Below are 54,668 nucleotides of genomic sequence, written 5' to 3'. Positions count from 1 at the left end.
TGGCCCTGACGGGCACCAAGTTCGGCTGCGGCATGGCCCTTTGTGGCGCCTGCACCGTGCATGTGGATGGCCAGGCCGTGCGGTCTTGCTCGACGCCGATCTCCTCGGTGGCCGGCCGCAAGGTGACCACGATCGAAGGCGTGGGCGCCACGACCACCGGCAAGGTGGTTCAGGCCGCCTGGCTGGCGCAGGACGTGCCGCAGTGCGGCTACTGCCAGTCCGGCCAGATCATGAGCGCCTGTGCGCTGCTGGCCAAGAACAAGGCCCCGAAGGAAGCCGACATCGACAACGCCATGAGCGGCAACATCTGCCGCTGCGGCACCTACAACCAGATCCGGGCGGCCATCCAGGACGCGTCGGTCCAGCTGCGCAAGGGGGCCAAGGCATGAGCACGACGCGCCGCAAGTTTCTGCAGGCCACCGGCGCCACTGCCGCCCTGCCCGCCCTCACCCTGGGCTTCACGCTGGTGCCGCACGGCCGCCTGAGCGCCGCCACGCCCGCCAGCTTCGCCCCCAACGCTTTCCTGCGCATCACGCCCGATGACCGCATCACCGTGGTCTGCGGCTCTGCCGAAATGGGCCAGGGCGTGCTGACCGCCATCCCGATGCTGGTGGCCGAAGAGCTGGACGCTGATTGGCGCATGGTCGGGGTGGAGCAGTCCCCGGCCGATGCCGCCTTCAACAACCCGATGTTCGGCATGCAGGCGACCGGCGGCTCGACCACCGTGCGGGCCTTCTGGCTGCCGATGCGCCAGGCCGGCGCCGCAGCCCGCGAAATGCTGGTGGCCGCCGCTGCCGCGCAATGGGGTGTGCCCGTTGGTGAGTGTCGCACCGACGCCAGCGCCGTGCTCCACGCCAGCGGCAAGCGCCTGCGTTATGGCGAGCTGGTGGAAGCCGCGGCAAAACAAGCCGTGCCTGCCAAGCCGCAACTGAAATCGCCCGCGCAGTTCAAGCTGCTGGGCAAGCCGACCAAGCGCCTCGACAGCGCTTCGAAGATCAACGGCACCGCGCGCTTCGGCATCGATGCCCAGGTGCCCGGCATGCTGGTGGCCGTGATGGCCCGCGCGCCGCAGCCCGGCGCCAAGCCAGTGAAGGTCGACGACACCGCCGCCAAGGCCGTCAAGGGTGTGCAGCAGGTCATCACCATCCCGCACGGCGTGGCGGTGCTGGCCAGCGGCTACTGGGCTGCCAAGAAGGGCCGTGACGCGCTGAAGATCGACTGGGATCTGGGCACGGCGGCCAAGCTGTCGTCGGCGAGCGTGACCGAGATGCTGCGCGAAGGCGCGGCCAACGCCGATGCCGTGGCCAAGGACACCGGCAACCTGAAGGATGCCGCCGCCAACAGCGCCAAGACGCTGTCGGCCACCTATGAAGCGCCCTACCTGGCCCATGCCTGCATGGAGCCGCTGAACTGCACGGCGTGGGTGCGTGGCGACGAGGTCGAGATCTGGGCTGGCACGCAGAGCCAGGGCCCGTCACAGGGCATCCTGGGCCAGGTGGCGCAGGTCAGCCCGGGCAAGGTGAAGGTCAACACGATGATGCTGGGTGGTGGTTTCGGTCGCCGCTTCGCGCCTGACTTCACCATCGACGCCACGCTGCTGTCGAAGATCAGCGGCCGCCCGGTGAAGCTCATCTACACCCGCGAAGACGACATGGCGGCAGGCTTCTACCGCCCGCCCGCGCTGGTGAATTTTGAAGCTGCACTGGACACCAAGGGCCAGGCCACGATGCTGCGGGCCGATGTGGCCTCGCCGTCCATCATGGGCGGCTCCGGTTTCATGAAGGTGCCCGACAACGGCGTTGACAGCATGGCCGTCGAAGGCCTGGAAGACAACCCGTACGGCATTCCGAACATGCGCATCGCCTACGGCCGCCGCGAGCCCGGCCCGCAGGTCTGGTTCTGGCGCTCGGTCGGTCATTCGCAGAACATCTTCTTCATCGAGAGCTTCGTTGATGAGATGGCCGCTGCGGCGGGCAAGAACCCGCTGGAGTTCCGCCTGAGCCTGCTGGACGCCCAGCCGCGCTACAAGGCCGTGCTGCAAGCGGCGGCCCAGAAGGCGGGCTGGGGCAAGCCGCTGCCGAAGGGCCGCTTCCACGGCATCGCGGTGGCACAGAGCTTCGGCAGCTACGTGGCCGAGGTGGCTGAAGTCTCGGTGGCCGCAGATGGCACGCCCAAGGTGCACCGCGTGGTGGCGGCCGTGGATTGCGGCATGACCGTCAACCCGCAGACCATCGCCCGGCAGATCGAGGGCGCCATCGTTTACGGCCTGAGCGCGGCGCTGTATGGCCGCATCAGCTTCAAGGACGGCCGCGTGGAGCAAGGCAACTTCCACGACTACCCGGTGCTGCGCATGAACGAGATGCCCAAGGTGGAAGTGCATATCCTGCCGAGCACGGAGAACCCGGGCGGCATCGGTGAGCCCGGCACGCCGCCGATCGCCCCGGCCGTGGCCAACGCGCTGTTCGCGGCCACCGGCAAGCGCCTGCGCCAGCTGCCCTTCGACACCACCACGTTGAAGCGCGCCTGAGCCCGGGGCCGGGTTATGCTCAAGTCCCATGAAGCTGCCATGGCTTGACGAACTGGCCCCCTTCCCGCCCAGCGCCTCGGCGCTGGGCCCCGGCAGCGATGCGCCGGGCTTGCTGGCGGCCGGTGGCGGGTTGAGCGTTGACCGGCTGGTCAATGCCTACCGCCGCGGCATCTTCCCCTGGTATGCCGACGGCCAGCCCGTGCTGTGGTGGACGCCCGACCCGCGCATGTTGCTGCCGGTGGCCGACTTCCGACTGCACCGCTCCCTGCGCAAGACCCTGCAGCGCTTCCTGCGCACGCCGGGCTGCGAAGTCCGTTTTGACAGCGCCTTTCGCCGGGTGATCGACGCCTGCGCCAACACGCCGCGGCTGGGTCAGCCCGGCACCTGGATCGTGCCCGAGATGGTCGACGCTTACGTTCGCCTGCATGAAGCCGGCGTGGCCCACAGCGTCGAGACCTGGATCGACGGCGAACTGGTGGGCGGCCTGTACGGGCTGGGCTTGGGCCGGATGGTGTTTGGCGAGTCGATGTTCGCGCACCGCACCGATGCCTCCAAGATCGCCCTGGCCGCACTGGTGGCCTTCTGCCGCGCCCACCAGATCGAGCAGATCGATTGCCAGCAGCACACCGGCCACCTGGCCAGTCTCGGGGCTGCGCCGGTCAGCCGCACACGCTTTGAAGCCCACCTGGCCGCCACGGTCGCCCTGCCCGGCCCCGCCCGCTGGGCCTATGATGCGGAAGATTGGACCCTGCTGGGCATTCCGCCAGGTCCCCAGGTCGCTTCGCTGTCACCGTGACCCATCCGAAAGATCTTCCCTTCGCGGCGCTGCAGTTTTACGCCACGGCGCCATATGCCTGCAGTTACCTGCCCGAACGCCAGGCGCGTTCGCAAGTGGCCACGCCCGGCCACCTGATCCAGGCCGAAGCCTATTCGGCGCTGGTGGCCACCGGCTTCCGGCGCAGCGGGCTGTTCACCTACCGGCCGCTGTGCGACGAGTGCCAGTCTTGCCAGGCCCTGCGCGTGCCGGTCGCGCGGTTCCAGCCCAATCGCAGCCAGCGGCGCGCGTTGGCAGCCCACGAGCACCTGCAAACCCGGGTGATGCGGCTCGGCTTTGATGCTGAACATTACGCGCTGTACCTGCGCTACCAGGCCCGGCGCCACGCCGGCGGGGGCATGGACCAGGACAGCGTCGATCAATACACGCAGTTCCTGCTGCAGAGCCGCGTCAACTCACGGTTGGTGGAGTTCCGCGAACCACCAGCTGAAGGCCAGACGCTGGGTGCGCTGCGCATGGTGTCGATCATCGACATCCTCAACGACGGCTTGTCGGCGGTCTACACCTATTACGACCCCGACGTAAAGGCGAGCTACGGCACCTACGGCGTGCTCTGGCAGATCGAGCAGACCCGCCTGCTGAAGCTGCCGCACCTCTACCTCGGCTACTGGATTGCCGAGAGCCCGAAGATGGCCTACAAAGTGCAATTCCACCCGTACCAGCTGCTGCGTGACGGGCACTGGGCAGACGCCATACCCACCGCCTGAAACGGCAGCGCCCGGCACAGCGCGATGGAGCCCGCGCCAAGCGGCGCTACGGCTCGTCGGCGCCAAACGCCACTGGTCGGCGCGCCAGCCCGCTCATCGCACGCCACTTCAGTTGGCGGGCTGGCAGCCCTAGCATCCAGGCATTCATTCAACGAAGCGGAGTTCTCCATGCACCCACGTCGCACCTGGCTGATCGCCACCACCCTGACCGCCGGCCTGGCGTTGCTGGCCCCCACGGCGCAGGCCGCAGACGGCTGGAACTGGAGCTGGACCAGCGGCCCGCGCGTCGAGGGCTCGGGCAAGGTGGTGGAGCAGGCCCGCACGGTCACCGGCTTTCAGCGGCTCCGGCTGGAAGGCCCGTTCAACGTGATCGCCCAACCCAGCGCGGCCGCCAGCGTGATGGTGCGCGCCGACGACAACCTGCAGGCGCTGGTCACCACCGAAGTGGTGGACGGCGATGTGCTGGTGGTGCGGCCAACGTCGAACCAGAGCTTCAACAGCCGCTCACCCATCACCGTCACGGTGGGCTTCCAGGTGCTGAAGTCGGCGTCCATCAAGGGCAGCGGTGACCTCACCGTCAATGACCTCACGGGTGAACGCTTCGAGATGGGCATCAGCGGCGCCGGCGATGCACGCCTGGCCCGCGCCAGCCTCAAGCAGCTGAAGGTCTCGATTGCGGGCTCGGGCGATGTGACCGCGCAAGGCACCGCAGACAGCGCCGAATACAACATCGCCGGCTCGGGCGATGTGCATGCCGACAAGATGCTGGCCGCCCAGGCCAAGGTGTCCATTGCCGGCAGCGGTGATGCGGCCGTGCACGCCACGGAAGCGCTGAACGTCAGCATCGCCGGCTCAGGCGATGTGCGTTACGCCGGCCAGCCGAAGCAGTTGAAGAAGAGTGTGGCCGGCTCGGGCAGCATCGATCCGATGCGCTGAGTTGAGCTGAAGCGTCTGGCTGTTGCGCCGCCCCGCAGGGCAGCGCAACAGCCAGGCTCAATCGCCCTTGAAGCCGGTGGCCTTGACCACCGCCGCCCAGCGGGCAGATTCAGCCTTGACCATGCGCTCGGCATCCGCCCGCGCCGTGCCCAGCACGGTGAAGCCCGCCTCCACCAGCTTCTGGCGCACCTCGGGCGCCTGCACAGCCGCCACGATCTGCCGGTTGAGCAGATCCAGCACCGGCGCAGGCGTGCCGGCCGGGGCAAAGATGGCGAACCACGAAGAGAAATCCACCTTCGGCAGGCCGGACTCGGCGAAGGTGGGCACATCTGGCAGCAGGCTGGACCGCACCGGCGCCGTGGTGGCCAGTGCGCGCATCTTGCCGCCCTTGATCTGCGCCACGCCCAGGGCGGTAGACACGAACGCACCCTTCACGTCACCGGCGATGATGGCCGTGACGGCGTCGCCCGTGCTGCGATAGTGAATCGGCTCCACCGGGAAGCCCGCCTGCTCCGACAGCATCTCGGCACCGAAGTGCCCGGGCGTGCCCGCGCCGAAGGTGGCCATGTTGACCCGGTCGCCCGCGCCCTTGGCGGCCTTGACGAACTCCGCCACCGTCTTCAGCGGCGACGTGGCCGGCACCACCAGCAGGAAGTCGGCGCGCACCACTTCACTCAGCACCGTCAATTCCCTGGCGGGGTCGTACGGCAGCTTGCTGAACGCGGGCGGCGCGATGCTGATGGAGCCCACCTCGCCCAGCAGCAGGCTGTAGCCGTCCGGGGCGCTCTTGGCCACGGCCTGCGTGCCGATCTGGCCACCCGCACCCGCCCGGTTGTCGATGACCAGGGTCTGCTTCAGGTTTTCGCCCAGTTTCTGGCCGATCAGTCGGGCCACCACATCGGGGCCGGTGCCCGGCGGGAAGCCGACGGTGAGCTTGAGTTGCCGATCCGGAAAGGCCTGGGCCCATGCCGACACGGCTGGCAAGCCCAGCAGGGGCAAGGCACCGAGGGCGAGCAGTTGTCGGCGGGCTGTGTGGTGTCGTGGCATGGGTGGTCTCCGTTGTTGCACACAGTGTGAGCCCGAGCGCCTCAAGGCCTCGTCATCCCTGAGGACGACAGGCACAACCCTGATCCGACAATCGCTCAGGCTGCCACGGCGAACCGCGCGAACAACTCATTGCGGAAGTGGATGCCGAGGCGATCAAACGCCCGGGTGCGGTAGGTTTTCACCGTCGGCACGCTCAGCCCCAAGTCGGCCGCCACCCCGTCGAAGCTCCAGCCCCGCAGCAGCCGCTCGCACACATCCAGCTCACGCGGAGTGAGCTCGGCACAGGCACGCTGCAGGCGCTCGCGCGGGGTGAGCGGCAACACCGTCGGCAACAGCGCTGCGGTATCGAGCTGCAGCGCCAGCAGTCGCGCGCTCAATGCCACATGCCGACGCACGCAGGCCACCACCACGGCGGCCATGTCGGCGAAGCGTTCGAGCTCGCCGGCTTCGAAACCAGGTTGATGGACATGCGCATACAGGTTGACGGCAAACAGCGAGCCATCGGCCTCCTGGTGCACCGCCGACAGCCGCTCCCGCACACCATGCCGGCGGTAGATGGCCTCCCGGTGGGCGGCGTTGTTCACCTCGTCGGCGCCCATGCGCATCAGGGCCATCTGCCCGGCGCGCTGCTGGCTGACCACGTCGAAGCTGGTGTCGTTCCGGTAGAGCCCCTGGCGATAGGCTTCGAAGCAATCCCGTGTGGTGTCAGGCACACCCAGGCTGGCAGACAGGTGCAGCACCGGCTGACGCGCATCAGCCTGTTGACGAGCGCCGGGCTGCCACACCTGGTAGACCGACCAGGACGCGGCCCGCAAAGACTCGTTCAAGCGCGCCAGCGCCACCTCGGCGAAGGCGGCATCCCCCAAGGCATCCACCAGCCCGACGAGGCTGGGCGTGGACGCGTGGGCGGGGCGGATGGGCAGTTCAAGAATGCGTGACATGGCGGGCCCGGCATTGGCAGACGTCATCTTCAGGGATGACCCGGCGCCAGCCCGGACGGGCCTAAGCTGGCAACGCAGATCGATGGCCTGACTATCAGCACCGGTTCAACCGCTGTAAATAGTGGTTGGCCTGCATGCCCCACCCGTCTGTCACCAGACCCACTGCGCACCCGCCCCAAGCCCCATCACCACACACGCCATGCCTGCTGCCAACACCACCCCACACCACGACACCCTGGCACCACCGGCCTTGCCGCTGATGACGCAGATCCGCTGCGAGGTGGCGGGGCTGGTCAGCCTCGGTGCCGGGCCGCACGGTGAGCGCCGCTATGTGCCGCTCGGTGGCGGCACGGCCCGCGGGCCCGAGCTCAATGGCGAACTGGTGCCAGGTGGCGTGGATTGGCAGGTGCTGCGTCAGGACGGCGCGCTGGACATCGCGGCGCACTACGTGATCCGCACCGACGACGGCGGCCTGATCGAGGTGCAGAGCAACGGGCTGCGACACGGCCCGCCGGAGGTGATGGCGCAGCTGGCCCGCGGCGAAGACGTGCCGGCAAGCAGCTACTACTTCCGCACCGTGATGCGCTTCACCACGGGTGCGCCGGCCTGGCTGCACCTCAACAAGGTGCTGGCCCTGGCCGTGGGCCGCCGCGAGGCCGACCGGGTGCTGCTGGACGTCTACCGCGTCGGCTGAAAGCCCGGCTCGGGCAGGAGCGTTATATCGTGAAGTACATTACGCTCCGCCACGTGTCCTCGGCACGTCAGCTGCGGCGCATGGTGCCCGGGGCTGCCGGCCCCGACCTCGCGCCATGCCTCCACGAACGTACACCCTCGCTGCGGCTCTTGCCACGGCGCTCACGCTGTTCAGCATCACCGGTCATGCGGCTGAGCTGACCGTGTCTGCCGCCGCCAGTCTGTCGAACGCCTTCAGGGACATGTCACCTGCGTTCGAGGCGGCCCACCCCGGCACCAAGCTGCTGTTCAACTTTGCGGCCTCTGATGCGCTGTTGAGCCAGATCGCCAAGGGCGCCCCGGTCGACGTCTTTGCCTCGGCCGACCAGGACACCATGGACAAGGCCGAGCAGCAGCGCCTGCTGCTGGCCGGCACACGGCAGAACTTCGCCAGCAACCGCCTCGTGCTCATCACCCCGCTGGCGGCTGGCCTGCCCCTGAAACAACTGGCAGACCTGCAACAGGCCAAGGTGCAACGTGTGGCGCTCGGCCGCCCGGAAGGCGTGCCGGCCGGCCGCTATGCACGCGGCGCGCTGGAAGCCGCCAAGCTCTGGCCAGCCATCGAGCCCAAGGCGGTGTATGCCCAGAACGTGCGCCAGGCTCTGGACTACGTGGCCCGCGGCGAAGTGGAAGCCGGCTTCGTCTACGCCACCGATGCGCTGACGCAGAAGGACAAGGTCAGCACGGCGTTCGTGGTGCCCACCGCCCAGCCCATCACCTACCCACTGGCGGTGATCAACGGCAGCCCAAACGCCACAGACGCCCGCAAGTTCGTGGCCTTCGTGCGTTCGCCAGCTGGCCAGGCCGTGCTGGCCCGGCACGGGTTCACCCAGCCCTGAAGCCAGTCTGTGGAGACGTCTGCGCTGATTCCGCTTGCCCTGTCGCTCAAGGTGGCCGGGTGGGCCACCGCGCTCAATCTGTTTCTGGGCGTGGCCGCTGGCTGGCTGCTGGCCCGCAAGCGCTTCCCGGGTCGCAACCTGCTGGAAGCGCTGTTGACCCTGCCCATGGTGCTGCCGCCCACCGTGCTGGGCTATTACCTGCTGGTGCTCATCGGCAAACGCGGCTGGCTGGGCGCCTGGCTGCACGAGACTTTCGGCATCACGCTGATCTTCAGTTGGCAAGGCGCGATGATCGCCGCTGCGCTGGTGGCGTTTCCGCTCGTGATGCGGTCTGCACGTGCGGCGTTTGAAGGGGTAGACACCCAGCTCGAACAGGCCGCGCGCGCGCTGGGTCTGGGCGAGTGGGCCGTTTTCTTCCGCGTCACCTTGCCCATGGCCTGGCCGGGCGTGCTGGCCGGGCTGCTGCTGGCTTTCGCGCGAGCGTTGGGCGAATTCGGTGCCACCTTGATGGTGGCGGGCAGCATCCCGGGCAAGACACAAACGCTGTCGATCGCCGTGTATGAGGCTGTGCAGGCCGGGCAAGACGACCAAGCCAACCTGCTCGTGCTGATCACCTCCCTCACCTGCGTGGTGGTGCTGCTGGCCGCGGGCCGGCTGTCGCGCCCACCGGAGGTGCGGCGATGAGCTTCGACGCCCGGTTCACGAAGCAGGTGCGCAGCGATGGCGGTCGCCATTTCGAGCTCGACATCCAGTTTTCAACCACCAAGCGCAGCACCGTCATCCACGGCCCGTCGGGCGCCGGCAAGAGCCTGCTGCTGCAAGCCCTGGCTGGCCTGCTGCAGCCCGACCAGGGTCACATTCGTTTCAATGGTGCAACCTTGTTCGATTCAAGCAGCCAGCAGAACCTGCCGGCCCGCGCGCGCCAGTTCGGCTACCTGTTCCAGGACTACGCGCTGTTCCCGAAACTGACCGTGCGCCAGAACGTGGCGTTTGGCCTGCAGCGCGGGTGGCTCAACCCCGCCCGCACCACCACCGACCCACGCGTTGCACGCTGGCTCGACGCCTTCGAGCTCACGGAGGTGGCCGAGCAATGGCCGCACACCTTGTCCGGCGGCCAGCGCCAGCGCACGGCCCTGGCCCGTGCACTGGTGAACGAGCCGCGCGCCTTGCTGCTGGACGAGCCCTTCTCTGCGCTGGACCCTGCCCTGCGCGGCCGCATGCGCGACGAGTTGCAGCAGCTGCTGACCAAGCTGGCCTTGCCCATGGTGATGATCACCCACGACCCGGAAGACCTGGAACGATTCGGCGACACGCGCCTGCTGGTGGTGAACGGCCGCGTGGCTGACAGCTGCTGACCGGGCATTGATCGCCGCGACGCAGGCGCCCATCTGCCCTGCCCGCCTTGGCCCGACAAGCTGTGGGTTTGTGCACCCCGTGCCAGACTGGCGGCCCTTGAGCCTGGAGCACCCATGTCGAACAACTGCACGGTGGAATTGAAGGGCCTGGTGATCCAGACGGACATCGGCACCTACGGCCCGGACGACATCGTGCCCGACGCCCATGTGCTGGACTTGACGCTGTGGATCAGCCCGGCCCTGGTGCTGATCGCGGAAGACGGCATGCAGCACGTCTTCGACTATGACCCGCTCATCGTCGACATTGAACGGCTCGCAGCGGACGGCCATTACGAAACGCAGGAGCGCCTGATGACCCGCATCGTGGGCGCCTGTGCCCGCTACCCGGCCATCGAGGCGGTGGAGATTGCCTTGCGCAAATCCCCCGTGCGGCGTGGCTCAGGCTCACTGGGTGTGCGGGCCCATGTGGACGGGGCCACGCTGGCAAGGCTGCGCACGGCAGCCTGACGCAGCCTCACTGGGTGTTGGAAGCCGCGCGGCGCGCCATCGCCTGCAAACGCGGCCGCAGGCGAAGGAAGCCGCGGTAGACCACCTCGAGCAAGGGCGTGATGCCGGGCACGCGGGCCAGGCGCGCCAACCAGCGCCAACCCGGCAAACGAGCCCACATGGCCACGAACGCGGCGGCACCACTCAGGCGACTGCCGTCAGCGCGCTGCACATGGAAGCGCGCCAGCAGTGCAGCCCGCTCAGCCTCGGGCATCTGGACATCGGCCGCACTGACATCCCGGAAGCACAGGCCACTGCCGGCACTGCCCTCCGCCAAGCCCTGCATGTAGCTGATCTCGCGCTGGCACAGCGGGCAGGCGCCGTCGTAGAGCACGGTCAGCGCTTCAGGCGCGGCGGGGGCGTTCATCTCGACATCCTTGTCCAACATGGCGAAGGCGAGTTTAGGACGCGATGCGTCGCCGCCGTCAGCCGCGCCGGGGAGGCCTTGCAGGCAACAGGGCGTCGCCGCGGAACTCTTCGAAAAAGCTCGTTGATGAGCGAAAAAAAAGCCCCCAGCATCGCTGCTGAGGGCTTCATTTCCTGGTGGGCGGTGCAGGGTTCGAACCTGCGACCCCTGCCGTGTGAAGGCAGTGCTCTACCGCTGAGCTAACCGCCCGGGATTCTGGCGGTACTGATTCCTGCAACACCCGGCGCGGTGGGCCGGATGTTGGTGATTGGTGGGCGGTGCAGGGTTCGAACCTGCGACCCCTGCCGTGTGAAGGCAGTGCTCTACCGCTGAGCTAACCGCCCGGGAATCTGTTGGAACCAGTCGTCCCCGGTGAACTTCGAATTATGCCACAACATTTCGCCAGAGTGTCTTGCCGCCACTCGATTTATCCAACTCACCCAGAACGCGGTCATGTGCGGCGGCCTCTTCGTCGGAGAGCGCCGGCACCAGCAGCGTGAAGGTGGTGAGGTCGATCTGCTGCATGGTGAGCCCCGCGCCCTGCTTGCGCTCGTCGGCGCCGCTGTCCATCACCAGCGAGTGCTGGCCGCGGGTCATGTTGATGTAGACGTCCGCCAGCAGGCCCGCGTCCAGCAAGGCGCCGTGCAGCGTGCGGTTGGAGTTGTCCACCTCCAGCCGCTTGCACAGGGCGTCCAGCGAATTGGCCTTGCCGGGGAACAGCTCACGCGCCATCAGCAGCGAGTCGGTGACCTTGCCCACCTGCTCGCCAAACCGCGGGCGCCCGATGCGCCGCAGCTCTTCGTTCATGAAGCCCACGTCGAACGCGGCGTTGTGGATGATCACCTCGGCGCCGGCCAGGTACTCCATCAACTCATCGGCCACCTGGGCAAAGATCGGCTGGCCCGACAGGAAGTCGTCGCTCAACCCGTGCACGCGGAAGGCCTCTTCGCTGTTCTTGCGCTCGGGGTTGACGTAGAAGTGCTTGTTGTTGCCGGTCAGGCGGCGGTCGATCATCTCGACGCAGCCGATTTCCACCAGGCGGTCACCGGTCTCGGGCGACAGGCCCGTGGTTTCCGTGTCGAAGAACACCTGTCTCATGCTTTCACCCCTGCACCGGCCCGCTGGCCACACCACACCCACAGTGCCGCGCCACCCACGATCATCGGCACACACAACCATTGCCCCATGCTGAGGCTGAACGTCAGCAAGCCCAGGAAGCCATCAGGCTCCCGGAAATACTCGGCGATGAAACGGAACACGCCGTAGCCGAACAGGAAGGCCGCAGCCACCTGGCCCTGCGCGCGCTCGGTGCGGGCATACAGCCACAGCAGCACGAACAGGGCCATGCCCTCCAGCCCGAACTGGTAGAGCTGCGAGGGGTGGCGCGCGATGTCGAGGCCCGACTGCGGAAACACCATGGCCCACGGCAACGACGGATCCGCCTGGCGGCCCCACAACTCACCGTTGATGAAATTGCCGATGCGTCCGCTGGCCAGGCCCGTCGGCACGCACGGTGCAATCAGGTCCATCAACTGCAGGAACGGGCGCTTGCGCAACCAGGCGAACAAGGCCATGGCCACCATCACGCCCAGCAGGCCACCGTGGAAGGCCATGCCACCCTTCCACACGTGAAAGATCTCCAGCGGATGCTGCAGGTAATACGCGGGCTTGTAGAAAAACACATAACCCAGGCGGCCACCCAGCACCACGCCGAGCACACCGAAGAACAGCAGGTCTTCGACGTCACGGCGCTGCCAGCCGGCATTGGCGAACCAGGGCAGGCGCACGCGTCGGCCAGCCAGGTAGAGGAACAGGCCAAAAGCGACCAGATAGGTGATGCCGTACCAGTGAATCTGGATGGGCAGGCCCAGGGGCGTCAGGTCGAGGGCGACCGGATTGAATTGCGGGTGCGTCAGCATGGGGCGGGATCATAAGCGCCCGGCCACCGGGGGCTTGCGCCTTCCTGCGTTGATCAGGTCACCGGCTGAGCGAGAATCCGGGGGTTGCGTGCGGCACCGCGGTGCCGCACCGCCCGCACTTCCCCATCCGGTCTGAACAAGAGGGTTTCCCAATGCCTGCCTATCGCTCCAAGACTTCCACCGCCGGCCGCAACATGGCGGGTGCACGCTCGCTGTGGCGTGCCACTGGCATGAAGGACGGCGACTTCGAGAAGCCGATCATCGCCATCGCCAACTCGTTCACCCAGTTCGTGCCCGGTCACGTGCACCTGAAGGACCTGGGGCAGCTGGTGGCCCGCGAGATCGAAGCCGCAGGCGGCGTGGCCAAGGAATTCAACACCATCGCGGTGGACGACGGCATTGCGATGGGCCACGACGGCATGCTGTATTCGCTGCCCAGCCGTGACCTGATCGCCGACTCGGTCGAGTACATGGTCAATGCCCACTGCGCCGACGCGCTGGTGTGCATCTCCAACTGCGACAAGATCACCCCCGGCATGCTGATGGCCGCGATGCGCCTGAACATCCCCGTGGTGTTTGTGTCGGGTGGCCCGATGGAAGCCGGCAAGGTGCGCCTGGCCAACCCGCAAACCCAGGTGATGGAGTTCAAGAAGCTCGACCTGGTGGACGCGATGGTGATGGCCGTGGACGACAAGGTCAGCGACGCCGACCTGGCCGAAGTGGAACGCTCGGCCTGCCCGACCTGCGGCTCTTGCTCGGGCATGTTCACCGCCAACTCGATGAACTGCCTGACCGAAGCGCTGGGCCTGAGCCTGCCGGGCAATGGCACGGTGGTGGCCACCCACGCTGACCGCGAGCAGCTGTTCAAGCGCGCCGGCCGTCTGGCGGTGGACCTGTGCCGCCGTTATTACGAGCAGGAAGATGAATCGGTGCTGCCGCGCTCGATGGGCTTCAAGGCTTTCGAGAACGCCATCACGCTCGACATCGCCATGGGCGGCTCGACCAACACCATCCTGCACATCCTGGCCATCGCGCAGGAAGCCGGCATCGACTTCACCATGGCCGACATCAACCGGCTTTCGCTGGTGGTGCCGCAGCTGTGCAAGGTGGCGCCGAACACCAACAAGTACCACATCGAGGACGTGCACCGCGCCGGCGGCATCATGGCCATCCTGGGTGAGCTCGACCGCGCCGGCAAGTTGCACACCGACGTGCCCACCGTGCATGCCAAGACCATGAAGGACGCGCTGGACCAGTGGGACATCGCCCGCCAGCCGTCCGACGAGGTCAAGACGTTCTACATGGCTGGCCCGGCCGGCATTCCGACCCAGGTGGCATTCAGCCAGAACACCCGCTGGCCGAGCCTGGACACTGACCGCGCTGAAGGCTGCATCCGCTCGAACGAGCATGCGTTTTCGCAGGAAGGTGGCCTGGCCGTGCTGCGCGGCAACATCGCCATCGACGGCTGCGTGGTGAAGACCGCCGGTGTCGACGAATCGATCCACGTGTTCGAAGGCACGGCCTACGTGACCGAATCGCAGGACGAGGCCGTGGCCGACATCCTGGCCGACAAGGTCAAGGCAGGCGATGTGGTCATCGTGCGCTACGAAGGCCCCAAGGGTGGCCCCGGCATGCAGGAAATGCTCTACCCCACCAGCTACATCAAGTCGAAGGGCCTGGGCAAGGCCTGCGCCCTGCTGACGGACGGTCGCTTCTCGGGTGGCACCTCAGGCCTGTCGATCGGCCATGTGTCGCCGGAAGCGGCAGCGGGTGGCGCCATCGGCCTGGTGCGCCAGGGCGACCGGATCCGCATCGACATCCCGAACCGCAGCATCAACCTGCTGGTGAGCGATGAGGAGTTGGCTGCTCGCCGCGTCGAGCAGGACGCCAAGGGCTGGAAGCCGGTGCTGCCGCGCCCGCGCAAGGTGACCGCGGCCCTGAAGGCCTACGCGATGCTGGCCACCTCGGCCGACAAGGGCGCCGTGCGCGATCTGTCGCTGCTGGGTGACTGATGCTCAGCGCCGCTCAGCCGGTGCATTCGGTTTCGCGCCGCTGAGCCGGCGCCATCATGCAAAGGGGCCCCGCGGGGCCCCTTTTTCATTCACTCAGCGTCGACGCTGGGTCGGGCTCATGCCCATGTTTTCCACATTGCGTTTGCGCCGCGCCTCCTTGCGCTCTTCGTCGCGCATCATTTCGCGCTTGCGCGTCAGGCCGCTGGCATCAGACCAGGCCCACCAAGCCAGGGCCACGCCAAACGGCGACAAGACCCACCACCAGGCCCAGGTAGCCACCGCGCCCACCTCAAGCAGCTTCAGGACTAACAACAGAACGCCGATAAGCACAAACACCATCGCAACATCTCCTTGGAGCGAATGCGGTATCGCAAGCCGCACGTCAACCCTGTTACTTAGAATCAGCCAAACTCTAATCGAGTTCTCACATTTTTATCGTTACCAGCTGGAAGGAACCATGAAAGCTCTGCTCGCATTGATCGCCGTTGCCGCCGTTTCGGCGCCCGCCTTCGCCAACCAGGAACTGGCCGCGAAGAAAAACTGCCTGGCCTGCCACGCCGTCGACAAGAAGGTCGTCGGCCCATCGTACAAGGACGTTGCTGCCAAGTACGCCAAGGACAAGGGCGCCGTGGCCATGCTGGCCACCAAGATCCAGAAGGGTGGCGTGGGTACCTGGGGCCAGATCCCGATGCCTGCCAACGCCGTCACCCCGGACGAAGCCAAGCAACTGGCCACCTGGGTGCTGTCGATCAAGTGATCGACCCGCCTGCCGGCACCAAAAAAAGCCCCGCACTGCGGGGCTTTTTGCTGGGCGCAACCCGGACATCCGCCGGGCTTGACCCACTCAGTTGTTCTCGCCGAGCTGGTCGAGGATGGCCGGGTTCTCCAGCGTGCTGGTGTCCTGGGTGATGGCCTCACCCTTGGCCAGCGAGCGCAGCAGGCGGCGCATGATCTTGCCCGAACGCGTCTTCGGCAGGTTGTCGCCGAAACGGATGTCCTTGGGCTTGGCGATCGGACCGATTTCCTTGCCGACGTGGTCACGCAGGATCTTGGCGATCTGCTTGGCCTCTTCCCCCGTCGGGCGAGGACGCTTGAGCACCACGAAGGCGCAGATGGCCTCGCCGGTGGTGTCGTCCGGACGACCGACCACCGCGGCTTCAGCCACCAGCTCGGTGCAGCTCACCAGCGCGGATTCGATTTCCATCGTGCCCATGCGGTGGCCCGACACATTCAGCACGTCGTCGATGCGGCCGGTGATGGTGAAGTAGCCGGTCTTGGCATCACGGATGGCACCGTCGCCCGCCAGGTAGTACTTGCCCTTGAAATCATCCGGGTAGTAGCTCTTCTTGAAGCGCTCCGGGTCACCCCAGATGGTGCGGATCATCGACGGCCACGGACGCTTGACGACCAGGATGCCGCCCTGCCCGTTCGGCACGTCCTTGCCGGTTTCATCGACGATGGCTGCCATGATGCCCGGGAAGGGCAGCGTGCACGAACCCGGCACCAGCGTGGTGGCATAGGGCAGCGGCGTGATCATGTGGCCGCCGGTTTCGGTCTGCCAGAAGGTGTCGACGATCGGGCAGCGGCCGCCGCCCACGTGCTTGTGATACCACTCCCAGGCAGCCGGGTTGATCGGCTCGCCCACCGAGCCCAGAATGCGCAGGCTGCTCAGGTCGTAGCTCTTCGGGTGCACCGCGTCGTTGGCTTCCGCAGCCTTGATCAGCGAGCGGATGGCGGTGGGCGCCGTGTAGAAGATGCTGACCTTGTGGTCCTGGATCATCTTCCAGAAGCGGCCGGCGTCCGGGAAGGTGGGCACGCCTTCGAACACGATTTCCGTGCCGCCCAGGGCCAGCGGGCCGTAGGTGATGTAGGTGTGGCCCGTCACCCAGCCGATGTCGGCCGTGCACCAGAACACATCGTCGGCCTTCAGGTCGAAGGTCAGCTTGGTGGTGAGTGCGGCATGCAGCAGGTAGCCGCCGGTCGAGTGCTGCACGCCCTTGGGCTTGCCGGTCGAGCCGGAGGTGTACAGCAGGAACAGCGGATGCTCGGCATCCACCCACTCCGGCTCGCAGGTGGTGGGCTGGCTGGCCACCACGTCGTTCATCCACACATCGCGGCCGGCCTTCATGGTCACGGCGGCGTTGGCGCGGTTCACCACCAGCACGGTTTGCACCGATTCGCAGCCGCCCAGCGTCAGGGCTTCATCAACGATGGCCTTGAGCGGCAGTTGCTTGCCGCCGCGCACTTGGCAGTCGGCGGTGATGACGGCCTTGGCGCCGGTGTCTTCGATGCGGTCGCGCAGGCTTTGTGCCGAGAAGCCGCCGAACACCACCGAGTGGGTGGCGCCGATGCGGGCGCAGGCCTGCATGGCGGCCACGCCGTCGATCGACATCGAGATGTAGATGACCACGCGGTCACCCTTGCCGATGCCCAGGCTCTTCAGGCCGTTGGCGATCTGGCAGGTCTTGGCCAGCAACTCGCTGTAGGTGATCTTGGTGACTTCGCCGCCGTCGGCTTCGAAGATCAGCGCAGTCTTGTCGCCCAGGCCGCGCTCGATGTTGCGGTCCAGGCAGTTGTACGACGCGTTCAGCGTGCCGTCCTCGAACCACTTGAAGAACGGGGCCTCGGATTCATTGAGCACCTTGGTGAAAGGCGTCTTCCAGCTGATCAGGTCACGGGCCTGGCGGGCCCAGAAGCCTTCGTAATCGGTTTCCGCTTCCTTGCACAGGGCGTCGTACGCCGCGATACCGGCGACGTGGGCGTTGGCGCCAGCCACCATGTCAGGGGCATAGGTCTTGAGTTCTTCACTCATGGTTTGTCTCCTCGATGCTCAATGTGATCTGCGGCACTCGCGGTGCGTCCGAGCAGCACTGTGTGCCGAGCGTCTGACGACCGCCTTACTCGCAACACCCACGCCACACCGCCTTGACGCTGCGCAAACCTAGAATACGCGTGTTTCCACTGACACAGAGCTGCCGGACATGAACCGACAACCAGACCAACGCACCGTCAAACTGCAACCGCTGGCCCAGCTGATCTTCGCCAGCCGCTGGTTGCAGCTGCCGCTCTATCTGGGCCTGATCCTGGCCCAGGCCGTGTATGTCTTCCACTTCTGGGTGGAGCTGGTTCACCTGATCGAAGCCGCCTTCGGCAACACCCACGCACTGGAAATCCTGGTGCGCAGCGTCGGCTATGACGCCAGCAAGGTGCCGCTCACCGGCCTGAACGAAACCATCATCATGCTGGTGGTGCTGGGCCTGATCGACGTGGTGATGATCTCCAACCTGCTGATCATGGTGATCGTGGGTGGCTACGAAACCTTCGTCTCGCGCCTGAACCTCGAGAACCACCCGGACCAGCCGGAATGGCTGAGCCATGTGAACGCCTCGGTGCTGAAGGTGAAGCTGGGCACGGCCATCATCGGCATCAGCTCGATCCACCTGCTCAAGACCTTCATCAATGCCGAGAGCTACAGCGAGAAAGCCCTGCTCTGGCAGACCCTGATCCACATCGCGTTCCTGCTCTCGGCCCTGGCCATTGCGGCCACCGACCGTCTGCTGCACAGCCCCGCCCAGAACGAACACTGAATCCGGATGCTGCCGCCAGCCTGCTGCAAGCCAGCGTTGGCATGATCGGCAGCTGTTCCCGTTGTGACGCCCTTCACCGAAGACACCACCATGACCACCATCCGCCAGGCAGACCTGATCGAATCCATTGCAGCCGCGCTGCAGTACATCAGCTACTACCACCCTGCCGACTACATCGCCCACCTGGCCCGCGCCTACGACCGTGAGGAGAGCGTGGCGGCCAAGGACGCGATCGCGCAGATCCTGACCAACTCGCGCATGTGCGCCGAGGGCAAGCGCCCGATCTGCCAGGACACCGGCATCGTCAACGTGTTCCTGAAGATCGGCATGGACGTGCGCTGGGAAGGCTTCACCGGCTCGATCGAAGACGCCATCAACGAAGGCGTGCGCCAGGGCTACAACAACCCGGACAACAAGCTGCGCGCGTCTGTGCTGGCTGACCCGATCTTCGAACGCAAGAACACCCGCGACAACACGCCGGCCGTGGTCTTCATGGAAGTGGTGCCCGGCAACACGGTGGACGTGATCGTGGCGGCCAAGGGTGGCGGCTCGGAAAACAAGTCGAAGGTCTACATGTTGAACCCGAGCGACAACATCGTCGACTGGGTGCTCAAGACCGTGCCGACGATGGGCGCCGGCTGGTGCCCGCCCGGCATCCTGGGCATCGGCGTGGGTGGCACGGCCGAGAAGGCTGCGCTGCTGGCCAAGGAATCGTTGATGGACGACATCGACATGTATGAGCTGCTGGAGCGCGGCCCGCAGAACAAGCTCGAAGAGATGCGCATCGAGCTGTACGAGAAGGTGAACGCACTGGGCATCGGCGCGCAGGGCCTGGGTGGCCTGACCACCGTGCTCGACGTGAAGATCAAGACCTGGCCGACCCACGCCGCCAGCAAGCCGATCGCGATGATCCCGAACTGCGCCGCCACCCGCCATGGCCACTTCGTGCTCGACGGCTCCGGCCCGTCGTTCATGACGCCGCCGAGCCTCGACCTGTGGCCGGACGTCAACTGGGCGCCCGACTACAACAAGAGCAAGCGCGTTGACCTGAACACGCTGACCCCCGCTGAAGTAGCCAGCTGGACCCCGGGCCAGACCCTGTTGCTGAACGGCAAGATGCTGACCGGCCGTGACGCCGCGCACAAGCGCATCCAGGACATGCTGGCGAAGGGCGAAAAGCTGCCCGTGGACTTCACCAACCGCGTCATCTACTACGTCGGTCCGGTCGATCCGGTGCGCGACGAAGTGGTGGGCCCGGCAGGCCCGACCACCGCCACCCGCATGGACAAGTTCACCGACATGATGCTGGCCCAGACCGGCCTGATCGCGATGGTGGGCAAGGCCGAACGTGGCCCGGTCGCCATCGAGTCGATCAAGCAGCACAAGTCGGCCTATCTGATGGCCGTGGGCGGCAGCGCCTACCTGGTGTCCAAGGCGATCAAGGCCGCCAAGGTGGTGGGTTTTGCCGACCTGGGCATGGAAGCCATCTACGAGTTCGACGTGGTCGACATGCCCGTGACGGTGGCGGTGGACGCCGGCGGCACGAGCGCGCACATCACCGGCCCGAAGATCTGGCAAGCCAAGATCGGCAAGATCCCGGTGGTCGAAGGCTGATCAGCCCTGCGCACTCACGCACACCTGCACGCCCAAGTGCAGCACCAAGCCGCCTCCGGGCGGCTTTTTCATGTCGGGTAGATCCTGAGGGAAATGGCCGTCGCCGTGATGCGCAGGCGACAGTCAGGTGACGCATCGGCGGTCTAGCATGCAGCGAACAAGGAGACCCTGATGCGCCCCATTCAAGCCTATGCCGCCCTGTCCGCAGGCGCGCCGCTGCAAGCCTTCGAGTTCGACCCGGGCCCGCTTGGCGACGAAGACATCGAGATCAAGGTCGAGCATTGCGGCATCTGCCACTCTGACCTGGCGATGATCGACAGCGAATGGTTCCCGGCCACCTACCCGGTGGTGCCGGGCCATGAAGTGGTTGGCGTGGTGACGGCCATGGGCCCGCGCGCCAAGGGCCGGCAGCTCGGCCAGCGCGTGGGCGTGGGCTGGCACACCGGCAGCTGCATGCATTGCCGCCTCTGCCTCGGCGGCGACCAGAACCTGTGCGGCCAGCGCCAACCCACCATCGTGGGCCGGCACGGCGGCTTTGCAGACCGGCTGCGCGCCCACTGGAGCTGGGCTGTGCCCATTCCAGACATGCTGGACGCGGCCAGTGCCGGCCCGCTGATGTGCGGCGGCGGCACGGTCTTCCTGCCCTTCGTGAAGAAAGAGATCAGCCCGACCAGCCGTGTCGGCGTGGTTGGCATTGGTGGCCTGGGCCACATGGCGCTGCAGTTCGCACGGGCCTGGGGCTGCGAGGTGACCGCGTTCACCTCCAGCGCCAGCAAGCGCGAAGAGGCGCTTCGGCTCGGGGCGCACCGCACCGTGTCGAGCGTCGACAAGGCCGAACTGAAAGCCGCCGCCGGCTCGCTCGACTTCCTGCTGGTGACCGCCGGCGCCAAGCTCGACTGGGACGCCCTGATCAACACCCTGGCGCCGCAAGGTCGCCTGCACCTGGTGGGCGTGGTGACGGAGAGTCTGCAGCTGCGGGCCGGTGCTCTGCTGAGCTGGCAGCGTGATCTGTCAGCCTCGCCCACGCCCTCACCGGCGCTGCTGGGCCGGATGCTGGATTTCGCGGCACGCCACCAGATCAAGCCGCAGGTGGAGCGCTTCCCGATGAGCCGCGTGAACGACGCGCTCGACCACCTGCGCTCAGGCGCTGCGCGTTACAGGGTGCTGCTCGACGCTGATTTCAGCTGATCGGCCGGGCTCGGCAACGCCGGGCCTTCAACCCGCAGCACGCGCTGCGGGAACGGAATTTCCACCTTCAAGCGCTTGAGCAGGCGCCAGACTGCGAGGTTCACCTCGGAGCGCACGCTGCCCAGACCGTTTTCCGGGTCGATGATCCAGAAGTTGATCGTCAGCTCCAGGCCGTCCGCCGCGAAGTTCGACAACTGCACCGACGGGCCGGGGTCAGGCAGCACCCGCGCCACCTTCGCCACCTCGTCGCAGATTTGCGGCATCAGGCTGTCCACGTCGGTGTCGTAGCCCACCTGCACCAGCGTCGAGACCAGCACGCGCGGGTCCGCCAGCGACGAGTTCTCGACCCGCTGGGTGATCAGCATCTCGTTGGGCACGATGGCCTCGCGGCCGTTCAATGCGCGGATCACGGTGTAGCGGGTCGCGATGTCGGTGATGCGGCCTTCAAAGTTGTCGACCCGCACGGTGTCACCGATGCGCAGCGAACGCTCGGCGAGGATGACGAAGCCCGACACATAGTTGGCCGCCAGCTTCTGCAAGCCCAGGCCCACACCCACGCCAATCGCGCCACCGAGCACCGAGAGCGCGGTCAGATCAATGCCCACCGCAGACAGCGCCAGCAGCAAACCCACGAAGGTCAGCAAGGCACGCACGGCGTTGGCCGCAGCCTTGCGCAGCGAGAGCTGCCCGCCCGAGGCGCCCTTCAGCAGCCGGGCCTCGATGGCCGAAGACACCCACAGCGACAGCATCAGCACGAAGCCAGCCGACAACGCACCTTCCAGCAAGGTGCGCACCGAGACGTGGCTGTTGCCCATCTTCCACTGGATCTGGTCGAGCTCGTCGAGGATCTGCGGCAGCACGCCCGTGGTCCAGCTGACCATGGTCGCCCAGGCCAGCCACGAGATCGTGCGCTCAGCCACCCGCACCAGGCGCGAATCAGGAAAGGCCGCTCGCAGCACCCGCACCGACAGGCGAATCACCGCCAGCGACAGCAGCACCGGAATGACGATCTTGAACACCGCCAGAGGCACGCCGAAGCGGTGCAGCAGCGTTCGAGCGGCGTAGGCCAGCGCCAGTGCCAGCACCGGGAACAGCACGCCGTCGATGATGTTGCGGCCGAACCAGACCGAGCCGGCCTCCGCCGTGGGACCACGCAGCAGGCGCACCGCCAGCCAGGCCACGCCCAGGCAGGCCAGCAAGGTCGCTGCCTCCACCAGGGCGCTGGGGTGGGTCAGCGCGGCAAAAAATTCGTTCAGGGTCAGCACAGGCAAGTCAGTCATCAGCATGGGCTGATTGTCACCCGCCGTGCATGACAACTCAGACGTCGGCCAATACCCGCAGGTGGGTGGCCACGCTGCGCGCCAGTGCGCTCAGGGCATAACCGCCCTCCAGGCAAGAGACGATGCGCCCCTTGCTGTGGCGCTTGGCCGCGTCGACCAGGCGGCGGGTGATCCACTCGTAGTCGGCCTCGACCAGGCCGAGCTGCCCCAGGTCATCTTCACGGTGGGCATCAAAGCCGGCGGAGATGAAGATCATCTCGGGCTTGAACTGCTCCAGCCGGGGCATCCAGTTGGCTTCGATCAGCTCGCGGATCTCGCCGCCCCGCGTGTACGCCGGGATCGGCAGGTTCAGCATGTTGGTGCCCAGCGGCACGCCACCCGAGTACGGGTAAAGCTGATCCTGGAAGAAGCTGACCATCAGGATGCGGTCGTCGCCCGCGATGATGTCTTCGGTGCCATTGCCGTGGTGCACGTCGAAGTCGACGATGGCGACACGCTTGAGGCCACGCACATCCACGGCGTGCCGCGCCGCGATGGCCACGTTGTTGAAGAAGCAGAAGCCCATGGTCTGCGACCGCGTGGCGTGGTGGCCGGGCGGGCGAATGGCGCAGAAGGCGTTTTCAGCACGGCCATCGATCACGGCGTCAGTTGCGGCCACGGCCGCACCGGCGGCGCGCAGGGCCGCGCGCCAGGTGTGCGGGCAGACCATCGTGTCGGGGTCGAGGGCGCGGTGCTCACCGGTGGCTTCGGCCTGCTGCATGAACTCGGCCAGCTCCAGCAAGTAGCTTTCGGAGTGGGCCAGCATCAGGTCGCTGTGCTGGGCCAGCGGGGCCTCCACACGCGTCAGGGCCACATCAAGGCCGGTGGCCAGGAGGTGGTCTTCGATGGCGTCCAGCCGCTGCGGACATTCGGGGTGCCCTGCACCCATTTCGTGGGCGCGGCAATCGGGGTGTGAATAGTAGGCCGTGGTCATGGGTTCATGCCGGGCAGTCGGCATTTGTCTCCGGAATCTGAGCTATCGTGCCCCTCATCATGAGCCAACAGCTGCAACATCGATTGACTCAACTCAAGAGTCAGATTAGCACGATCATCGTCGGCAAGCCGACGCAGATCGAGGACAGCATCGCCTGCCTGCTGGCTGGCGGGCACTTGCTGATCGAAGACTTGCCCGGGGTCGGCAAGACCACCCTGGCCCAGGCGCTGGCGGTGTCGCTGGGCCTGCACTTTTCGCGCGTGCAATTCACGGCCGATCTGATGCCCAGCGACCTGGTGGGTGTCAGTGTTTTCGAGCGCCAGAAAGACGCCTTCGTCTTCCACCCGGGCCCGGTGTTCGCGCAGGTGCTGCTGGCTGACGAGATCAACCGCGCCGGGCCCAAAACCCAGAGTGCGCTGCTGGAAGCGATGGAAGAGCAGCAGGTGTCAGTGGACGGCCGCACCCGCCGCCTGCCCAAGCCCTTCTTCGTGATCGCCACGCAGAACCCGAGCGAACAGCTGGGCACCTACCCGCTGCCCGAAAGCCAGCTCGACCGCTTCCTGATGTGCATCAGCCTGGGCTACCCCGATCAGCGCTCGGAGCGCGAGTTGTTGAGCGGCATTGATCGCCGCAGCGCGGTGGCGGCCCTGAAGCCGGTGATGACGCCTGACGAGCTGATCGCCGCCATGGACGCGGTGCGCCAGGTGCATGTCTCCGAGCCCTTGCTCGACTACCTGCAGGCCCTGATTGCGGCCACCCGCAACGGCCGCTGGTTCTCGGCTGGTCTGTCGCCGCGTGCCGGCATTGCCGTGCTGCGCCTGGCCCGCGCCCGCGCCTTGCTGCAAGGCCGCGACCACGTCGTGCCCGAAGACCTGCAACTGCTGCTGCCCCAGGCCATTGCGCACCGGCTGGTGCCGGTGGCGGGTGCCGGCCGCGGGCGCCGCGAACAGGTGCGCGCCATGATCGAAGCCGTGCCGCTGCCTTGAGCGCGCCGGTGCCATCAACCGATCGCCGCCCACGCTGATGCCCGGTGTCTTTGCTTCGGTGAGCCTGCGGCTGCGCCAGTGGTTGCTGTCAAGGCGCAAGCCGGTGGACAGCTGGACGCTGACCCAGCGCAACATCTACATCGTGCCGACACGCGCAGGCCTGGCGTTTTGCCTGACCGTGCTGCTGCTGCTGATTGCGTCGATCAACTACCAGCTCAACCTGGGCTACGCCCTGACCTTCCTCCTGGCGGGCAGCGCGCTGGCCTCGATGCACATGACGCATGCCAGCCTGCGCGGACTGACGCTGCATGTGCGGCCCCCTGCCCCCGCGTTCGCCGGTGACGACGCCGCGCTCGAAATCATCGTCACCAACCCCGGCGCGGCGCGGCACGGCGTGGGCCTGGCCATCGAGCCCGTTGACCACAACCCGCCGGCGTTTGCCTGGGCCGACATCACCGCGCAGGGCCAGTCCAGCGTGCACGTAGCCATCAGCACCTCGCGCCGTGGCCGACACGCCCTGCCCGCCCTCCGCGCTGAAAGCCGGTTTCCGTTTGGCCTGTTCCGGGCCTGGAGCGTGTGGTTGCCCGCCGGCCAGGTGTGGGTGTGGCCAGCCCAGGAAACACCGCCGCCGCCCCTGCCTGAAGCCGAGCCCGTGGCCGGCAACCAGCGCAGCCGCAACGAGCAGAACCGCAGCGAGTTTGATGGCGTGCGCGCCTGGCGCCGCGGCGACAGCCTGCGCCAGGTGGTGTGGAAAAAGGTGGCGCACACCGGTGAGATGGTCAGCCGCGACAGCACCGAGGGCGCGGGCCACCACCTATGGCTGAGTTGGGCGCAAACGCGGCAAGCCGACACCGAAGGCCGCCTGTCACGCCTGTGCAGCTGGGTGCTGCAGGCAGAAGCCAAGGAGCTGGCCTGGGGCCTGCGCCTGCCGGGCCAGGCCCTGGAAGTTGGCCATGGCAGCGCCCACCGCGACGCCGCCCTGCAGGCCCTGGCGGAATGGGACTGATGGCCAACCCATCCAGCACCACCCGCGACCAGCGCGACACCTGGTTCATGCTGGCCCTGATCGGCTGGACTGAGCTGCCGCACCTGCTGCGCATCTCGCCCTGGGTCAGCGCGTTGTGCGTGGCCGTGCTGGGCTGGCGCGCCTGGCTGGCCTGGCGCCAGGCACCGCTGCCCGGCCGCGCCACGCTCATCACGGTGCTGGTGCTGGCCGCCGGGCTGACCGTGTGGACCGAGCGCACCCTGGTGGGCAAGGACGCCGGCGTGACGCTGCTGGTGCTGCTGATGACCCTCAAGACGCTGGAGCTGCGGGCCCGGCGCGACGCCCTGGTGGTGTTTTTCCTCGGCTTCTTCCTGGTGCTGACGCAGTTTCTCTATTCGCAGTCGCTGCTGACGGCCGTGGCGATGACGGTGTCGGTCTGGGGCTGGCTCACCGCCCTGACACTCGCCCACATGCCGGCAGGCCGCCCGACGCTGCGCTCGGTGGCCGTGCTCGCCGGCAAGGCTGCGCTGTGGGGCACACCGGTGATGGTGGCCCTGTTCCTGCTGTTTCCGCGCATCGGGCCGCTGTGGGCGATGCCCGACGGCGGCGCGCGCACGGGCCTGGGCGGCGAATTGCGCCTGGGCGACATCACCGAACTGGCGACGGACGACAGCATCGCACTGCGCCTGCGGTTCCCGGACGGCGTGGTACCCCGGCAAGACCAGCTCTACTTGCGTGGCCCGGTGTTGAGCGAGTACGACGGCGAGCGCTGGACTGCCCAGCCGCGGATGCGCGGCGCCTACGCCGAAGCGCCGGCCGGCACACAACCCATCCGCTGGGACATGACGCTGGAGCCGATGCGGGTGGCCTGGCTACCCATGCTGGAAGCGACCATGACCCGGCCGACCAGCACGCCGCCGGTGGACGATCTGCCGGACCACCCGGACGACGCCGGCCAATGGCGCCTGCGTGCTCCTCTGGCCAACCGGGTGCGCATGTCGGGCGAAGCCTGGCCCAACCTCAGCCGTGATCGCGACCTGCCGCTGCTGCAACAGCGGCGTCTGGTGAACCTGCCGCCCGGCCAGCACCAGCGCACCATGGCCTGGGCCGCCGCCTTGCGCAATCGCCCGGGCATGCAGGAAGCCGACGCCGACACCCTGGTGCGTGAGGTCCTCAGCCACATCCGCCGCGAACCCTACAGCTATACCCTGCAGCCGGGTGCGGCGCGGGGCGACGCGATCGACGACTTCTGGCTGGACCGCCGCAGCGGCTTCTGCGAGCACTACGCGGTGGCCATGGTCATCATCCTGCGGGCGATGGACGTGCCGGCACGCATCGTCACCGGCTACCAGGGCAGCGACGCCCAGCCGGTGGACGGCTGGTGGGTGGTGCGCCAGAGCCACGCACATGCCTGGGTGGAGTACTGGCAAGCCGGCATCGGCTGGGTACGCACCGACCCCACCGCCGCCGTGGCACCGGAGCGGGTTCAACGCGGCCAGGCCTTGCAAGCCCCGGCCGGCGCCATGGCCGGCGCGTTTGATGCGATGAGCCCCGGTCTGCGCGGGCAGCTGCGGCGCTTCTTCGAGCGCCTCGACAACCAGTGGAACCAGAGCGTGCTGGGCTACGGCCGCCAGCAACAGTTCAACCTGCTGGACGCGCTGGGCTTCGAGAAGCCCGACTGGGCGGCGCTGGCCCGTGTGCTCGTCGGCTTGATGTCGGTGGCCGCGCTGGCAGGCGCCAGCTGGGCCTGGCTGGACGCCCGCCGCATGAGCCCCTGGCAGCGCCAGCAAACCCAACTTCGGCGGTGGTTGAAGCCCCTGGGCATCGAGGCGCAGGTGCATGAATCACCCGGAACGCTGGCACGGCGAGTTCGCGAACACCATGAGGCCCGGCATGGGCCCCAAGCCACCGAGCTGGCCAGCGCGCTGCAGGCCATCGAGACCGCGCGCTACGGCGGGCCGGCACGTCGCGACAGCACCACAGCGCTGTGGCGACGTGTGCGCCATGCCAGTCGGGCGCTCGGGGCGTCCGTCAAGCGCCGACCATAATCCGCCGCATGCTGCGCGCCCTTCTGATGTCACCTTCTTCCCCGTCCTTGCGGTCCGCCGCGTTGGCCTCGTGCTGTGTGCTGGCCGCCGCAGCCCTGCTGTGCCAACCCGCCGTAGCTGCACCCGCGGCAACCACCACAGCCGGCAGCACCAAGGCGAGCAAGCCCAAGAAGCACACCAAGGTCGCCAAATTCAGCAATGCGGCAAGTGAAAAGGTGCTGCGCGACGATGGCCCAGAGGTCTACACCTACGGCCGACGCGAAGATGTGACCGCCTTCGCCAAGGAGGTGTCGGCAGCGCACGGGCTCGACCCGGTCTGGGTGTCAGAACAGCTGGCGCAAGCCCGGTTCCAGCCGGCCGTTGCTCGCCTGGTGATGCCGCCGCCGGCAGGCACCGCCAAGAACTGGGCGGCCTACCGCGCACGCATGGTGGACGCCCAGCGCGTGCGCGACGGGCTGCGCTGGTGGCAAGACAACGAGGCCGCGCTGCAGCGGGCCGAGGCGCGCTACGGCGTGCCTGCCGCCATGGTGGTCGCCATCGTCGGGGTGGAAACCTACTACGGGCGCATCAAGGGCAACTTCAAGGTGATCGATGCGCTCAGCACACTGAGCTTCGACTTTCCCAAGGGCCGCTCTGACCGCACCGCGTTTTACCGCGACGAGCTCGCGGCCTTTCTGCGCTGGTGCGCCGCGGAAAAGCGCGACCCGCAGCAGGTGAAGGGCTCGTACGCCGGCGCCATCGGACTGCCGCAATTCATGCCCAGCAGCATCCTGAAATACGCGATCGACTTCGACGGCGATGGCCGCATCGACCTCGACAGCCACGGCGCCGATGTGGTCGGCAGCGTGGCGCATTACTTCGCGGAATTCGGCTGGGAACGCCAGCAACCCACGCACTTCGGTGTGGCGGCCCCGGTGCAGGCCGGTGACCGCGCGACGCTGCTGGCCCCCGACATCGTGCCGAGTTTCACCGCCCAGCAGATGGCCGATCGCGGCGCCGTGCTCGACGAGGCCGGCAGCCGCTACACCGGCCCGCTGGCGCTGGTCGAATTGCAGAACGGCGACGCCGCGCCCAGCTATGTGGCCGGCACCCGCAACTTCTACGTCGTCACCCGCTACAACTGGTCGAGCTATTACGCCATGTCGGTGATCGAGCTGGCGCGCAGCATCCGCCAATTGCGTCCGCCCGAGGCGGCACCTGCCTCAGCCCCCCAACCCGGCTGAGGAGCCGACTTCAGGCCGCGTCCTACAATGGCACCACTCCAGTCTGAAATCACGCCAAGGACCATGTCCCGTCTGCCGGATCTCGCCGAACGCGTCGACCGCCTTGTGCTCCGTCACGAGGAACTCGCACGCACCAACGACCTGCTGAGCGAGCAGGTCAAGGCGCTCACCGCTGAGCGCGACAGCCTGAAATCACGGCTGGGTGCTGCCCGCGCCCGCGTGGATGCCCTGCTGGAACGCCTGCCCGCCGATGCCGGGCCGATTCCGGTGGCACCGGCCCCGGGGAACGTGACCGAATGAAGCAGCTTGAAGTGACGATCCTCGGCCAGAGCTACCTGCTGGCCTGCCCGGACGGCGGTGAAGCCCAGTTGCAGGCGGCCGTGAGCCTGGTGGACCACGAGATGAGCACCATCCGTGACGCAGGCAAGGTGCGCGCCCGCGAACGCATGGCCGTGCTCGCCGCACTGAACCTGGCCTACCAGCTGGCAGAACGACCCAACGCCCGCGCTGCAGAGCGCCCGGCGGCCCCCGAAAACACCGCCGCACGCAGCCTGGATGACTCAGCCATCAGCGCGGAAGACGCCTTGATGGTCGAGTACCTGATCGAGCGCATCGACCACTCGCTGGGCGACGACGGCCGCCTGCTCTGAGGCAACCGCAGATACTGGCGTCTTCAAGCAGCGCCTGATCTGCCCAATTGCGCACTGATTGCCCGGCTGAATTTGCTGACCCGACAGGTGTCGTGGACAAACAAGGCGCCTAGAATTGGCACTGTCCGTCGCAATCGCGTGGGTTCTATATTTCCTTGAACCGATGCTCTCGCGAGCCTGGGCTTGGAACATTGCTTGGCTGGTGTGAGCGTCTCGCGTCAGATGAACCCGAAGCCTTGCTGACCTCGCCCACCTGAATCCCCTGGGTTCAGGAATGCGGCCCACGGTATGCGACGGACACCCCCCCTTCCTCAACCGCCAGTTCGCTGGCCTGCCGAACTGCCCGCTCGCCAACGCCCACCTGGCTGGCCGCGCCCGGCAGCACTGATCTGGCGTTGCCCCACTCCACCCACCATGGCCCAGTACTGGCTGATGAAGAGCGAGCCGGACGAGGCGTCCATCGACCACCTCGCCGCCGCGCCCGATCAAACCCTGCCATGGACCGGTGTGCGCAACTACCAGGCGCGCAACTTCATGCGTGACGCCATGCAGCCCGGCGACGGCGTGCTGTTCTATCACTCGTCCTGCCCGCAACCCGGCGTGGCGGGTCTGGCGGAGGTGGTGGGCCCTTACGCGCCAGACGCCACCCAGTTCGACCCGGCCAGTCCGTACTTCGACCCCAAGTCACCCGCAGACAAGCCCCGGTGGGGCCACGTCAGCGTGAAGTTCGTGCGCAAGACCGCCCTGCTGCCCTTGGCGACAATGCGCACCGAGCCCACGCTCGCCAGCCTGCAATTGCTGAAACCCGGCAGCCGCCTCTCCATCACCCCGGTCACGCCGGAAGAGTGGCAGGCCGTGCTGGACCTGCTTGAACCCTGACCCCGGATTTTTCATGGACTTCTTCACCTGGCCCCTGGTGGCTGAACTGTTGCTGCTGGGCCTGGGCACCGGCTTTCTCGCAGGGTTGCTGGGCATCGGCGGCGGCATGCTCATGGTGCCGTTCCTGACGCTCATCCTCAGCCACCGCGGCGTGCCCGCCGACATGTCGGTGAAGATGGCGATTGCCACCTCCATGGCCACGATCCTGTTCACCTCGCTGTCCAGCGTGCGGGCGCACCACAAGCGCGGCGCCGTGCGCTGGGAGCTTGTACGCGGCATGGCGCCGGGCATCGTGCTGGGGGGCCTGCTGGCTGGCGCAGGCGCCTTCGCGATGCTGAAGGGCCAGGTGCTGGCCGGCGTGTTCGGGCTCTTCGTGAGCTTCTCCGCCACCCAGATGCTGCGCAACAAGAAGCCGGCCCCGAGCCGCCAGATGCCCGGCATGGCGGGGCAAACCGCAGCGGGCACGGGCATCGGTTTTCTGTCGGGCCTGGTGGGCGCGGGTGGCGGCTTCGTCAGCGTGCCGTTCATGACCTGGTGCAACGTGCCCATCCACAACGCGGTGGCTACCAGCGCGGCGCTGGGCTTCCCGATCGCCCTGGCGAATACCGTGGGTTATGTGGTGGGTGGCTGGAATCTGCCCAGCGCGCTGCCGGGCGCCGTCGGCTTTCTGTATCTGCCCGCACTGGCCGTGATCGCCACCGCGAGCGTGACCATGGCCCCGCTTGGCGCGCGCACGGCCCATGCGATGGACGTGGGGCAACTGAAGAAGGCCTTCGCCCTGCTGCTGTACGGCCTGGCCACCTACATGCTGTGGAAGGCGTTTGCGCAGTGAGCGGCGCCGTGACAACACCTGATGTGATGGTGATTGGCGCCGGCGCGGCTGGCCTGTTCTGTGCCGCGCAGGCCGGGCAGCTCGGCTTGAAGGTGGTGCTGATCGACCATGCACCCAAGCTGGCGGAGAAGATCCGCATCTCGGGCGGCGGCCGCTGCAACTTCACCAACCGCGAGGCCACACCGGCCAACTACGTCTCCGAGAACCCGCACTTCGCGCGCTCGGCACTCGCCCGCTATCCGTCGTCGGAGTTCATCGCACTGGTGCAGCGGTACGGCATCGCCTTCCATGAGAAGCACAAGGGTCAGCTGTTCTGCGACGACTCCGCCGAGCAGATCATCCGCATGCTGCTGACCGAGTGCGAGCGCGGCGGCGTTGAGCGCTGGCAGCCTTGCAGCGTGTCCGATGTTCAATCCGATGAGGCCGGCGGCTGGCGCCTGCAGACCGATCGCGGCGTCGTCCATACGCCGCAGCTGGTGATCGCCACCGGTGGCCTGCCCGTGCCGAAGATCGGCGCCACCGATTTTGGGCTGAAGCTGGCCGAGCGCCTCGGGCACCGCCTGGTGGCTCCGCGCACGGCGCTGGTGCCTCTGACCTTCGCAGCCAACGACTGGGCGCCGTTCGTGCCCATGGCCGGCATTGCCATGCCCGTGTGCATCAGCACCCGCACGCCCACGGGCGGCAAGGGCAAGAAGGCCTTTGTCGAGACACAGTTCTTCGAGGACCTGCTGTTCACCCACCGCGGCCTCAGCGGCCCGGCCGTGCTGCAGATCTCGAGTTTCTGGCGCCCCGGCCACGCCATCACCATCGACCTGCTGCCCGGCACCGACGTGCTGGAGCACCTGCTGAAGGCCAAGCAGCAATCGCGGCGCCATCTCGGCAATGAACTGGCAGGCCTGCTGACCCAACGCCTGGCCGATGCCTGGCTGCAGATGCTGGGCGTGGACGGCACCCAGGCGATGCCGCAGGTGCCCGATGCGCAGTTGCGCCGGATCGCTGAAAGCCTGCAAGCCTGGTCGCTGACCCCGGCGGGCACCGAAGGCTGGAACAAGGCCGAAGTGATGGCGGGCGGCGTGGACACGCGCGACCTGAGCTCGCAGACCATGGCCAGCAAGCACCACCCGAGCCTGTATTTCATCGGTGAAGTGGTGGACGTGACCGGCTGGCTCGGGGGCTACAACTTCCAGTGGGCCTGGGCCAGCGCCGTCGCTTGTGCACAGGCTTTGAAGCAATCTCAGCAAGACACGCTATCCAAACCCTGAATTTCAGGCTAGAATCGCTGTCTTTGCTGGCAAAACCGCGTGTCGATCCAGCCCCGGGCATCCGGAAACTACCCGGCGCCGGACACCGAGCGCATTCATATCCCGAAGGATTCTTCGCTACATGACCACTATCCGCGTCAAGGAAAACGAGCCGTTTGATGTCGCACTGCGTCGCTTCAAGCGCACCATTGAAAAGCTGGGTCTGCTGACCGAACTGCGCGCACGCGAGTTCTACGAAAAGCCGACCGCTGAGCGCAAGCGCAAGAAGGCAGCCGCCGTCAAGCGCCACTACAAGCGCGTGCGCAGCATGCAGCTGCCCAAGAAGCTGTACTGATCAGCGACTGCTTCGGCAGTCACCCCAAAAAAACCCGCACGGGACGCCGTGGCGGGTTTTTTTACGTCTGGCGCTCGGCCGAATGCGCCATCTGCGCCAACATCGCGTCGGCCGCCGCCTGCAGCGCCTCCAGCAAGGCGGGCCGCAAGGGGTGCGGGCTGCGCGTGGTCGGCAACACCGCAGCCACATGGAACGGAATCGACACCGTCAGGGGCCGCAAGTGCAGACCTGTCCCCTGCAGCGCAATCGCCGTCAACGGGTTGACGATGGCCACGCCCAGGCCCTGCTGCACCAGCGCGCACACCGACACCGCACTCGGCGTTTCCAGCGCCAGTTGCCGCTGCACACCCGCTTGCGCAAACACCGCGTCAATCTGCTGCCGATACGGGTCGGTAGCGGCCAGGCTGATGAAGGTCTGCCCTTCGAAGTCCGCCGGGCTCAACCGGGTGCGACCAAGCAACGCATGCCCGGCCGGCAGCACCGCCACCTCGTCGGCCACCAGCAGCCGCTGCAGCTCACAACCGACTGGCGCCTCACGCCGCTCCGTCAGCCCCAGATCGAACCGCTGCTCGCTGAGCGCTGCTTCCAGCGCTGGCGATTCCTGCGGCGTGATGGCCACGCTGGCCTGGGGTGACGTGGCCAGCAACAAGCGCAGGGCCTGCGGCAGCAGCGCCTGGGTAAGCGCCGGCAGGCTGAGCACCTGCAGTCGCCCCTGAGGCGACTGGCGCAGCGACAGCGCCGTGGCCGCGATGCGCTCCAAGCCCACGTAAGACAGCTCCACCTCTTCCAGCAAGGCGAGCGCGCGCGGCGTGGGCACCAGCCGGCCGCGCACCCGCTCGAACAACTGCATGCCCAGCACCTGCTCCAGCCGGGCCAGCTCCCGGCTGATCGTGGGCTGCGAGGTGTGCAGCCATTGCGCCGCCTGTGTGACCTGCCCGCTGCGCATGACTGCCCGGAACACCTCGATGTGACGATGGCTCAGTTGCATATCAACTCAGTGGCATATCAAAAATGAATGGATGGACCAAATAAAAGTATTTTTCAGAATACACCGAAAGCACGATGATGTGCCCATGAACCCGTTCAACGACGCCCTCCTCCGCTCCCTGGCCCAGCAACACGGCACCCCGCTGTGGGTGTATGACGCCGCGACCATTCGCCAGCGCATCGCCGACCTGAAGGCCTTCGACACCATCCGCTTCGCCCAGAAGGCGAACTCGAACACGCACCTGCTGCGGCTGATGCGCGAAGAAGGTGTGGTCGTGGATGCCGTCTCGCGGGGCGAAATCGAACGTGCACTGGCCGCCGGCTACACCGCTGCCCCCAATGCCCAGGGCGCGTCCGGCATCGTCTTCACGGCCGACCTGTTCGACGCGGCCACGCTGGAGACGGTGGTTCAGCACCAGATTCCGGTCAATGCCGGCTCCATCGACATGCTGGAGCAACTCGGCCAGCGCTCACCCGGCCACCGGGTGTGGCTGCGCATCAACCCGGGCTTCGGCCACGGCCACAGCAACAAGACCAACACCGGCGGCGAGCACAGCAAGCACGGCATCTGGCACACCGACCTGGCCCTGGCGCTGGCGGCGGTGCAACGCCACGGCCTGCACCTGGTGGGCCTGCACATGCACATCGGCTCCGGCGTGGACTACAGCCACCTGCAGCAGGTGTGCGCGGCCATGGTCGACCTGGTCAAGCGCGCAGGCGTGTCGGTGGAGGCCATCTCCGCGGGCGGCGGTCTGTCGATTCCCTACCGCGAAGGCGACGACCGCATCGACACTGACCACTACTTCAGCCTCTGGGACGCCGCCCGCCGCGAGGTGGCCAGCCACCTCGGCACCAAGGTGCATCTGGAACTGGAGCCGGGCCGCTACCTGGTCGCCGAAAGCGGCGTGCTGCTGACCGAAGTGCGCGCCACCAAGCACATGGGCAACAACCGTTTCGTGCTGGTCGATGCCGGCTTCTCGGACCTGATGCGCCCGTCGATGTACGGCAGCTTCCACGGCATGAGCGTGATTGCCGCTGACGGCCAGCCGCGCGCCACCGTGCCCACCGTGGTGGCCGGCCCGCTGTGCGAATCGGGCGACGTGTTCACCCAGGGCGAAGGCGGCGTGGTGCTGACCCGCGACCTGCCTGAAGCACGGGTCGGCGACCTGCTGGTGCTGCACGATGCCGGGGCCTACGGCGCCTCGATGTCCTCGAACTACAACAGCCGTCCGCTGATCGCCGAGGTGCTGGTGGATGGCGACGCGCACCGCCTGATCCGCCGTCGCCAGACCATTGCCGAATTGCTGGCACTCGAAGCGCTCTGATTCACAGGACAATCGGGGCACACTGACCATCGAGTTTGTCCAGAGGAATTGTCATGACCCTGAAAGAGCGCATCACCGAAGACATGAAGGCCGCGATGCGGGCCAAGGAAGCCGACCGTCTGTCCACCATTCGCCTGCTGCTGGCTGCGTGCAAGCAGAAGGAAGTGGACGAGCGTGTGGAGCTGGACGACGCCATGGTCATCGGCCTGGTCGACAAGCTGATCAAGCAGCGCAAGGACTCGGTGACGGCCTACACCCAGGCCAACCGCATGGATCTGGCCGACAAGGAAAGCGCCGAGATCGTCGTGCTGCAGGCCTATCTGCCGGTGCGTCTGAGCCCGGAGGAAATCACCGCGGCTGTGGGCGCCATCGTCACCGAGCTGGGCGCCACCGGCCCGGGCGACATGGGCAAGGTGATGGGTGCGGTCAAGACGCAACTGGCCGGCAAGGCCGACATGGGCCTGGTGTCAGCGGCGGTGAAAGCCGCCCTGACCCGCTGAGCGCAGCGCCATCATGAGCAGCACTTCCCTGCCCCTGAACCCCATCGCCGCGGACGTGTGCGTGGCCCCGCAACTGCCGCCCGAGGCCATGGCCGAGCTGGCCGCGCTGGGCTTTCGCAGCGTCATCAACAACCGGCCTGACTTCGAAGGTGGCCCAGACCAGCCCACCAGCGCCGCTGTCGAAGCTGCTGCACTGGCGGCCGGCCTGCAGTACCGGCACCTGCCGGTGGCCGGCGGTTACCAGTCGCCTGAAGAGATCGCCGCGTTCGCGCAGCTGATGGCGGAGCTGCCTCGCCCGGTGCTGTGTTTCTGCCGCTCCGGCGCACGTTCCACGCGGCTCTACATGCAGGCCGGCGCGCTGTGAAGCGTCGCTGAATCAGCCTCGGTGTTTTCCCGCAAGCCTGAGCAATTTCAGGCTGATTTCAGGCCTCGATCAGTACATTGATCCCCGACCGTCGCCCATGTCGTGCCTTCGTGCGCGCCAGGGTGCCGGTCGGACCCAATCACGTGCTGGCCGGCCATCGCAGCCTTCAGCACGGCACTCCAAGGAGACAAGCCATGTTGCATGGTGACAAGAGGGGCGTCGCATGAAAGCCCTGATCCCGTTTGCCCTGTTCATCGACAAGCTGAACGACCGTGTCGGTCGGTTTGCCGAGTGGGCCATCTTCCTGTCCTGCTTCGTCAGCGCAGGCAACGCCCTGATCCGCTACGGCTTCAGCATCGGCTCGAACGCCTGGCTGGAAGTGCAGTGGTACATGTTCGGCGCTGCCGTGATGTTCGGTGCCTCGCAGGTGCTGCGGCTGAATGAGCACGTGCGCGTCGACCTGATGTACGCGCGCTATTCCACCCGCGTGAAGGTGTACGTCGACCTGTTCGGCACGCTCTTCTTCCTGGTGCCGGTGTGCGTGGCCATGATCTATTACTCAGGCCCGCTGTTCATCAGCAAGTTTGTGAGCGGCGAGGTGTCGCAGAGCGCTGGCGGCCTGGTGCGCTGGCCGATCTTCCTGACCATGCCAGTCGGTTTCGCCCTGATCCTGCTTCAGGGCATCTCCGAGATGATCAAGCGCGCCGCCTGGCTGCGCAATGAATACGACATGGACACGCATTACGAGAGGCCTCTGCAATGAGCATGGAACAATTTCCCCCGCTGATGTTCGCGGGGCTGATCCTGGTGATGCTCATCGGGTTCCCGGTCGCGTTTTCACTGGCTGCACTGGGCCTGGGCTGCGGCGCATTCGCCATCTGGATGGGCTGGTTCCCGGCGGCCTTCATGGGCAACCTGCCGCTGAACGTGTTCAGCATCCTGTCGAACGACCTGCTGCTGGCCATTCCGTTCTTCACGCTGATGGGCGCCATCCTCGAGAAGTGCGGCCTGGCTGAGGACATGCTTGATTCGATGGGCCAGCTCTTCGGTCCGGTGCGTGGTGGCCTCGGCTACTCGGTCATCCTTGTCGGTTTCATCCTCGGCGCGATCACCGGCACGGTGGCGGGCCAGGTGATCGCCATGGCGATGATCTCGCTGCCGGTGATGATGCGCTACGGCTACAACATGCGCTACGCCACGGGCGTGCTGGCGGCCTCGGGCACCATCACGCAGTTGGTGCCGCCGTCACTGGTGCTGGTGGTGCTGGCTGACCAGCTCGGCCGGCCGGTGGGCGACATGTACAAGGGTGCGTGGGGTCCGTCGATCCTGCAGATCATCCTGTTCGCGCTCTACACGTTCATGCTGACGCGCCTGAAGCCGGACTTCCTGCCTGGCATTCCGAAGGAAGCGCGCACCCTGAGTGGCTGGCCGCTGGTGCAGAAGTGCCTGCGCGGCATCATCCCGTCAGCCGTGCTGATCTTCCTGGTGCTGGGCAGCATGGGTGGCTTGCCGGGTATCGACACCGCCGTGTGCACGCCGACCGAAGCCGGCGCCATGGGTGCGGTGGGTGCCCTGGTGCTGGCCGCCATGCACGGGCGCCTGAACTGGGAGCTGATCAAGGGCACGATGATGGGCACGATGCGCATCACCGCGATGGTGGTGTTCATCCTGATCGGCTCACGGGTGTTCTCGCTGGTGTTCCAGGGCGTGGAAGGCGGCAAGTGGATCGAACACCTGCTCTCCGACCTGCCAGGCGGCCAGATCGGCTTCCTGATCGCGGTGAACGTGTTCATCTTCTTCCTCGCGTTCTTCCTCGACTTCTTCGAGATCGCCTTCATCATCATCCCGTTCCTCGCGCCGGTGGCCGACAAGATGGGCATCGACCTGGTCTGGTTCGGCGTGATGATCTGCGTGAACATGCAGACCAGCTTCATGCACCCGCCCTTCGGCTTTGCGCTGTTCTATCTGCGTGGCATCGCCGACTCGCTGTTCAAGACGGGCGCCATTCCGCGCAAGGTCGAATCGCGTGACATCTACCTGGGCGCGATCCCCTGGGTGATCATGCAGCTGGTGCTGGTGGGTGCGGTCATCGCCTTCCCTGACACGGTGACGATGTTCATCGAGAAGGAGAAGCCGGTGGACGTGGAAGCCGCTGACCAGATGCTGCGCAGCATCGGCAACGAGCAGACCAAGAGCGCGACGCCGGACAGCACGCGCGACAACTCGATGGACGTGTTCAACGTGGCCCCGCCGGCCTCGGCTCCGAACTGATCACGCCCTGACCTGACCAAGGTGGGCCACGCCCACCCCAGGAACCCCGCCATGGCTGCCATGCGCGGGGTTTTTCATGCCTGAACGGCAGGCACAAAAAAGCCCCGCACATGACAAGCATGGCGGGGCTGGGTGCCGTGCACTGCAGCCTTGCGGGCCGCAGTGCAGGAAGCTGATTACAGCTTCTGGCTTTGCATGAAGTCGTCGAAGCCGGCTTCTGCGAAGCGGAACCACAGGTTCTGCTCCGAACGGAAGCGGGCGTAGTCGTCGTACACCTTCTTCCAGTTCGGGTTCTTGGCCGAGATTTCGCTGTACAGCGCCATCGATTCCTTGAAGGCTGCGTCCATCACGTCCTTCGGGAAGCGGAACAGCTTGGTGCCGCTGCCCACCAGCTGGCGCAGGGCCGCCGGGTTGCGGGCGTCGTACTTGGCCTGCATGTCGACGTGGGCGTATGCGGAAGCCGCATCAACGATGGCCTTGTACTCGGCCGACAGACCTTCGTAGGCCTTGCTGTTGATGAAGAAGTCCAGCTGAGGACCACCTTCCCACCAGCCCGGGTAGCCGTAGTTCGGAGCGACCTTGTTGAAGCCGAGCTTCTGGTCGTCGTACGGGCCCACCCATTCAGCGGCGTCGATCGTGCCCTTTTCCAGCGATTGGTAGATTTCGCCGCCAGGGATGTTCTGCGGCACACCGCCCAGACGCTCGATGACCTTGCCGGCGAAGCCGCCCACGCGGAACTTCAGGCCCTTCATGTCGGCCATCGACTGCACCGGCTTGCGGTACCAGCCACCCATCTGGGCGCCGGTATTGCCGCCCAGGAAGTTGACGATGTTGTACTGCTTGTAGAACTCGCGCATCAGCTTCAGGCCGTTGCCTTCCAGCATCCAGGCGGTCATCTGACGGCTGTTCAGGCCGAAAGGAATGGCGCAGCCCAGTGCGAAGGTTTCGTCCTTGCCGAAGAAGTAGTAAGGCGCGGTGTGCGCCATTTCCACGGTGCCGTTCTGCACGCCGTCGACCACGCCGAACGGAGGCATCAGTTCGCCACCGGCGTGTACCGAGATCTGGAACTTGCCGCCCGTCATTTCGCTGACCTTCTTCGCGAACACGTCAGACGCGCCGAAGATGGTGTCTAGCGACTTGGGAAAGCTGGAAGCCAGACGCCAACGGACGTTGGCCTGCGCATGCACCACCGCGGGGGCGGCACCTGCAGCCAGCACGCCGGCCAAGCCGGCGCTGCGAACAAAGGAACGACGTTCCATGAAGAGTCTCCTGTCTCGTTAGAGAAGCGATATTGACATTGGCGCAGCTGATTCTAGGAGCCGCTTGGCGCCCCCCGCCGGGTACTAACCCGTGCGGAGAATGGCAAGCAGCAGATCACCGCGTTCCAGGTCGCAGGATGCGCCGTGAAGCTAAAAACTGGCTGAAATTCGGGAAAGCCCCGAGGCCGTTCCGCCGCGCCGCCGGGGGCTTCAGTTGCCGGCGATCTTCATGCGCTCGAGCAGCACCGAGCCGATCGACTTGCCACCCAGCGTGTACACATCCGCACCGACCGCGACCACCTGCTTGAGCATCTCGCCCAGGTGGCCTGCGATGGTGATTTCATGCACCGGGAAGGCGATGCGGCCGTCCTCGACCCAGTAGCCCGAGGCACCGCGGGAATAGTCACCCGTCACGTAGTTCACGCCCTGGCCCATCAGTTCGGTGACGAACAGGCCGCGGTGCAGCTTGCGCAGCATTTCTTCCAGGTGATCACCCGGCTGGGTCAGGCGGCTGGTCAGACGCAGGTTCTGCGACCCGCCCGCATTGCCGGTGGTCTTCATGCCCAGCTTGCGCGCCGAGTAGCTCGACAGGAAATAGCCCTGCGTCACGCCGCCCTTCACCACCTGGCGAGCCCGTGTGACCACGCCTTCATCGTCGAAGGGCGCGCTGCCCTTGCCACGCGGCACGTGCGGGTCTTCCATCACGTCGATGTGATCGGACCAGACCTGCTTGCCCAGGGAGTCTTGCAGGAAGCTGGCCTGGCGGTACAAGGCGCCGCCGCTGGTGCCCTGCACATAGCCACCCAGCAGGCCGGCCGCCACGGTCGACTCGAACAACACCGGCACTTCGCAGGTCGCGATCTTGCGGCTCTTCAGGCGTGACAGCGCGCGCTCGGCGGCATACCGGCCGATCACCTCGGGCGAGGCCAGCTCCATCGCGTCACGCATCGAGCTGTACCAGTAGTCGCGCTGCATGTTCGCGCCCTTGCCGGCAATCGGCGACACCGCGATCGAGTGGCGCGAACTGGCATAACCACCACGGAAGCCGCGGCTGTTGCCAGCCCAGAACTGCGACTGCTGTGCCGACACCGAACCACCCTCGGAATTGGTGATGCGGCGGTCCACGCCCATCGCGGCGTCTTCCGCGCGGCGCGCCAGCGATACGGCCGCCTCGGCGGTCAAGTCCCAGGGATGGAACAGGTCAAGCTTGAGTGCCAGCGCTTCCGGGCCGGCCAGGTCTTCGGCGTCAGGCAGGCCGGCGGTAGGGTCTTCGGCGGTGAAGCGGGCGATGTCGAACGCGGCCTTCACCGTCTGCTCAAGGGCGGTCTGCGAAAAATCGGAGGTGCTGGCGTTGCCGCGGCGCTGGCCGACGTACACCGACACGCCGACCGACTTGTCGCGGTTGCGCTCGATGTTCTCGAGCTCGCCCTTGCGCACGGACACGCTCAGGCCGCTGCCTTCGGACACCTCCACACCGGCATCGCTGGCACCGACGTTCCGGGCCATGGCCAGCACGTCTTCGACGATTTGCTGGAATTGTGAGAGCTCGAAGGCGAAGCCCTGGGCAGCGGATGCGGTCATGAAATACTCGGCTGGAAAGAAACGCGGCCGGGCGCGGGTAACGCCGGCCGGGAGAATTGCGGGACAATCATAACGATCCCACGTTCACCGGCACAAACGCTCCCCTATCCATGCGCAACGCGCCCCCCTTCCCAGAAGCCTCCGACGACGACGACGGCCGGCCCAGCAAGTCCGCCCTGAAACGCCAATCCCACGAGCTGCAATCGCTCGGGGAAGCCTTGGTGGGGCTGCCGGCCAGCCGCACCGAGAGTCTCGACTTGTCCGAGAGCCTGCGCGACGCGCTGAAGGAATACCACCGCACGCGTTCTTTCGAAGGCAAGCGGCGCCAGATGCAGTACATCGGCAAGCTGATGCGCCACGTTGACCCGGAGCCCATCCGAGAAGCCGTGGATGCCTTCAAGCTCGGCAGCGCCAAAGACACCCTGGCCCTGCACGCGGCTGAACGCTGGCGCGAGGAACTGCTGGCCAGCGACGACGCCGTCACCCGCTGGATGAACGCCTTCCCGGCCACCGATGCCCAGCAGCTGCGCAGCCTCGCCCGCAGCGCCCGCAAGGACGCCAAGAACGAAGCGCCGGAAGCCCGCCATGGCCGCAGCTACCGCGAACTGTTCCAGCTGATCAAGGCCGCGCTGGCCGACGCACGCACCACCGACACCCCGATTGAAGACAGCGACGATGTCGACGAGTGATTTCGAATCCGTGCGCATCGGTGTGGTGTCGATCAGCGACCGCGCCTCCACCGGTGTCTACGAAGACAAAGGCATTCCGGCCCTGCAGGATTGGCTGGGCCGTGCCCTGCACAACCCGATCGCCTGGGAAACGCGGCTGATCCCTGACGATCAGGCCGGCATCAGCGCCACCCTGATCGAGCTGGTGGACGTGGCTGGCTGCGACCTGGTGCTGACCACTGGCGGCACCGGCCCGGCGCTGCGCGACGTGACACCCGAAGCGACCCTGGCCGTGGCTGACAAGGTGATGCCCGGGTTTGGCGAGCAGATGCGCGCCATCAGCCTGCATTTCGTGCCGACCGCGATCCTGTCGCGGCAGGTGGCGGTGATTCGTGGCAAAACGCTGATCATCAACCTGCCCGGCCAGCCCAAGTCGATCGCTGAAACCTTGCAGGGCCTGCCGCAGGCGACGCCCGCTGTGCCCGGCATCTTCGCTGCCGTGCCCTACTGCATCGACCTGCTGCACGGGCCCTACCTTGAAACCGTTGACACCGTGTGTGCGGCCTTCCGGCCAAAGTCGGCCCAACGCCCTGCCCGAACCTGAACGCCCATGCGACTGAACGCTCTCCGAACCCGTCCCCTCGTCCTTCCGGTGATGCTGGCACTTGCAGCCAGCCTGGCGCAAGCCGCACCCGCCCCGCAGGAACCGACGCTGGATTACACGGTGGAGAGCCGGGACACCCTGATCGGACTTGGCCAGGGCTTGCTCGTGTCGCCAGGCGCCTGGACCGAGGTGGCCAGGCTGAACGCCCTGCCCAACCCCAACCGGATTCAGCCGGGCCAGGTGCTCAAGGTGCCCACCCGCCTGCTGCGCTCGGCGCAAGTGCCGGCCAGGCTGGTGAGCGTTGAAGGCGATGTCCGCATCGACGACCAGGCCGCCAAGGTGGGCGACAACGTGCAGCCGGGTCAGCGCCTGAGCACGGCTGCCAGCAGCTCGGCGGTGCTGCAGCTGGGTGACGGCTCCCGCGTGCGGCTCTCGCCGGCCAGCGACACCCAGCTCGGCGAAAACCGCCGCTACCAGCTCAAGGCTGGCCAGGCGGGCAGCGTCGAGGAAGGCTTGTTTGCCAGCACGATGCGGCTGGTGAAGGGCTCGGTCGATGTGCTGGCCACCAAGGTCTTGCGTGCCAAGCCGCTGGAGGTGGTCACCCCCACCGCCGTGATCGGCGTGCGCGGCACCGAGTACCGCGTTCACACCGAGGCCGTGGCTGACGCCAGCACCCGCACCGAGGTGCTGGAGGGCCGGGTGCGGGCAGACAACACCAGCGCGGGCGCTGACGTGCCTGCCGGTCAGGGTGCGGCCCTGCGCCCCGGCTCGGCACCGGTGGTCGTGGCCCTGCAGGCGGCACCGAATTTGACGAGCCTGCCAGAGCGCTTCGAACGTCCGCTGATCCGTTTCGGCCTGGCTGGCGAAACCCTCCCGCTGCGCGTGCAAGTGGCGGCTGACGCCGGTTTTGAGCGCATCGTGCGCGACGAGCGCGTGGCGGCTGGCGGCGAGGCGCGCATCGCCGGGCTGCAGGACGGCCAATGGCACCTGCGTGTCCGTCGGGTCGACAACCTCGGCATCGAAGGCCTGAACGCCACCCGTGCGATCACGCTGAAGGCCCGGCCTGAACCACCGGCCAGCATCGCGCCACGCGCACAAGCCAAGTTCCCGGTCGGCGCCGTGGCGCTGGCCTGGGCAGAAAACACCGAGGCCGCCCAGTACCGGGTCGAAGTGGCGCGTGACGCCGCCTTCAGCCAGGTGGCCTGGCGCAGCGACGACGTGACCGGCGCCGGCACCTCTGTGCCGCTGACCGAGCCGGGCACCTACCACTGGCGCCTGGCCAGCGTGCGCGCTGGCGGCGACCGCGGCCCCTGGGGCGACGCGCAGAACTTCGAGCTGCGCCCCTTGCCCACCCCGCCACAAGGTGGCGTGCGCCGCGACGGCGGCATCGAGTTGAGCTGGAGCGGCCGCGCCGAAGACCGGCAGCAGGTGGAACTGGCGCTCGACCCCGAGTTCACCGAAGTGACGGCGAAGGCCGAGCTCACCAAGAGTTTCTGGTCACTGCCGAGCCCGGATCGCCCGGGCACCTATTACTTCCGCTACCGCTCGGTGGAGCCTGACGGTTTCGTCACGCCCTGGAGCAGCACGCTGAAGCTCGAAGTGCCGCGGGACTGGCGCTTCCTGTGGATCTTCTCGCCGGTGATCCTGCTGGCACTGTGAAGACGGGCGCCCTCACCGGGCGCCGCTGTCACTTGACCAAGCGATTGAGACGTTCAGCGTCGAACGTCTCGGTCGTACAGGCATCGTCCGGCACGCACTGCTGCGCAGGCAGCTCACGGCTGCCGGCCGACAGCTTCTCGATGGCCTGCCACAGCATGGCGATCTGGTGGTCATGCGACGACGCGTTGTCGATCAGGCCCTTCATGGCTTGCGCCACCGGGTCGTCGCCAGCGGTCACGCCGTAGGCCGAGAAGCCCATGCGGGCGGCGGCGGTTTCCCGCTCGGCGTCCTTTTCGGCATGGATGATGCGCGCCGGGTTGCCGACAGCGGTGGCGCCCGGGGGCACGGGCTTGGTCAGCACCGCACCTGAGCCCACGCGGGCACCCGCACCCACCGTGAAGCCGCCCAGCACCGCGGCATGCGCACCCACGATGACACCGGCTTCCAGCGTCGGGTGACGCTTGGCGCCCTTGACCAGCGACGTGCCGCCCAGCGTCACGCCCTGGTAGATGGTGCAGCCATCGCCCACTTCGGCCATTTCGCCGATGACCACGCCCATGCCGTGATCGATGAACACACGTCGGCCCATCGTGGCGCCCGGGTGGATCTCGATGCCGGTCAGGAACCGGCTGATGTGCGAGATGAAGCGCCCGGTCCAGTGAAAGCCGTGGCGCCAGCACCAGTTGGCGCGGCGATGCAGCACCAGCGCGTGCAGGCCGGGATAACAGGTCAGCACTTCCCAGGTCGAGCGCGCCGCAGGGTCGCGCTCAAGAATGCAGGCGATGTCTTCGCGCAATCTGGAGAACATGCAGGATTTCCGGGTTCGGGGGCCAAGGGGCCGCGCAGCTTCAGGCCGGGCGCGGCGGGCCGTCCAGTGTAGCGTCGGGGTGCCCGGCTTGCCCGGGCGTCAGCGGTTTGGCCTTGGGTGGCCGGGGTTGCTGAACCAGCCGGGCGATGCCCCGCAGGATCTGCACCTCTTCCACGCTCAGCCGCGCACGGTTGGCGAGTTGCTGCAAACGGGGCATCAGCTTGCGCGGCGCGGCCGGGTCAAGAAAGCCGATGCTGGTGAGCGCGCCTTCCCAATGGGTCAAGGCGCCCTGCACGGCCACGGCGTCGGCCAGCGTCACGTCTTCCGTGCGCGGCGCCACCGGAAACCCACCCAGCGCCTGCCGCCACTCATAGGCCAGCACCTGCACGGCCTGCGCCAGGTTCAACGAACCATACGCCGGATTGCTCGGGATGCTCAGGCAGGTGTGGCAGCGGTAGACGTCGTCATTCGACATGCCGTAGCGCTCGCAGCCGAACACGAAGGCCACGCGGTCACCCTGGCGGGCGAGCTGCTCGAAGTGCGGGCGCGGTGCCACGGTGGGCGGCCCGAAATCGCGTGGGGTCATGGCGGTGGCGCAGGCGTGCGTGACACCGTCGAGTGCTTCCGCCAGCGTGGGCACGATGCGGGCGCGGACCAGGATGTCGGCCGCACCGCTGGCCATGGCCACGGTTTCCTCGCGCGACAGCACATCAGCGAACCGCGGCGCCACCAGCACCAGGTCGGAAAAGCCCATCACCTTCATGGCACGCGCCACCGAGCCGACGTTGCCCGGATGGCTGGTGCCGATCAAGACAAAACGCGTCGAATCGTGACTTGGGTCCGCCGGCGCAGGCCCGGGCTGGTTTGAAGAAATCATCACAAATGGGGCGCGTCGCGCTAGAATGCAAGGTTACACGCGGTGTGCGCTAAGACCAGCATTGTGCCCGTGCCGCTCTTTGTCCGCCGCCAGATCCTTGCCCCCATCTCGCCCCTGTGCACCGCAATGCGCAGTTGCAGCCCCACCGATTGCCGCGCCTGTCGCCCGGCACTGCGTGTGTCGGGCACAGCGAGTTGTCTAACTTCAGGTTGAAACATGTCCCAGACCCTCCATCCGATGCTCAATATCGCCGTCAAGGCAGCCCGCAACGCCGGGTCGATCATCAATCGTGCATCGCTGGACCTGGACATCCTGAAGATCAACACCAAGAGCCCCAACGACTTCGTCACCGAAGTGGACCACGCGGCCGAGCAAGCGATCATCGAAACCATCCTCACCGCCTACCCGGGCCACGGCATCATGGCCGAGGAATCGGGCCGTGAGCACGGCGCCAAGCACAGCGATTTCGTCTGGATCATCGATCCGCTCGACGGCACCACCAACTTCATCCACGGCTTCCCTGTCTACTGCGTGTCGATCGCCCTGGCGTTCCGCGGCAAGGTGGAGCAAGCCGTCGTGTACGACCCGACCCGCAACGACCTGTTCATGGCCTCGCGCGGCCGCGGCGCCTACCTGAATGACAAGCGCCTGCGCGTGTCGCGCCGCACCCGTCTGCAAGACTCGCTCGTGGGCACCGGCTTCCCCTTCCGCAAGGGCGACAACTTCCAGCGCTACATGAAGATGTTCGAGGCCGTGATGCCCCACGTGGCCGGCCTGCGCCGCCCGGGCGCTGCGGCCCTTGACCTGTGCTACGTGGCTGCCGGTTATTACGACGGCTTCTTCGAAACCGGCCTGAACCCGTGGGACATTGCCGCAGGCTCGCTGATCATCACGGAAGCCGGCGGCCTGGTCGGCAACTTCACCGGCGAATCCGACTTCATGAACCAGCGCGAAATCGTGGCTGGCTCGCCGAAGATCTACGGCCAGCTGGTCAAGCTGCTGACGCCGTTCAGCCGCGTGATCACCGACGACGACACCCCTGCCGCTGCCAGCGCCGACGCTGACACCGACGAGGAAACGCCGGTGGAAGCGCTGGAAAAGGCCGTGCGCAAGCCGCTGCGCCTGCGCAAGAAGTCCGACGACATCGCCACCGGCGACGACGCCCCGTTCTGAGCCCGGGCCCGCCGGGCCAACATCCCCAGCCTTGCACGGAGTTCCTGCGTCGGTGAGCACCCCCTCGAGCGCGCCTGCCGGCGCCGATGATTACAGCGGCCACACGCCGATGATGGCCCAGTACCTCCGCATCAAGGCGGAGCATCCGGACACGCTCGTGTTCTACCGGATGGGCGATTTCTACGAGCTGTTCTTCGACGACGCCCGCAAGGCGCACCGTCTGCTCGACATCACCCTCACCACCCGCGGCCAGAGCAATGGCGAGCCGGTGGTCATGGCCGGTGTGCCGGTGCACTCGGTCGAAGGCTACCTGGCCCGGCTGATCAAGCTGGGCGAATCGGTGGCCGTGGCCGAGCAGGTGGGCGATGTGGCCACCGCCAAGGGGCCGGTCGAGCGCAAGGTGGTGCGGGTGGTCACGCCCGGCACCGTCACCGACAGCGAACTGCTGAACGACCGGGCCGACACCCTGCTGCTGGCCATCTCGCGACAGCGCGCGTCCTTTGGTCTGGCCTGGCTGGGCCTGGCGAGCGGGCAACTCGGGCTGGCCGAATGCGGCGAGCGCGAGCTGGGCAGCTGGCTGGCGCGGCTGAACCCGGCCGAAATCCTGATTGACCGCGACGAGCAGCCATTGGCCGTGCGCCAGTGCCGCGCCGCGCGCACCATGCGGCCGGGCTGGCAGTTTGACGCCGGCCTGGGGCTGCGCAAGTTGTGCGAGCAACTGCGTGTCATCAGCCTGAACGGCTTCAATGCGCAAGACCTGGGCGCTGCGCATGCGGCTGCCGCTGCGCTGCTGAGCTACGCCGAGCACACCCAGGGGCGCGCGCTGTCGCACGTCACCACGCTGACCGTGGAGCGCGGCAGCGAGTTGCTGGAATTGCCACCGGCCACCCACCGCAACCTCGAACTCACCGAAACCCTGCGTGGCGAAAGTTCACCCACGCTGCTCTCGCTGCTGGACGCCTGCCGCACCGGCATGGGCAGCCGCGCACTGCGCCACTGGCTGACGCACCCGCTGCGCGAGCGCAGCGTGGCCCATGCCCGCCACGACGCCATCGCCATCCTGCACAGCGCCGGCTTCGAGCCGTTGCGCGAAGCCCTGCGCGGCATCAGTGATGTCGAGCGCATCACCTCCCGGGTGGCCCTGCGCCAGGTGCGCCCGCGTGAGCTGGCCGGCCTGCGCTTCACCCTGGCCAACCTGCCCGCCTTGCGGCAGGTGGCACCCGGCGGCACCGCCCTCCTCGACCGCTGCCTGGAAGACCTGACGCCCGACCCGCAGGTGGGTGAGTTGCTGCTGCGCTCGATCGCCGAAGAGCCGGCCGTGCTGCTGCGCGACGGCGGCGTGATCGCCACCGGTTTCGACGCCGACCTGGACGAGCTGCGTGCCATCGGCCAGAACTGCGACGCCTTCCTGATCGACCTCGAAAACCGCGAGCGCGCGCGCACCGGCATCGCCAACCTGCGCGTGCAGTTCAACAAGGTGCATGGCTTCTACATCGAAGTCACCGCCTCGGGGCTCGACAAGGTGCCAGCCGATTACCAGCGGCGCCAGACTCTGAAAAACGCCGAGCGTTTCATCACGCCGGAGCTGAAAACCTTCGAGGACAAGGCGCTGTCGGCACAAGACCGCGCCCTGGCCCGCGAAAAGTGGCTGTTCGAGCAGGTGCTTGACCAGTTGCAGGCGTACCTGCGACCGCTGGCCGCACTGGGCCGCGCGCTGGCCACGCTGGACGCATTGGCCGCACTCGCCGAGCGTGCCCGCACGCTGGGCTGGTGCCGCCCGGAGTTCGTCAACCACCCGTGCCTGGACATCGAGGCCGGTCGGCATCCGGTGGTCGAGGCACGGTTGGGCGAAACCGGTGGCGGTGATTTCATCGCCAACGATTGCCGGCTGGACGCGCGCACGCGCCTGCTCATCATCACCGGCCCGAACATGGGCGGCAAAAGCACCTTCATGCGGCAGGTGGCGCTGATCGCGCTGATGGCCGCGATGGGCTCTTATGTGCCGGCGCGCCAATGCCGCATCGGGCCGATGGATGCGATCCACACCCGCATCGGCGCGGCCGACGACCTGGCCAACGCGCAGTCCACCTTCATGCTGGAGATGACCGAGGCCGCGCAGATCATCCACGGCGCCACCGACCAGTCGCTGGTGCTGATGGACGAGATCGGCCGCGGCACCTCGACCTTCGACGGTCTGGCGCTGGCTGCGGCCATCGCCACCCACCTGCATGACCGCAACAAGGCGTTCACGCTGTTCGCCACCCACTATTTCGAGCTGACGGAATTCCCGCGCCAACATGAGCGTGCGTTGAATCTGCACGTCAGCGCTGCCGAAAGTGGTGACGACATTGTTTTCCTGCACGCGATAGAGCACGGCCCGGCCAGTCGCAGTTATGGTGTGCAGGTGGCGCGGCTGGCGGGCATGCCTCCGGCGCTGGTGCGCCAGGCGCGTGCCACGCTGGAAGCGCTGGAAACCCAGTCGCGGGCCGGTGACCTGCAGGTCGACCTGTTTGCACCACCACCGGCACCCGTCGCCGTGGCCCAGTCCGAAGTGGACGAGGCCCTGGCCGCCATCGACCCCGACACCCTGACACCGCGGGAAGCGCTGGATGCGCTGTACCGCTTGAAAAAACTGCAGACCTCCTGACAAGGCCACCCCATGACCTACTGTGTCGGTATCCGGCTGAACGCCGGCCTCGTGTTCCTCTCTGACTCGCGCACCAACGCGGGCCTCGATGCGATCAGCACCTTCCGCAAGATGATGGTTTATGAGCAGCCCGGCGAGCGCTTCATGGTGCTGCTCTCCGCCGGCAATCTCAGCATCTCGCAATCGGTGCGCGAAATCCTCCAGGTCGAGAAGCTGCCCAACGGCGACGACGAGCCCATCACCATCTGGAACGCCAAGAGCATGTTCGACGCCACCCGCGTGCTCGGCAGCGCCGTGCGCCGCGTGTATGAGCAAGACGGCCCGGCCCTTAAGGCCGCCGGCATCGACTTCAACTGCAGCATGATCTTCGGTGGCCAGATCGGCGACGAAGCCATGCGCCTGTTCCTGGTCTATTCGGCCGGCAACTTCATCGAAGCCACCCGCGAAACCTGCTTCTTCCAGGTCGGCGAAAGCAAGTACGGCAAGCCCATTCTTGACCGCGTGCTGACCCCCGACACCCCGCTGGACGAAGCCGCCAAGTGCGCGCTGGTGTCGATGGACTCGACGCTGAAATCGAACCTGTCGGTGGGCTTGCCACTCGACCTGCTGGTGTACGAAGCGGGCACGCTGAAGAGCGAGCGCATTGCCGTCATCGACGACAAGAACCCGTACTTCAAGATGATCCGCGACACCTGGGGCGAGCGCCTGCGCGAGGTCTTCGAAGGCATCGACGATCCGCAGTGGAACGGCGGCGACGCGGCCCACCCGCTGCTGACCACCAGCGAGCGCTTCGAGCCCATGCGCAAGATCACCCACCTCGGTGAGCGCATTGTCTGAACCAGGCGCTCAGCCCATGAGCCACGCTGGCACCATCGTCTTCGCCCACGCCAACGGGTTTCCGGCGGGCGTGTACCGGGTGCTGTTTGAAGCCTGGCGCGCCGCCGGCTATGAGGTGCGCGCCATCGAGCGCATCGGGCACCGCGCCACGCACCCGGTCAGCAGCAACTGGCCCCACCTGCGCGACGAGCTGATCGACTTCATCGCGAAGGGTCCGCAGCCAGCGTTTCTCGTCGGCCATTCACTGGGTGGCCTGCTGAGCCTGATGGCGGCCTGCCGTCGCCCCGAGCTGGCCTGCGGCCTGGTGATGCTCGATTCACCGGTGATCACCGGCTGGCGCGCGCACAGCGTGCAGGTCTTCAAGCAGACCGGGCTGATTCGCCGGGTATCACCGGGCAAGGTGTCGCAAGGTCGGCGCTACCAGTGGCCGGACCGGGACGCGGTGTACCAGCACTTCAAGTCGAAGCCGACGTTTGCGCGCTGGGACGACCGCGTGCTGCGCGACTATGTGGCCTGCGGCTTTGACGACGTGGACGACACGGTGCAGCTGGGCTTTCTGCGCGAGGTTGAAACCCGCATCTACAACACGCTGCCGCACCACCTCGGCACCTTGATGCGAAAGCATCCGCCGCAATGCCCGGTCGGCTTCATCGCTGGTGAGGTGTCGGCAGAAATGCGCCAGGGCGGCACACTGGCGGCCAAGGCCCTGGCCGGTGAGCGTTACCGCACCATGCCCGGCGGGCACCTCTACGCGATGGAGCAGCCCGAGCAGACCGCCGCGCTGGTGCTGTCGCTGATCGACAGCTTCAAGGGCGCCCAGCCGGCCTGATCAAGCGGCTCTGAAGTAAGGCTGCCCGGGCGGCAGGCCGGTCAGCGCTTGCCCGCCGTCGGCCGCAGGCTGCCAGCCCAATACCTCGTCGATCTGCTGCGCCAGTGCGGTGTCCCGCGCCGTGATGCCGTTCACCTCATGGGTGTTCAGGCGAATCTCCAGCGTGCTGTATTGCAGGCGCAGCTCAGGGTGGTGCCAGCCCACTTCGGCCAGGTGCGCCACCAGGCCAGCCAGCAACAGGGTCCGCGGCCAATCAGCCGTGCGGCAGATGCGCACCAGGCACGCGGGCTCAGCCTCGTCGAGCCGCCAGTTCGGCAGGTGTTTCAGGGCGTCGGCCAGCTCGACTTCGGTAAGCAGCCGTACGGCTTCTGCGGGGTGGGTCTGTGAGGGATTCATCAGGTCTTTCTGCAGGGTGTCAGGGGCATCGTCGGCAAAGGGTCGCCGGTCGGTATAATCGCGCTTTACCACCACGGCACTCCTGCTCCGGCCCAATCTCTGGGCAGTATGAGTGCCTTTTGACATGACCAAGTTTGTCTTCGTCACCGGCGGTGTGGTGTCCTCTCTTGGCAAGGGCATTGCGTCGGCCTCTCTGGCTGCGATTCTTGAATCGCGCGGCCTCAAAGTCACCCTCATCAAGCTGGACCCGTACCTGAACGTGGACCCGGGCACGATGTCGCCTTTCCAGCACGGCGAGGTGTTCGTCACCGACGACGGCGCTGAAACCGACCTGGACCTGGGCCACTACGAGCGCTTCATCACCACCCGGATGAAGAAGGCCAACAACTTCACCAGTGGCCAGATCTACAAGACGGTGCTCGAAAAAGAGCGCCGTGGCGACTACCTCGGCAAGACCGTGCAGGTCATTCCGCACGTCACCAACGAGATCCAGGAATACGTCAAGCGCGGCGCCGGCTTCGGCACGCCCGAAGCCGTGGACGTGGCCATCGTTGAAATCGGCGGCACCGTCGGTGACATCGAATCGCTGCCCTTCCTCGAAGCAGTGCGTCAGCTGAGCCTGAAGCTCGGCCAGGGCAACACGGCCTTCGTCCACCTCACCTACGTTCCTTACATCAAGGCCGCCGGCGAGCTGAAGACCAAGCCGACCCAGCACACGGTGCAGAAGCTGCGCGAAATCGGTATCCAGCCCGACGCCCTGCTCTGCCGCGCCGACCGCGAAGTGCCCGCTGATGAACGCGAGAAGATCTCGCTGTTCACCAACGTGGCACCGCACGGCGTGATCTCGATGTGGGATGTGGACACCATCTACAAGGTGCCGCGCATCCTCCACGAGCAAGGCCTGGATGAGCTGATCTGCATGAAGCTGCAGCTGCTCACCCGCCCGGCTGACCTGAAGACCTGGGACAACCTGGTCGCGGAAGTGGCAAGCCCGAAGGGCGAAGTCACCATCGCGATGTGCGGCAAGTACACCGAGCTGAGCGACTCCTACAAGTCGCTCAATGAAGCGCTGCGCCACGCCGGTCTGCACAACCATGTGCGCGTCAAGATCGAGTACCTGGATTCGGAAACGCTGAACGACGCCAACGCCGTTGAGCAGCTCGGCAAGTTTGATGCCGTGCTGGTGCCCGGCGGCTTCGGCAAGCGCGGTGTGGAAGGCAAGATCAGCGCCGCCCGCTGCGCCCGTGAGCAGAAGCTGCCGTACCTGGGCATCTGCCTGGGCATGCAGGTCGCCACGATCGAATACGCGCGCCACATGGCCGGCCTGGAGGGTGCCAACTCCACCGAGTTCGACCCCGACGCGCCGCACAAGGTCATCGCCCTGATCGACGAATGGCAGGACGCCGACGGCTCGATCCAGAAGCGGGATGCCAACTCCGACCTCGGCGGCACGATGCGCCTGGGCGCGCAGAGCTCGGACGTCAAGCCGGGCACGCTGGCCCACGACATCTACGGCCCGGTCGTGACCGAGCGTCACCGCCACCGCTATGAGGCGAACGAGCATTACCTCGATCGCCTGCAGCAGGCCGGTCTGGTGATTTCGGCCATCACGCAGCGCGAGAAGCTGACCGAAGTGGTCGAGCTGCCGCGCGACGTGCACCCCTGGTATGTCGGCGTGCAGTTCCACCCGGAATTCAAGTCGACCCCGTGGGACGGCCATCCGCTGTTCATCAGCTACATCAAGGCTGCGCTGGCCCACCAGGCCGCTCGCCAGCCCTAAACCCGAGGAACAGGCATGAAGCTCTGCGGATTCGACGTCGGTCTCGACAAGCCGTTTTTCCTGATCGCCGGCCCTTGCGTGGTCGAGAGCGAACAGCTGCAAATGGATGTGGCCGGGCACCTCAAGGAAATCACCTCGGCGCTCGGCATTCCCTTCATCTTCAAGTCGAGCTACGACAAGGCGAACCGCTCGAGCGGCACGTCTTTCCGCGGCCCCGGCATGGAACGTGGCCTGGAAATCCTGGCCAAGGTGAAGCGCGAGCTGAACGTGCCCATCCTGACCGATGTGCACAGCGAAACGGAAATCTCGGCCGTCGCGGCCGTGGTCGATGTGCTGCAGACGCCGGCCTTCCTGTGCCGCCAGACGGACTTCATCCACGCCGTTGCACGCAGCGGCAAGCCGGTGAACATCAAGAAGGGCCAGTTCCTGGCGCCGGGCGACATGAAGAACGTCATCGCCAAGGCCCGTGAAGCGGCCCGTGATGCCGGTCTGGAAACCGACAACTTCATGGCCTGCGAACGCGGCGCCAGCTTCGGCTACAACAACCTGGTCTCCGACATGCGCTCGCTGGCGATCATGCGCGACACCGGCGCGCCCGTCGTGTTCGACGTGACGCACTCGGTGCAGCTGCCGGGCGGCCAGGGCACGTCGTCAGGCGGCCAGCGCGAGTTCGTGCCGGTGCTGGCCCGGGCTGGCGTGGCCGTGGGCGTGGCAGGCCTGTTCATGGAAACCCATCCGGACCCCATGAACGCCCTGTCTGACGGCCCGAACGCGGTGCCGCTCAAGCACATGAAGGCGCTGCTCGAACAGCTGGTCGCGCTGGACCGCGTGGTCAAGACCCAGCCCCTGCTGGAAAACGACTTTTCCTGCTGACCGGCCCCACCCGCATGACCGCCTGCTACCTCATCGCCGACGTCACCGTCACCGATCCGGAGCGCATGGCGGCCTACCGGGTGTGGAGCACGCGCGCCATGGCTGAGCATGGCGCTGAAATTCTGGTACGGGGTGGCGCGATCGAAGTCCTGGAAGGGACCTGGTCGCCCAGCCGCCTCGTGCTGCTGCGATTTGCCAGCCGGGAGGCTGCGCAAGCCTTCTACCGCAGCGAGACCTACAGCCATGCCCGTACCCTGCGCGAAAACGCCGGGGTGATGCGCATGGTGATCGCCGACGGGGTGGAGCCCGCTCCCCCCGCAGCTTGAAGCACGCAGGTAACAAAATTACGGCATCCTGCGCGCACCTGATTTTTCAAAACGGAGTGAGATATGAGTGCAATCGTTGACATCGTCGGCCGCGAGATCCTCGACAGCCGTGGCAACCCCACCGTCGAATGCGACGTGCTGCTGGAATCGGGTGTGATGGGCCGTGCGGCCGTGCCGTCGGGCGCGTCCACCGGCTCGCGCGAAGCCATCGAGCTGCGCGACGGCGACAAGAGCCGCTACCTGGGCAAGGGCGTGCTGAAG

General features: G+C 66.7%; 56 protein-coding genes, 2 tRNA genes and 1 other RNA gene (2 of these 59 only partly in view). 42 read left to right on the top strand and 17 right to left on the bottom strand.

Going from position 1 to position 54,668, the window contains the following annotated elements; all coding sequences use genetic code 11:
• The 5 genes from AACH00_RS06435 to AACH00_RS06415 all read left to right on the top strand — a co-directional run.
• Positions 1-389, top strand: the 3' portion of a protein-coding gene (locus tag AACH00_RS06435; RefSeq protein WP_341398259.1) for a (2Fe-2S)-binding protein. Its footprint begins 85 nt before the window's first position; 389 of the gene's 474 nt are visible here — the last part of the coding sequence; the start codon falls outside the window, past its left edge; its stop codon occupies positions 387-389.
• Positions 386-2,527 carry a xanthine dehydrogenase family protein molybdopterin-binding subunit gene (locus tag AACH00_RS06430; RefSeq protein WP_341398258.1) on the top strand — a complete coding sequence of 714 codons (2,142 nt, stop codon included), beginning with the start codon at positions 386-388 and terminating at the stop codon, positions 2,525-2,527. The genes AACH00_RS06435 and AACH00_RS06430 overlap by 4 nt, the downstream gene beginning before the upstream one ends.
• 28 nt (positions 2,528-2,555) lie before the next feature.
• Positions 2,556-3,323, top strand: a complete 768-nt coding sequence (gene aat / locus AACH00_RS06425) for a leucyl/phenylalanyl-tRNA--protein transferase (protein WP_341398257.1) — start codon at positions 2,556-2,558, stop codon at positions 3,321-3,323.
• Positions 3,320-4,069 carry an arginyltransferase gene (locus tag AACH00_RS06420; RefSeq protein WP_341398256.1) on the top strand — a complete coding sequence of 250 codons (750 nt, stop codon included), beginning with the start codon at positions 3,320-3,322 and terminating at the stop codon, positions 4,067-4,069. Before aat ends, AACH00_RS06420 begins: the two co-directional genes overlap by 4 nt.
• A 168-nt stretch (positions 4,070-4,237) precedes the next feature.
• The gene (locus AACH00_RS06415; RefSeq protein WP_341398255.1) at positions 4,238-5,005 is read left to right on the top strand and encodes a head GIN domain-containing protein; all 768 of its coding nucleotides are present in this window, start codon (positions 4,238-4,240) and stop codon (positions 5,003-5,005) included.
• 57 nt (positions 5,006-5,062) lie between these two features.
• Here the strand turns inward: AACH00_RS06415 and AACH00_RS06410 are convergent, their stop codons facing one another.
• Positions 5,063-6,052, bottom strand: coding sequence for a Bug family tripartite tricarboxylate transporter substrate binding protein (locus tag AACH00_RS06410; protein WP_341398254.1), 990 nt, complete (start codon positions 6,050-6,052; stop codon positions 5,063-5,065).
• A gap of 95 nt (positions 6,053-6,147) precedes the next feature.
• Positions 6,148-6,993 carry a helix-turn-helix transcriptional regulator gene (locus AACH00_RS06405; protein ID WP_341398253.1) on the bottom strand — a complete coding sequence of 282 codons (846 nt, stop codon included), beginning with the start codon at positions 6,991-6,993 and terminating at the stop codon, positions 6,148-6,150.
• A gap of 199 nt (positions 6,994-7,192) precedes the next feature.
• Here AACH00_RS06405 and AACH00_RS06400 point away from each other — a divergent pair, with 199 nt between their 5' ends.
• The 5 genes from AACH00_RS06400 to AACH00_RS06380 all read left to right on the top strand — a co-directional run bounded on the left by AACH00_RS06400 (position 7,193) and on the right by AACH00_RS06380 (position 10,426).
• Entirely contained in the window at positions 7,193-7,687 is a 495-nt protein-coding gene (locus tag AACH00_RS06400) for a DUF3237 domain-containing protein (protein WP_341398252.1), read from the top strand.
• 115 nt (positions 7,688-7,802) lie between these two features.
• A complete protein-coding gene (modA, locus tag AACH00_RS06395) occupies positions 7,803-8,564 on the top strand; it encodes a molybdate ABC transporter substrate-binding protein (RefSeq protein ID WP_341398251.1) in 762 nt (253 codons plus the stop codon).
• 9 nt (positions 8,565-8,573) lie between these two features.
• The gene (gene modB / locus AACH00_RS06390) at positions 8,574-9,248 is read left to right on the top strand and encodes a molybdate ABC transporter permease subunit (RefSeq protein ID WP_341398250.1); all 675 of its coding nucleotides are present in this window, start codon (positions 8,574-8,576) and stop codon (positions 9,246-9,248) included.
• Positions 9,245-9,919 carry an ATP-binding cassette domain-containing protein gene (locus AACH00_RS06385; protein ID WP_341398249.1) on the top strand — a complete coding sequence of 225 codons (675 nt, stop codon included), beginning with the start codon at positions 9,245-9,247 and terminating at the stop codon, positions 9,917-9,919. Before modB ends, AACH00_RS06385 begins: the two co-directional genes overlap by 4 nt.
• 114 nt (positions 9,920-10,033) lie before the next feature.
• Positions 10,034-10,426, top strand: coding sequence for a dihydroneopterin aldolase (locus tag AACH00_RS06380; protein WP_341398248.1), 393 nt, complete (start codon positions 10,034-10,036; stop codon positions 10,424-10,426).
• A 7-nt stretch (positions 10,427-10,433) separates the two neighbouring features.
• Here the strand turns inward: AACH00_RS06380 and AACH00_RS06375 are convergent, their stop codons facing one another.
• The 5 genes from AACH00_RS06375 to lgt all read right to left on the bottom strand — a co-directional run bounded on the left by AACH00_RS06375 (position 10,434) and on the right by lgt (position 12,790).
• Positions 10,434-10,832 carry a thiol-disulfide oxidoreductase DCC family protein gene (locus tag AACH00_RS06375; protein ID WP_341398247.1) on the bottom strand — a complete coding sequence of 133 codons (399 nt, stop codon included), beginning with the start codon at positions 10,830-10,832 and terminating at the stop codon, positions 10,434-10,436.
• A 174-nt stretch (positions 10,833-11,006) separates the two neighbouring features.
• A tRNA-Val gene (locus AACH00_RS06370) sits at positions 11,007-11,081 on the bottom strand.
• Positions 11,082-11,140: 59 nt separating this feature from the next.
• Positions 11,141-11,215 (bottom strand) — tRNA-Val (locus AACH00_RS06365).
• A 40-nt stretch (positions 11,216-11,255) separates the two neighbouring features.
• Positions 11,256-11,969, bottom strand: a complete 714-nt coding sequence (gene dnaQ / locus AACH00_RS06360; RefSeq protein ID WP_341398246.1) for a DNA polymerase III subunit epsilon — start codon at positions 11,967-11,969, stop codon at positions 11,256-11,258.
• Positions 11,966-12,790, bottom strand: a complete 825-nt coding sequence (gene lgt, locus AACH00_RS06355) for a prolipoprotein diacylglyceryl transferase (protein ID WP_341398245.1) — start codon at positions 12,788-12,790, stop codon at positions 11,966-11,968. The genes dnaQ and lgt overlap by 4 nt, the downstream gene beginning before the upstream one ends.
• A gap of 152 nt (positions 12,791-12,942) precedes the next feature.
• On the opposite strand from lgt, the gene ilvD reads away from it, so the two are divergent.
• Complete coding sequence (gene ilvD / locus AACH00_RS06350; RefSeq protein ID WP_341398244.1) at positions 12,943-14,802, top strand: dihydroxy-acid dehydratase; 1,860 nt, start codon at positions 12,943-12,945, stop codon at positions 14,800-14,802.
• Between the two features lie 93 nt (positions 14,803-14,895).
• On the opposite strand, the gene AACH00_RS06345 is transcribed toward ilvD, so the two are convergent.
• On the bottom strand, positions 14,896-15,141 hold the full coding sequence (locus AACH00_RS06345) for a TIGR04438 family Trp-rich protein (RefSeq protein WP_341398243.1): 246 nt from the start codon (positions 15,139-15,141) through the stop codon (positions 14,896-14,898).
• A gap of 118 nt (positions 15,142-15,259) precedes the next feature.
• Between AACH00_RS06345 and AACH00_RS06340 the strand changes: the two genes are divergently transcribed.
• Positions 15,260-15,559 (top strand): c-type cytochrome, encoded by a 300-nt coding sequence (locus AACH00_RS06340; protein ID WP_341398242.1) that lies wholly within the window; start codon positions 15,260-15,262, stop codon positions 15,557-15,559.
• A gap of 87 nt (positions 15,560-15,646) precedes the next feature.
• Here AACH00_RS06340 and acs read toward each other — a convergent pair whose 3' ends face one another.
• Complete coding sequence (gene acs / locus AACH00_RS06335) at positions 15,647-17,581, bottom strand: acetate--CoA ligase (protein ID WP_423221911.1); 1,935 nt, start codon at positions 17,579-17,581, stop codon at positions 15,647-15,649.
• A gap of 202 nt (positions 17,582-17,783) precedes the next feature.
• On the opposite strand from acs, the gene AACH00_RS06330 reads away from it, so the two are divergent.
• From AACH00_RS06330 to ahr, 3 genes are all read left to right on the top strand, one after another.
• Positions 17,784-18,389, top strand: coding sequence for a TIGR00645 family protein (locus AACH00_RS06330; RefSeq protein ID WP_341398240.1), 606 nt, complete (start codon positions 17,784-17,786; stop codon positions 18,387-18,389).
• 90 nt (positions 18,390-18,479) lie between these two features.
• Complete coding sequence (locus AACH00_RS06325) at positions 18,480-20,003, top strand: fumarate hydratase (RefSeq protein WP_341398239.1); 1,524 nt, start codon at positions 18,480-18,482, stop codon at positions 20,001-20,003.
• A gap of 171 nt (positions 20,004-20,174) precedes the next feature.
• Positions 20,175-21,191, top strand: coding sequence for an NADPH-dependent aldehyde reductase Ahr (ahr, locus tag AACH00_RS06320; RefSeq protein WP_341398238.1), 1,017 nt, complete (start codon positions 20,175-20,177; stop codon positions 21,189-21,191).
• Here the strand turns inward: ahr and AACH00_RS06315 are convergent.
• The gene (locus AACH00_RS06315) at positions 21,158-22,471 is read right to left on the bottom strand and encodes a mechanosensitive ion channel family protein (RefSeq protein WP_423221903.1); all 1,314 of its coding nucleotides are present in this window, start codon (positions 22,469-22,471) and stop codon (positions 21,158-21,160) included. The genes ahr and AACH00_RS06315 overlap by 34 nt on opposite strands.
• Before the next feature lie 37 nt (positions 22,472-22,508).
• The gene (locus tag AACH00_RS06310; protein ID WP_341398236.1) at positions 22,509-23,444 is read right to left on the bottom strand and encodes a histone deacetylase family protein; all 936 of its coding nucleotides are present in this window, start codon (positions 23,442-23,444) and stop codon (positions 22,509-22,511) included.
• A gap of 59 nt (positions 23,445-23,503) precedes the next feature.
• On the opposite strand from AACH00_RS06310, the gene AACH00_RS06305 reads away from it, so the two are divergent.
• From AACH00_RS06305 to rpsU, 11 genes are all read left to right on the top strand, one after another.
• Complete coding sequence (locus tag AACH00_RS06305; protein ID WP_341398235.1) at positions 23,504-24,430, top strand: AAA family ATPase; 927 nt, start codon at positions 23,504-23,506, stop codon at positions 24,428-24,430.
• Positions 24,431-24,467: 37 nt separating this feature from the next.
• The gene (locus tag AACH00_RS06300) at positions 24,468-25,436 is read left to right on the top strand and encodes a DUF58 domain-containing protein (RefSeq protein WP_341398234.1); all 969 of its coding nucleotides are present in this window, start codon (positions 24,468-24,470) and stop codon (positions 25,434-25,436) included.
• Positions 25,436-27,463, top strand: a complete 2,028-nt coding sequence (locus tag AACH00_RS06295; protein WP_341398233.1) for a transglutaminase TgpA family protein — start codon at positions 25,436-25,438, stop codon at positions 27,461-27,463. The genes AACH00_RS06300 and AACH00_RS06295 overlap by 1 nt, the downstream gene beginning before the upstream one ends.
• Before the next feature lie 8 nt (positions 27,464-27,471).
• On the top strand, positions 27,472-28,686 hold the full coding sequence (gene mltB, locus AACH00_RS06290) for a lytic murein transglycosylase B (protein ID WP_341398232.1): 1,215 nt from the start codon (positions 27,472-27,474) through the stop codon (positions 28,684-28,686).
• A gap of 63 nt (positions 28,687-28,749) precedes the next feature.
• Positions 28,750-28,986, top strand: coding sequence for a DUF904 domain-containing protein (locus AACH00_RS06285; RefSeq protein WP_341398231.1), 237 nt, complete (start codon positions 28,750-28,752; stop codon positions 28,984-28,986).
• The gene (locus tag AACH00_RS06280; protein WP_341398230.1) at positions 28,983-29,336 is read left to right on the top strand and encodes a cell division protein ZapA; all 354 of its coding nucleotides are present in this window, start codon (positions 28,983-28,985) and stop codon (positions 29,334-29,336) included. Before AACH00_RS06285 ends, AACH00_RS06280 begins: the two co-directional genes overlap by 4 nt.
• A gap of 121 nt (positions 29,337-29,457) precedes the next feature.
• A non-coding RNA gene (ssrS, locus tag AACH00_RS06275) (6S RNA) lies at positions 29,458-29,638 on the top strand.
• A 112-nt stretch (positions 29,639-29,750) separates the two neighbouring features.
• Entirely contained in the window at positions 29,751-30,215 is a 465-nt protein-coding gene (locus AACH00_RS06270; RefSeq protein WP_341398229.1) for an EVE domain-containing protein, read from the top strand.
• A gap of 13 nt (positions 30,216-30,228) precedes the next feature.
• Positions 30,229-31,047 (top strand): sulfite exporter TauE/SafE family protein, encoded by an 819-nt coding sequence (locus tag AACH00_RS06265; RefSeq protein ID WP_341398228.1) that lies wholly within the window; start codon positions 30,229-30,231, stop codon positions 31,045-31,047.
• 26 nt (positions 31,048-31,073) lie between these two features.
• Positions 31,074-32,309: a BaiN/RdsA family NAD(P)/FAD-dependent oxidoreductase gene (locus tag AACH00_RS06260; protein WP_423221910.1), complete on the top strand. Its 1,236-nt coding sequence runs from the start codon at positions 31,074-31,076 to the stop codon at positions 32,307-32,309.
• 121 nt (positions 32,310-32,430) lie between these two features.
• On the top strand, positions 32,431-32,643 hold the full coding sequence (rpsU, locus tag AACH00_RS06255; protein ID WP_012346814.1) for a 30S ribosomal protein S21: 213 nt from the start codon (positions 32,431-32,433) through the stop codon (positions 32,641-32,643).
• Between the two features lie 61 nt (positions 32,644-32,704).
• Here the strand turns inward: rpsU and AACH00_RS06250 are convergent, their stop codons facing one another.
• Positions 32,705-33,631, bottom strand: coding sequence for a LysR family transcriptional regulator (locus AACH00_RS06250; protein WP_341398226.1), 927 nt, complete (start codon positions 33,629-33,631; stop codon positions 32,705-32,707).
• An 85-nt stretch (positions 33,632-33,716) separates the two neighbouring features.
• On the opposite strand from AACH00_RS06250, the gene lysA reads away from it, so the two are divergent.
• The 5 genes from lysA (at position 33,717) to AACH00_RS06225 (ending at position 38,090) form a co-directional block, all read left to right on the top strand.
• The gene (gene lysA, locus AACH00_RS06245) at positions 33,717-34,955 is read left to right on the top strand and encodes a diaminopimelate decarboxylase (RefSeq protein ID WP_341398225.1); all 1,239 of its coding nucleotides are present in this window, start codon (positions 33,717-33,719) and stop codon (positions 34,953-34,955) included.
• A gap of 53 nt (positions 34,956-35,008) precedes the next feature.
• Entirely contained in the window at positions 35,009-35,455 is a 447-nt protein-coding gene (locus AACH00_RS06240) for a GatB/YqeY domain-containing protein (RefSeq protein ID WP_341398224.1), read from the top strand.
• A gap of 13 nt (positions 35,456-35,468) precedes the next feature.
• Entirely contained in the window at positions 35,469-35,819 is a 351-nt protein-coding gene (locus AACH00_RS06235; protein ID WP_341398223.1) for a protein tyrosine phosphatase family protein, read from the top strand.
• 223 nt (positions 35,820-36,042) lie between these two features.
• Positions 36,043-36,582, top strand: coding sequence for a TRAP transporter small permease subunit (locus tag AACH00_RS06230; protein ID WP_341398222.1), 540 nt, complete (start codon positions 36,043-36,045; stop codon positions 36,580-36,582).
• On the top strand, positions 36,579-38,090 hold the full coding sequence (locus AACH00_RS06225) for a TRAP transporter large permease (RefSeq protein WP_341398221.1): 1,512 nt from the start codon (positions 36,579-36,581) through the stop codon (positions 38,088-38,090). Before AACH00_RS06230 ends, AACH00_RS06225 begins: the two co-directional genes overlap by 4 nt.
• Before the next feature lie 176 nt (positions 38,091-38,266).
• Here AACH00_RS06225 and AACH00_RS06220 read toward each other — a convergent pair whose 3' ends face one another.
• A complete protein-coding gene (locus AACH00_RS06220; RefSeq protein WP_341398220.1) occupies positions 38,267-39,349 on the bottom strand; it encodes a TRAP transporter substrate-binding protein in 1,083 nt (360 codons plus the stop codon).
• Positions 39,350-39,559: 210 nt separating this feature from the next.
• The gene (pmbA, locus tag AACH00_RS06215; protein WP_341398219.1) at positions 39,560-40,930 is read right to left on the bottom strand and encodes a metalloprotease PmbA; all 1,371 of its coding nucleotides are present in this window, start codon (positions 40,928-40,930) and stop codon (positions 39,560-39,562) included.
• Between the two features lie 110 nt (positions 40,931-41,040).
• Between pmbA and yjgA the strand changes: the two genes are divergently transcribed.
• The 3 genes from yjgA to AACH00_RS06200 are packed head-to-tail and all read left to right on the top strand — an operon-like array spanning position 41,041 to position 43,861.
• Entirely contained in the window at positions 41,041-41,619 is a 579-nt protein-coding gene (gene yjgA / locus AACH00_RS06210) for a ribosome biogenesis factor YjgA (protein WP_341398218.1), read from the top strand.
• Positions 41,606-42,202 carry a molybdopterin adenylyltransferase gene (mog, locus tag AACH00_RS06205; protein WP_341398217.1) on the top strand — a complete coding sequence of 199 codons (597 nt, stop codon included), beginning with the start codon at positions 41,606-41,608 and terminating at the stop codon, positions 42,200-42,202. The genes yjgA and mog overlap by 14 nt, the downstream gene beginning before the upstream one ends.
• Before the next feature lie 51 nt (positions 42,203-42,253).
• Positions 42,254-43,861: a FecR family protein gene (locus tag AACH00_RS06200; RefSeq protein WP_341398215.1), complete on the top strand. Its 1,608-nt coding sequence runs from the start codon at positions 42,254-42,256 to the stop codon at positions 43,859-43,861.
• A gap of 28 nt (positions 43,862-43,889) precedes the next feature.
• Here the strand turns inward: AACH00_RS06200 and cysE are convergent, their stop codons facing one another.
• On the bottom strand, positions 43,890-44,669 hold the full coding sequence (gene cysE / locus AACH00_RS06195) for a serine O-acetyltransferase (protein ID WP_341398214.1): 780 nt from the start codon (positions 44,667-44,669) through the stop codon (positions 43,890-43,892).
• Between the two features lie 40 nt (positions 44,670-44,709).
• The gene (locus AACH00_RS06190; protein WP_341398213.1) at positions 44,710-45,546 is read right to left on the bottom strand and encodes an RNA methyltransferase; all 837 of its coding nucleotides are present in this window, start codon (positions 45,544-45,546) and stop codon (positions 44,710-44,712) included.
• A gap of 216 nt (positions 45,547-45,762) precedes the next feature.
• Here AACH00_RS06190 and AACH00_RS06185 point away from each other — a divergent pair, with 216 nt between their 5' ends.
• The 4 genes from AACH00_RS06185 to AACH00_RS06170 all read left to right on the top strand — a co-directional run bounded on the left by AACH00_RS06185 (position 45,763) and on the right by AACH00_RS06170 (position 51,032).
• Positions 45,763-46,719 carry an inositol monophosphatase family protein gene (locus AACH00_RS06185; protein ID WP_341398212.1) on the top strand — a complete coding sequence of 319 codons (957 nt, stop codon included), beginning with the start codon at positions 45,763-45,765 and terminating at the stop codon, positions 46,717-46,719.
• Positions 46,720-46,828: 109 nt separating this feature from the next.
• Positions 46,829-49,366: a DNA mismatch repair protein MutS gene (gene mutS / locus AACH00_RS06180; RefSeq protein ID WP_341398467.1), complete on the top strand. Its 2,538-nt coding sequence runs from the start codon at positions 46,829-46,831 to the stop codon at positions 49,364-49,366.
• Between the two features lie 12 nt (positions 49,367-49,378).
• The gene (locus AACH00_RS06175) at positions 49,379-50,203 is read left to right on the top strand and encodes a proteasome-type protease (protein ID WP_341398211.1); all 825 of its coding nucleotides are present in this window, start codon (positions 49,379-49,381) and stop codon (positions 50,201-50,203) included.
• A gap of 16 nt (positions 50,204-50,219) precedes the next feature.
• Positions 50,220-51,032: an alpha/beta fold hydrolase gene (locus tag AACH00_RS06170; protein ID WP_341398210.1), complete on the top strand. Its 813-nt coding sequence runs from the start codon at positions 50,220-50,222 to the stop codon at positions 51,030-51,032.
• On the opposite strand, the gene AACH00_RS06165 is transcribed toward AACH00_RS06170, so the two are convergent.
• Complete coding sequence (locus AACH00_RS06165) at positions 51,033-51,428, bottom strand: 4a-hydroxytetrahydrobiopterin dehydratase (RefSeq protein WP_341398209.1); 396 nt, start codon at positions 51,426-51,428, stop codon at positions 51,033-51,035.
• 124 nt (positions 51,429-51,552) lie between these two features.
• On the opposite strand from AACH00_RS06165, the gene AACH00_RS06160 reads away from it, so the two are divergent.
• The 4 genes from AACH00_RS06160 to eno form a co-directional block, all read left to right on the top strand.
• Positions 51,553-53,208 carry a CTP synthase gene (locus tag AACH00_RS06160; RefSeq protein WP_341398208.1) on the top strand — a complete coding sequence of 552 codons (1,656 nt, stop codon included), beginning with the start codon at positions 51,553-51,555 and terminating at the stop codon, positions 53,206-53,208.
• Between the two features lie 15 nt (positions 53,209-53,223).
• The gene (gene kdsA, locus AACH00_RS06155) at positions 53,224-54,081 is read left to right on the top strand and encodes a 3-deoxy-8-phosphooctulonate synthase (protein ID WP_341398207.1); all 858 of its coding nucleotides are present in this window, start codon (positions 53,224-53,226) and stop codon (positions 54,079-54,081) included.
• 14 nt (positions 54,082-54,095) lie between these two features.
• On the top strand, positions 54,096-54,407 hold the full coding sequence (locus AACH00_RS06150; protein ID WP_341398206.1) for a DUF1330 domain-containing protein: 312 nt from the start codon (positions 54,096-54,098) through the stop codon (positions 54,405-54,407).
• Positions 54,408-54,470: 63 nt separating this feature from the next.
• A protein-coding gene (gene eno, locus AACH00_RS06145) for a phosphopyruvate hydratase (protein WP_341398205.1) crosses the window boundary here: on the top strand, positions 54,471-54,668 show its 5' portion. The gene runs 1,086 nt beyond the window's last position; the window shows 198 of its 1,284 coding nt (coding positions 1-198); the start codon lies at positions 54,471-54,473; the stop codon falls past the right edge of the window.

Origin of the sequence: Ideonella margarita, assembly GCF_038066635.1 — a bacterium.
Taxonomy (GTDB): domain Bacteria; phylum Pseudomonadota; class Gammaproteobacteria; order Burkholderiales; family Burkholderiaceae_C; genus Ideonella; species Ideonella margarita.
The sequence above is the reverse complement of the archived record's forward strand: the minus strand, read 5'-3'. Positions and strand labels throughout refer to the sequence as shown.

Excerpts from the sequence above, each read along its gene's own strand:
- yjgA (WP_341398218.1), top strand. The coding sequence starts at position 41,041 with ATGCGCAACGCGCCCCCCTTCCCAGAAGCCTCCGACGACGACGACGGC.
- cysE (WP_341398214.1), bottom strand. The coding sequence starts at position 44,669 with ATGTTCTCCAGATTGCGCGAAGACATCGCCTGCATTCTTGAGCGCGAC.
- AACH00_RS06250 (WP_341398226.1), bottom strand. The coding sequence starts at position 33,631 with ATGCAACTGAGCCATCGTCACATCGAGGTGTTCCGGGCAGTCATGCGC.
- AACH00_RS06380 (WP_341398248.1), top strand. The coding sequence starts at position 10,034 with ATGTCGAACAACTGCACGGTGGAATTGAAGGGCCTGGTGATCCAGACG.
- rpsU (WP_012346814.1), top strand. The coding sequence starts at position 32,431 with ATGACCACTATCCGCGTCAAGGAAAACGAGCCGTTTGATGTCGCACTG.
- AACH00_RS06240 (WP_341398224.1), top strand. The coding sequence starts at position 35,009 with ATGACCCTGAAAGAGCGCATCACCGAAGACATGAAGGCCGCGATGCGG.
- AACH00_RS06150 (WP_341398206.1), top strand. The coding sequence starts at position 54,096 with ATGACCGCCTGCTACCTCATCGCCGACGTCACCGTCACCGATCCGGAG.
- lgt (WP_341398245.1), bottom strand. The coding sequence starts at position 12,790 with ATGCTGACGCACCCGCAATTCAATCCGGTCGCCCTCGACCTGACGCCC.
- dnaQ (WP_341398246.1), bottom strand. The coding sequence starts at position 11,969 with ATGAGACAGGTGTTCTTCGACACGGAAACCACGGGCCTGTCGCCCGAG.
- mutS (WP_341398467.1), top strand. The coding sequence starts at position 46,829 with ATGATGGCCCAGTACCTCCGCATCAAGGCGGAGCATCCGGACACGCTC.
- mltB (WP_341398232.1), top strand. The coding sequence starts at position 27,472 with ATGCTGCGCGCCCTTCTGATGTCACCTTCTTCCCCGTCCTTGCGGTCC.
- mog (WP_341398217.1), top strand. The coding sequence starts at position 41,606 with ATGTCGACGAGTGATTTCGAATCCGTGCGCATCGGTGTGGTGTCGATC.
- AACH00_RS06400 (WP_341398252.1), top strand. The coding sequence starts at position 7,193 with ATGCCTGCTGCCAACACCACCCCACACCACGACACCCTGGCACCACCG.
- AACH00_RS06410 (WP_341398254.1), bottom strand. The coding sequence starts at position 6,052 with ATGCCACGACACCACACAGCCCGCCGACAACTGCTCGCCCTCGGTGCC.
- AACH00_RS06260 (WP_423221910.1), top strand. The coding sequence starts at position 31,074 with ATGGTGATTGGCGCCGGCGCGGCTGGCCTGTTCTGTGCCGCGCAGGCC.
- acs (WP_423221911.1), bottom strand. The coding sequence starts at position 17,581 with ATGGTGGCTGGCGCCAACGCCCACGTCGCCGGTATCGCGGCGTACGAC.
- ahr (WP_341398238.1), top strand. The coding sequence starts at position 20,175 with ATGCGCCCCATTCAAGCCTATGCCGCCCTGTCCGCAGGCGCGCCGCTG.
- AACH00_RS06220 (WP_341398220.1), bottom strand. The coding sequence starts at position 39,349 with ATGGAACGTCGTTCCTTTGTTCGCAGCGCCGGCTTGGCCGGCGTGCTG.
- AACH00_RS06415 (WP_341398255.1), top strand. The coding sequence starts at position 4,238 with ATGCACCCACGTCGCACCTGGCTGATCGCCACCACCCTGACCGCCGGC.
- pmbA (WP_341398219.1), bottom strand. The coding sequence starts at position 40,930 with ATGACCGCATCCGCTGCCCAGGGCTTCGCCTTCGAGCTCTCACAATTC.
- AACH00_RS06305 (WP_341398235.1), top strand. The coding sequence starts at position 23,504 with ATGAGCCAACAGCTGCAACATCGATTGACTCAACTCAAGAGTCAGATT.
- AACH00_RS06375 (WP_341398247.1), bottom strand. The coding sequence starts at position 10,832 with ATGAACGCCCCCGCCGCGCCTGAAGCGCTGACCGTGCTCTACGACGGC.
- AACH00_RS06225 (WP_341398221.1), top strand. The coding sequence starts at position 36,579 with ATGAGCATGGAACAATTTCCCCCGCTGATGTTCGCGGGGCTGATCCTG.
- AACH00_RS06185 (WP_341398212.1), top strand. The coding sequence starts at position 45,763 with ATGTCCCAGACCCTCCATCCGATGCTCAATATCGCCGTCAAGGCAGCC.
- AACH00_RS06190 (WP_341398213.1), bottom strand. The coding sequence starts at position 45,546 with ATGATTTCTTCAAACCAGCCCGGGCCTGCGCCGGCGGACCCAAGTCAC.
- AACH00_RS06385 (WP_341398249.1), top strand. The coding sequence starts at position 9,245 with ATGAGCTTCGACGCCCGGTTCACGAAGCAGGTGCGCAGCGATGGCGGT.
- AACH00_RS06330 (WP_341398240.1), top strand. The coding sequence starts at position 17,784 with ATGAACCGACAACCAGACCAACGCACCGTCAAACTGCAACCGCTGGCC.
- AACH00_RS06230 (WP_341398222.1), top strand. The coding sequence starts at position 36,043 with ATGAAAGCCCTGATCCCGTTTGCCCTGTTCATCGACAAGCTGAACGAC.
- AACH00_RS06165 (WP_341398209.1), bottom strand. The coding sequence starts at position 51,428 with ATGAATCCCTCACAGACCCACCCCGCAGAAGCCGTACGGCTGCTTACC.
- AACH00_RS06340 (WP_341398242.1), top strand. The coding sequence starts at position 15,260 with ATGAAAGCTCTGCTCGCATTGATCGCCGTTGCCGCCGTTTCGGCGCCC.
- AACH00_RS06200 (WP_341398215.1), top strand. The coding sequence starts at position 42,254 with ATGCTGGCACTTGCAGCCAGCCTGGCGCAAGCCGCACCCGCCCCGCAG.
- AACH00_RS06300 (WP_341398234.1), top strand. The coding sequence starts at position 24,468 with ATGCCCGGTGTCTTTGCTTCGGTGAGCCTGCGGCTGCGCCAGTGGTTG.
- AACH00_RS06315 (WP_423221903.1), bottom strand. The coding sequence starts at position 22,471 with ATGACTGACTTGCCTGTGCTGACCCTGAACGAATTTTTTGCCGCGCTG.
- aat (WP_341398257.1), top strand. The coding sequence starts at position 2,556 with ATGAAGCTGCCATGGCTTGACGAACTGGCCCCCTTCCCGCCCAGCGCC.
- AACH00_RS06430 (WP_341398258.1), top strand. The coding sequence starts at position 386 with ATGAGCACGACGCGCCGCAAGTTTCTGCAGGCCACCGGCGCCACTGCC.
- AACH00_RS06345 (WP_341398243.1), bottom strand. The coding sequence starts at position 15,141 with ATGGTGTTTGTGCTTATCGGCGTTCTGTTGTTAGTCCTGAAGCTGCTT.
- AACH00_RS06405 (WP_341398253.1), bottom strand. The coding sequence starts at position 6,993 with ATGTCACGCATTCTTGAACTGCCCATCCGCCCCGCCCACGCGTCCACG.
- AACH00_RS06270 (WP_341398229.1), top strand. The coding sequence starts at position 29,751 with ATGGCCCAGTACTGGCTGATGAAGAGCGAGCCGGACGAGGCGTCCATC.
- AACH00_RS06170 (WP_341398210.1), top strand. The coding sequence starts at position 50,220 with ATGAGCCACGCTGGCACCATCGTCTTCGCCCACGCCAACGGGTTTCCG.
- kdsA (WP_341398207.1), top strand. The coding sequence starts at position 53,224 with ATGAAGCTCTGCGGATTCGACGTCGGTCTCGACAAGCCGTTTTTCCTG.
- AACH00_RS06160 (WP_341398208.1), top strand. The coding sequence starts at position 51,553 with ATGACCAAGTTTGTCTTCGTCACCGGCGGTGTGGTGTCCTCTCTTGGC.
- AACH00_RS06295 (WP_341398233.1), top strand. The coding sequence starts at position 25,436 with ATGGCCAACCCATCCAGCACCACCCGCGACCAGCGCGACACCTGGTTC.
- AACH00_RS06310 (WP_341398236.1), bottom strand. The coding sequence starts at position 23,444 with ATGACCACGGCCTACTATTCACACCCCGATTGCCGCGCCCACGAAATG.
- ilvD (WP_341398244.1), top strand. The coding sequence starts at position 12,943 with ATGCCTGCCTATCGCTCCAAGACTTCCACCGCCGGCCGCAACATGGCG.
- AACH00_RS06280 (WP_341398230.1), top strand. The coding sequence starts at position 28,983 with ATGAAGCAGCTTGAAGTGACGATCCTCGGCCAGAGCTACCTGCTGGCC.
- AACH00_RS06175 (WP_341398211.1), top strand. The coding sequence starts at position 49,379 with ATGACCTACTGTGTCGGTATCCGGCTGAACGCCGGCCTCGTGTTCCTC.
- AACH00_RS06235 (WP_341398223.1), top strand. The coding sequence starts at position 35,469 with ATGAGCAGCACTTCCCTGCCCCTGAACCCCATCGCCGCGGACGTGTGC.
- AACH00_RS06325 (WP_341398239.1), top strand. The coding sequence starts at position 18,480 with ATGACCACCATCCGCCAGGCAGACCTGATCGAATCCATTGCAGCCGCG.
- AACH00_RS06285 (WP_341398231.1), top strand. The coding sequence starts at position 28,750 with ATGTCCCGTCTGCCGGATCTCGCCGAACGCGTCGACCGCCTTGTGCTC.
- lysA (WP_341398225.1), top strand. The coding sequence starts at position 33,717 with ATGAACCCGTTCAACGACGCCCTCCTCCGCTCCCTGGCCCAGCAACAC.
- modA (WP_341398251.1), top strand. The coding sequence starts at position 7,803 with ATGCCTCCACGAACGTACACCCTCGCTGCGGCTCTTGCCACGGCGCTC.
- AACH00_RS06265 (WP_341398228.1), top strand. The coding sequence starts at position 30,229 with ATGGACTTCTTCACCTGGCCCCTGGTGGCTGAACTGTTGCTGCTGGGC.